Source organism: Rhodococcus sp. NPDC127593 (assembly GCF_042671975.1).
In the GTDB taxonomy this organism is placed as follows: Bacteria; Actinomycetota; Actinomycetes; order Mycobacteriales; family Mycobacteriaceae; genus Rhodococcus_F.
The window spans coordinates 1-57,671 of the sequence record NZ_JBHXWI010000022.1; the positions used below are offsets into that span (position 1 = coordinate 1).

Annotated in this window: 48 protein-coding genes (1 of these 48 running past the window's edge); 28 read left to right on the plus strand and 20 right to left on the minus strand. The window is 64.9% G+C overall.

Going from position 1 to position 57,671, the window contains the following annotated elements; all coding sequences use genetic code 11:
• Positions 1 to 807: 807 nt before the first annotated feature.
• Positions 808 to 1,884 carry an enoyl-CoA hydratase/isomerase family protein gene (locus ACFVJ3_RS21120; RefSeq protein WP_378453878.1) on the minus strand — a complete coding sequence of 359 codons (1,077 nt, stop codon included), beginning with the start codon at positions 1,882 to 1,884 and terminating at the stop codon, positions 808 to 810.
• 30 nt (positions 1,885 to 1,914) lie between these two features.
• Here ACFVJ3_RS21120 and ACFVJ3_RS21125 point away from each other — a divergent pair, with 30 nt between their 5' ends.
• Both ACFVJ3_RS21125 and ACFVJ3_RS21130 read left to right on the plus strand, forming a co-directional pair.
• Positions 1,915 to 3,168: a CoA transferase gene (locus ACFVJ3_RS21125; protein ID WP_378453879.1), complete on the plus strand. Its 1,254-nt coding sequence runs from the start codon at positions 1,915 to 1,917 to the stop codon at positions 3,166 to 3,168.
• Complete coding sequence (locus ACFVJ3_RS21130; protein WP_378453880.1) at positions 3,165 to 4,568, plus strand: amidohydrolase family protein; 1,404 nt, start codon at positions 3,165 to 3,167, stop codon at positions 4,566 to 4,568. Before ACFVJ3_RS21125 ends, ACFVJ3_RS21130 begins: the two co-directional genes overlap by 4 nt.
• Positions 4,569 to 4,683: 115 nt before the next feature.
• Here the strand turns inward: ACFVJ3_RS21130 and ACFVJ3_RS21135 are convergent, their stop codons facing one another.
• A complete protein-coding gene (locus ACFVJ3_RS21135; RefSeq protein ID WP_378453881.1) occupies positions 4,684 to 4,941 on the minus strand; it encodes a DUF2889 domain-containing protein in 258 nt (85 codons plus the stop codon).
• A 233-nt stretch (positions 4,942 to 5,174) separates the two neighbouring features.
• Between ACFVJ3_RS21135 and ACFVJ3_RS21140 the strand changes: the two genes are divergently transcribed.
• The 5 genes from ACFVJ3_RS21140 to ACFVJ3_RS21160 all read left to right on the plus strand — a co-directional run bounded on the left by ACFVJ3_RS21140 (position 5,175) and on the right by ACFVJ3_RS21160 (position 11,896).
• Entirely contained in the window at positions 5,175 to 5,936 is a 762-nt protein-coding gene (locus ACFVJ3_RS21140; protein WP_378453882.1) for an SDR family NAD(P)-dependent oxidoreductase, read from the plus strand.
• 152 nt (positions 5,937 to 6,088) lie between these two features.
• Positions 6,089 to 6,931, plus strand: coding sequence for a 3-carboxyethylcatechol 2,3-dioxygenase (locus tag ACFVJ3_RS21145; protein ID WP_378453999.1), 843 nt, complete (start codon positions 6,089 to 6,091; stop codon positions 6,929 to 6,931).
• Between the two features lie 48 nt (positions 6,932 to 6,979).
• Positions 6,980 to 8,638 (plus strand): FAD-dependent oxidoreductase, encoded by a 1,659-nt coding sequence (locus ACFVJ3_RS21150; RefSeq protein ID WP_378453883.1) that lies wholly within the window; start codon positions 6,980 to 6,982, stop codon positions 8,636 to 8,638.
• On the plus strand, positions 8,635 to 10,197 hold the full coding sequence (locus tag ACFVJ3_RS21155) for an AMP-binding protein (protein ID WP_378453884.1): 1,563 nt from the start codon (positions 8,635 to 8,637) through the stop codon (positions 10,195 to 10,197). The genes ACFVJ3_RS21150 and ACFVJ3_RS21155 overlap by 4 nt, the downstream gene beginning before the upstream one ends.
• Positions 10,198 to 10,279: 82 nt before the next feature.
• Positions 10,280 to 11,896 carry a bifunctional 3-(3-hydroxy-phenyl)propionate/3-hydroxycinnamic acid hydroxylase gene (locus ACFVJ3_RS21160; protein WP_378453885.1) on the plus strand — a complete coding sequence of 539 codons (1,617 nt, stop codon included), beginning with the start codon at positions 10,280 to 10,282 and terminating at the stop codon, positions 11,894 to 11,896.
• Between the two features lie 70 nt (positions 11,897 to 11,966).
• Here the strand turns inward: ACFVJ3_RS21160 and ACFVJ3_RS21165 are convergent, their stop codons facing one another.
• Genes ACFVJ3_RS21165 through fdxA form a run of 7 tightly spaced genes read right to left on the minus strand, consistent with a single transcriptional unit; the run spans position 11,967 to position 18,015 of the window.
• Entirely contained in the window at positions 11,967 to 12,659 is a 693-nt protein-coding gene (locus ACFVJ3_RS21165; protein ID WP_378453886.1) for an SDR family NAD(P)-dependent oxidoreductase, read from the minus strand.
• A 5-nt stretch (positions 12,660 to 12,664) separates the two neighbouring features.
• Positions 12,665 to 13,480 carry a crotonase/enoyl-CoA hydratase family protein gene (locus tag ACFVJ3_RS21170; RefSeq protein WP_378453887.1) on the minus strand — a complete coding sequence of 272 codons (816 nt, stop codon included), beginning with the start codon at positions 13,478 to 13,480 and terminating at the stop codon, positions 12,665 to 12,667.
• A gap of 43 nt (positions 13,481 to 13,523) precedes the next feature.
• Positions 13,524 to 14,591 carry a CaiB/BaiF CoA transferase family protein gene (locus ACFVJ3_RS21175; RefSeq protein ID WP_378454000.1) on the minus strand — a complete coding sequence of 356 codons (1,068 nt, stop codon included), beginning with the start codon at positions 14,589 to 14,591 and terminating at the stop codon, positions 13,524 to 13,526.
• Between the two features lie 24 nt (positions 14,592 to 14,615).
• Complete coding sequence (locus ACFVJ3_RS21180) at positions 14,616 to 15,713, minus strand: CaiB/BaiF CoA transferase family protein (protein WP_378453888.1); 1,098 nt, start codon at positions 15,711 to 15,713, stop codon at positions 14,616 to 14,618.
• A gap of 46 nt (positions 15,714 to 15,759) precedes the next feature.
• Positions 15,760 to 16,065, minus strand: a complete 306-nt coding sequence (locus ACFVJ3_RS21185; RefSeq protein ID WP_378453889.1) for a hypothetical protein — start codon at positions 16,063 to 16,065, stop codon at positions 15,760 to 15,762.
• Positions 16,066 to 16,122: 57 nt separating this feature from the next.
• A complete protein-coding gene (locus ACFVJ3_RS21190; protein WP_378453890.1) occupies positions 16,123 to 17,655 on the minus strand; it encodes a class I adenylate-forming enzyme family protein in 1,533 nt (510 codons plus the stop codon).
• 36 nt (positions 17,656 to 17,691) lie between these two features.
• A complete protein-coding gene (fdxA, locus tag ACFVJ3_RS21195) occupies positions 17,692 to 18,015 on the minus strand; it encodes a ferredoxin (protein WP_378453891.1) in 324 nt (107 codons plus the stop codon).
• 305 nt (positions 18,016 to 18,320) lie between these two features.
• Between fdxA and ACFVJ3_RS21200 the strand changes: the two genes are divergently transcribed.
• Genes ACFVJ3_RS21200 through ACFVJ3_RS21210 form a run of 3 tightly spaced genes read left to right on the plus strand, consistent with a single transcriptional unit; the run spans position 18,321 to position 22,568 of the window.
• Positions 18,321 to 20,474: an acyl-CoA dehydrogenase gene (locus tag ACFVJ3_RS21200; protein ID WP_378453892.1), complete on the plus strand. Its 2,154-nt coding sequence runs from the start codon at positions 18,321 to 18,323 to the stop codon at positions 20,472 to 20,474.
• 26 nt (positions 20,475 to 20,500) lie between these two features.
• Complete coding sequence (locus ACFVJ3_RS21205) at positions 20,501 to 21,685, plus strand: CaiB/BaiF CoA transferase family protein (RefSeq protein WP_378453893.1); 1,185 nt, start codon at positions 20,501 to 20,503, stop codon at positions 21,683 to 21,685.
• Positions 21,686 to 21,704: 19 nt separating this feature from the next.
• On the plus strand, positions 21,705 to 22,568 hold the full coding sequence (locus ACFVJ3_RS21210) for a patatin-like phospholipase family protein (RefSeq protein ID WP_378453894.1): 864 nt from the start codon (positions 21,705 to 21,707) through the stop codon (positions 22,566 to 22,568).
• A 133-nt stretch (positions 22,569 to 22,701) separates the two neighbouring features.
• Here ACFVJ3_RS21210 and ACFVJ3_RS21215 read toward each other — a convergent pair whose 3' ends face one another.
• The 5 genes from ACFVJ3_RS21215 to ACFVJ3_RS21235 all read right to left on the minus strand — a co-directional run bounded on the left by ACFVJ3_RS21215 (position 22,702) and on the right by ACFVJ3_RS21235 (position 27,063).
• Positions 22,702 to 23,472 (minus strand): SDR family NAD(P)-dependent oxidoreductase, encoded by a 771-nt coding sequence (locus ACFVJ3_RS21215; RefSeq protein ID WP_378453895.1) that lies wholly within the window; start codon positions 23,470 to 23,472, stop codon positions 22,702 to 22,704.
• 215 nt (positions 23,473 to 23,687) lie between these two features.
• Positions 23,688 to 25,016, minus strand: a complete 1,329-nt coding sequence (locus tag ACFVJ3_RS21220) for a TetR/AcrR family transcriptional regulator (RefSeq protein WP_378453896.1) — start codon at positions 25,014 to 25,016, stop codon at positions 23,688 to 23,690.
• A gap of 66 nt (positions 25,017 to 25,082) precedes the next feature.
• Positions 25,083 to 25,505, minus strand: coding sequence for a MaoC/PaaZ C-terminal domain-containing protein (locus tag ACFVJ3_RS21225; protein WP_378453897.1), 423 nt, complete (start codon positions 25,503 to 25,505; stop codon positions 25,083 to 25,085).
• Positions 25,502 to 25,951 carry a MaoC family dehydratase N-terminal domain-containing protein gene (locus ACFVJ3_RS21230; RefSeq protein WP_378453898.1) on the minus strand — a complete coding sequence of 150 codons (450 nt, stop codon included), beginning with the start codon at positions 25,949 to 25,951 and terminating at the stop codon, positions 25,502 to 25,504. Before ACFVJ3_RS21230 ends, ACFVJ3_RS21225 begins: the two co-directional genes overlap by 4 nt.
• Complete coding sequence (locus tag ACFVJ3_RS21235) at positions 25,948 to 27,063, minus strand: phosphotransferase family protein (RefSeq protein WP_378453899.1); 1,116 nt, start codon at positions 27,061 to 27,063, stop codon at positions 25,948 to 25,950. Before ACFVJ3_RS21235 ends, ACFVJ3_RS21230 begins: the two co-directional genes overlap by 4 nt.
• A 231-nt stretch (positions 27,064 to 27,294) precedes the next feature.
• Here ACFVJ3_RS21235 and ACFVJ3_RS21240 point away from each other — a divergent pair, with 231 nt between their 5' ends.
• From ACFVJ3_RS21240 to ACFVJ3_RS21250, 3 genes are all read left to right on the plus strand, one after another.
• Complete coding sequence (locus ACFVJ3_RS21240) at positions 27,295 to 28,278, plus strand: TIGR03857 family LLM class F420-dependent oxidoreductase (RefSeq protein ID WP_378454001.1); 984 nt, start codon at positions 27,295 to 27,297, stop codon at positions 28,276 to 28,278.
• Positions 28,279 to 28,406: 128 nt separating this feature from the next.
• Complete coding sequence (locus tag ACFVJ3_RS21245) at positions 28,407 to 29,843, plus strand: aldehyde dehydrogenase (RefSeq protein ID WP_378453900.1); 1,437 nt, start codon at positions 28,407 to 28,409, stop codon at positions 29,841 to 29,843.
• A 59-nt stretch (positions 29,844 to 29,902) separates the two neighbouring features.
• The gene (locus ACFVJ3_RS21250; RefSeq protein WP_016881662.1) at positions 29,903 to 31,027 is read left to right on the plus strand and encodes an NDMA-dependent alcohol dehydrogenase; all 1,125 of its coding nucleotides are present in this window, start codon (positions 29,903 to 29,905) and stop codon (positions 31,025 to 31,027) included.
• 453 nt (positions 31,028 to 31,480) lie between these two features.
• Here ACFVJ3_RS21250 and ACFVJ3_RS21255 read toward each other — a convergent pair whose 3' ends face one another.
• Both ACFVJ3_RS21255 and ACFVJ3_RS21260 read right to left on the minus strand, forming a co-directional pair.
• Positions 31,481 to 32,824: an MFS transporter gene (locus ACFVJ3_RS21255; RefSeq protein ID WP_378453901.1), complete on the minus strand. Its 1,344-nt coding sequence runs from the start codon at positions 32,822 to 32,824 to the stop codon at positions 31,481 to 31,483.
• A gap of 96 nt (positions 32,825 to 32,920) precedes the next feature.
• On the minus strand, positions 32,921 to 34,327 hold the full coding sequence (locus ACFVJ3_RS21260) for an amidase (protein ID WP_378453902.1): 1,407 nt from the start codon (positions 34,325 to 34,327) through the stop codon (positions 32,921 to 32,923).
• 308 nt (positions 34,328 to 34,635) lie between these two features.
• Here ACFVJ3_RS21260 and ACFVJ3_RS21265 point away from each other — a divergent pair, with 308 nt between their 5' ends.
• From ACFVJ3_RS21265 to ACFVJ3_RS21285, 5 genes are all read left to right on the plus strand, one after another.
• Entirely contained in the window at positions 34,636 to 35,208 is a 573-nt protein-coding gene (locus tag ACFVJ3_RS21265; RefSeq protein ID WP_378453903.1) for a TetR/AcrR family transcriptional regulator, read from the plus strand.
• Positions 35,209 to 35,788: 580 nt separating this feature from the next.
• A complete protein-coding gene (locus tag ACFVJ3_RS21270; RefSeq protein ID WP_378453904.1) occupies positions 35,789 to 37,225 on the plus strand; it encodes an ABC transporter substrate-binding protein in 1,437 nt (478 codons plus the stop codon).
• An 82-nt stretch (positions 37,226 to 37,307) separates the two neighbouring features.
• A complete protein-coding gene (locus ACFVJ3_RS21275; protein ID WP_378453905.1) occupies positions 37,308 to 38,129 on the plus strand; it encodes a TetR/AcrR family transcriptional regulator in 822 nt (273 codons plus the stop codon).
• Between the two features lie 94 nt (positions 38,130 to 38,223).
• Positions 38,224 to 39,135, plus strand: a complete 912-nt coding sequence (locus ACFVJ3_RS21280; protein ID WP_378453906.1) for a 3-keto-5-aminohexanoate cleavage protein — start codon at positions 38,224 to 38,226, stop codon at positions 39,133 to 39,135.
• Positions 39,136 to 39,306: 171 nt separating this feature from the next.
• Positions 39,307 to 40,965 (plus strand): FAD-binding protein, encoded by a 1,659-nt coding sequence (locus ACFVJ3_RS21285; protein WP_378453907.1) that lies wholly within the window; start codon positions 39,307 to 39,309, stop codon positions 40,963 to 40,965.
• On the opposite strand, the gene ACFVJ3_RS21290 is transcribed toward ACFVJ3_RS21285, so the two are convergent.
• Together ACFVJ3_RS21290 and ACFVJ3_RS21295 are read right to left on the minus strand one after the other, a co-directional pair.
• Entirely contained in the window at positions 40,938 to 42,533 is a 1,596-nt protein-coding gene (locus tag ACFVJ3_RS21290; protein WP_378453908.1) for an MFS transporter, read from the minus strand. The genes ACFVJ3_RS21285 and ACFVJ3_RS21290 overlap by 28 nt on opposite strands.
• A 134-nt stretch (positions 42,534 to 42,667) precedes the next feature.
• Positions 42,668 to 43,870, minus strand: a complete 1,203-nt coding sequence (locus tag ACFVJ3_RS21295; RefSeq protein WP_378453909.1) for a CaiB/BaiF CoA transferase family protein — start codon at positions 43,868 to 43,870, stop codon at positions 42,668 to 42,670.
• Between the two features lie 831 nt (positions 43,871 to 44,701).
• Between ACFVJ3_RS21295 and ACFVJ3_RS21300 the strand changes: the two genes are divergently transcribed.
• From ACFVJ3_RS21300 to ACFVJ3_RS21340, 9 genes are all read left to right on the plus strand, one after another.
• Positions 44,702 to 45,115, plus strand: a complete 414-nt coding sequence (locus ACFVJ3_RS21300; protein WP_009472413.1) for a Zn-ribbon domain-containing OB-fold protein — start codon at positions 44,702 to 44,704, stop codon at positions 45,113 to 45,115.
• Complete coding sequence (locus tag ACFVJ3_RS21305; protein WP_378453910.1) at positions 45,112 to 46,296, plus strand: thiolase family protein; 1,185 nt, start codon at positions 45,112 to 45,114, stop codon at positions 46,294 to 46,296. The genes ACFVJ3_RS21300 and ACFVJ3_RS21305 overlap by 4 nt, the downstream gene beginning before the upstream one ends.
• Positions 46,297 to 46,300: 4 nt before the next feature.
• The gene (locus ACFVJ3_RS21310) at positions 46,301 to 47,188 is read left to right on the plus strand and encodes an ABC transporter permease (protein WP_378453911.1); all 888 of its coding nucleotides are present in this window, start codon (positions 46,301 to 46,303) and stop codon (positions 47,186 to 47,188) included.
• Positions 47,181 to 48,230, plus strand: a complete 1,050-nt coding sequence (locus ACFVJ3_RS21315; RefSeq protein ID WP_378453912.1) for an ABC transporter ATP-binding protein — start codon at positions 47,181 to 47,183, stop codon at positions 48,228 to 48,230. Before ACFVJ3_RS21310 ends, ACFVJ3_RS21315 begins: the two co-directional genes overlap by 8 nt.
• Positions 48,227 to 49,057 (plus strand): ATP-binding cassette domain-containing protein, encoded by an 831-nt coding sequence (locus ACFVJ3_RS21320; RefSeq protein ID WP_378453913.1) that lies wholly within the window; start codon positions 48,227 to 48,229, stop codon positions 49,055 to 49,057. Before ACFVJ3_RS21315 ends, ACFVJ3_RS21320 begins: the two co-directional genes overlap by 4 nt.
• 106 nt (positions 49,058 to 49,163) lie before the next feature.
• On the plus strand, positions 49,164 to 50,114 hold the full coding sequence (locus tag ACFVJ3_RS21325; protein ID WP_378453914.1) for an ABC transporter permease: 951 nt from the start codon (positions 49,164 to 49,166) through the stop codon (positions 50,112 to 50,114).
• A gap of 382 nt (positions 50,115 to 50,496) precedes the next feature.
• Positions 50,497 to 52,077, plus strand: coding sequence for an ABC transporter substrate-binding protein (locus ACFVJ3_RS21330; protein ID WP_378453915.1), 1,581 nt, complete (start codon positions 50,497 to 50,499; stop codon positions 52,075 to 52,077).
• Between the two features lie 125 nt (positions 52,078 to 52,202).
• Positions 52,203 to 53,777, plus strand: a complete 1,575-nt coding sequence (locus tag ACFVJ3_RS21335) for an ABC transporter substrate-binding protein (RefSeq protein ID WP_378453916.1) — start codon at positions 52,203 to 52,205, stop codon at positions 53,775 to 53,777.
• Between the two features lie 216 nt (positions 53,778 to 53,993).
• Positions 53,994 to 55,220 (plus strand): amidohydrolase family protein, encoded by a 1,227-nt coding sequence (locus tag ACFVJ3_RS21340; protein WP_378453917.1) that lies wholly within the window; start codon positions 53,994 to 53,996, stop codon positions 55,218 to 55,220.
• A gap of 43 nt (positions 55,221 to 55,263) precedes the next feature.
• Here the strand turns inward: ACFVJ3_RS21340 and ACFVJ3_RS21345 are convergent, their stop codons facing one another.
• Both ACFVJ3_RS21345 and ACFVJ3_RS21350 read right to left on the minus strand, forming a co-directional pair.
• Positions 55,264 to 56,175 (minus strand): LysR family transcriptional regulator, encoded by a 912-nt coding sequence (locus ACFVJ3_RS21345; protein ID WP_378453918.1) that lies wholly within the window; start codon positions 56,173 to 56,175, stop codon positions 55,264 to 55,266.
• On the minus strand, positions 56,175 to 57,173 hold the full coding sequence (locus tag ACFVJ3_RS21350; protein ID WP_378454002.1) for an NADPH:quinone oxidoreductase family protein: 999 nt from the start codon (positions 57,171 to 57,173) through the stop codon (positions 56,175 to 56,177). Before ACFVJ3_RS21350 ends, ACFVJ3_RS21345 begins: the two co-directional genes overlap by 1 nt.
• A 127-nt stretch (positions 57,174 to 57,300) precedes the next feature.
• On the opposite strand from ACFVJ3_RS21350, the gene ACFVJ3_RS21355 reads away from it, so the two are divergent.
• Positions 57,301 to 57,671, plus strand: partial view of a phosphotransferase family protein gene (locus ACFVJ3_RS21355; protein WP_378453919.1) — the 5' portion only. Its footprint extends 706 nt past the window's final position; the window shows 371 of its 1,077 coding nt (coding positions 1-371); the start codon lies at positions 57,301 to 57,303; the stop codon falls past the right edge of the window.

Here is a 57,671-nt window from a genome sequence, read left to right on the forward strand (position 1 = left end):
CCGAACTCGCCACCCCGACAACCACTCCCGGCCCCCTACGATCGGCAACGACCGCGTACCGCACCGCCGTCGATACCCTCACCGCCACAGCGCAATTCGCAGCATGAAACATCAAGCAGTCGAACGTGACCCATACACCACAAACTTGACCCCAAAAACCGGCTACGCCGCTTCTAGGCTTCTAGGCTTCTAGGCTTCTAGGTGGGCAGGGCACTGTCGCGGCAACCGCAGGCGGGTGGGTGAACTTCGCCGTCGGGGGGTGGTGACCGGCCCCGGTCTGGCGGGCGACCGGCATCGCGTCCGTCGCGTCGCGACGACCGAGCCACCCTGGTGATCGACAAGCGGGACAGGGTGGTCGACGACCTGGGCCGCCGATCTGCGCGGCGCATTGGGCGACGGAGTCCTCGATTTCCTGAACATCATTGTCCAGGATTGGGTCGTGCCTGCAGCGTGATGTGTGGTTTGACGCAGGGTCCGGCGGATCTGAGAAAGTGCGGCTTGCGGCCGCTCTGCGGACACTTGCATGGCGTTGTGGTGCGCGATCGCGGTGCGTCGGCCTTCCTGTTCGCGGCGTCGTGCTGCGTCCGCCGGGGCGCGAAGTCCGCTGGGGGAGGCCCTGTCCAGTCGGTGTGGATGAGTTGCCAGCGGAGGAGACCGACTGGTGAGCTGATCCGGTCTGCTGTGGGCGAGGTCCAGCCGCGTTTGCGGTGTCGCAGACGTTGCGGATGTGCCGGTGTGGGGTGAGTCCGAGTGAGCGGGCGGTGAGTGTGCACACGACGAAAGACCAACTAGGGCGTTGCGTGGACTCTAGAGCGTCGGGGCGTTGCTGATTTCGTCGATGAGACCCCATGCCAGCGCGGTGTCGGTGTCGAGGGCGGCGCCGGTGGCGCACAGCCAGAATGCCCGCCATCGGGCGATTCGTCGCGGCACGCTCACCGTTCCGCCGGCTCCGGGGATGAGCCCCATGGACACCTCCGGCAGGCGGAACACGGTGCCCGGCGCGGCCACGATTCGGCCCGCGAATGCGGGTACCTCGATACCGGCGCCGACGCAGCTACCGTGCACTCGGACCTCGATACGGTCGGCCAGCTGCGCTACCAGCCGGCCGGCGCCGGCGCGGGTGCGAATGAGGTGCGCGGTGGCGAGGTCGGGGGTGGTGCCGAACTCGTCGAGGTCGCCGCCCGCGGAGAACGACGGACCCGCCCCGTCGAGCACGATCGCGGTGACCGTGTCGTCCGCGATGGCCAACCGGAGCGCTTCGACGAGCCCGTCGCGGACCTCGGCGCCGTAGGCGTTGCGGCGCTCGGGCCGGTTGAGGGTAATGCGCAGCCGCTCGGCATCGCGCCGCAGCAGCACCGGTTCCTGCGGCGACGGCGGCGGCAGGGGGCGCGGACCGCGCTGCTCGAGCCACCGCCGGAACCCCGGCGTCCCGAGGAGCGTGGAGTAGGCCAGCGATTCGACGTCGATCGCCTGTGGCACCGGGAGATCTTCCGACAGGCGCAGGACCTGGCCGAGCACGATCGCGGAGTGCACGTTGCCGGCCACGACGCCGTGCAGTTCGGCGAGCGCGGTGTCCAAGTCGTCCACACCGACGATCCACCGGTCGGCCGGGTCGGCGTCGGTGGCGAGGGTGGTGTCGAGGTCGGCGGCGAGGTCGGCGATTGGTTCGGGCAAGGGGCCCGGGGTGCGGCGCACCCCGACCAGCAGCCGGTCGGTGCGCCGCGCCCGCTCGGCCGCGCGGGCCGCGGTGTCCTCGTCGACCGCGACATCGAGATCCACCACGAGCAGCGGAGTGTCCACGAGGGCACCTGCGGCGAGCAGCGGAGTGCCGGCGACTCCGTCCACGAGGTCCTGTGGGGTGATCACGGTCTGCGAGGTATCCACAGATGACAGCTTGCAGCATAGGATCGAGCGGTGTTCACCCCGCCCCCGCTCGCACATCCGGCGCCGGATCCGGTGCGGGACTGGGCCGAAAGCGGTGTAGTCGCCCTCACTGGCCGTGCGGACGGGCCACCGCTCGTCCCTCCCGGTCGGGCGGCGACGGTCGCGCGGGCGATGGCCTCGTGGATCTCCGATGTCAGCGCCCTCGGTGGTCGGCGAATCGACGTCGACGGTGCCGGGTTGCTGTCGGAGCGGGCAGCGTTCACCGGATTCCGGCGCCGGGGCGACGTGTCGCTGGGCGGCAGTTGCCGGTTGCTCCCGTCGGCAGAGGGGTGGGCCGCCGTCTCCTGCGCCCGGCCCGACGATCCCGCGCTGCTCGGGGCCTTGGTGAGCGACCTTGTGGACGAGGACGATCCCTGGCCTGTCGTCGCCGACTGGGTGCGCCGACACAGCGGCTCGGAGTTGGCCGAACGGGCGGCTCTGGTGAGCATTGCGGCGGGCCCGGTGTTGCGGGCGAGCACACCCCCACTCCCGCCGATGCCGCTGCACCCTCGGCCCGTCGACGGGTTGCTGGTCGTGGACTTCAGTGCCCTGTGGGCGGGCCCGCTGTGCGCCCATCTGCTCGGACTCGCGGGAGCGCGTGTGGTGAAGGTCGAGACGCCGGACCGCCCGGACGGCGCGCGACGCGGGAACGGAGCGTTCTACCGACTCCTCCACGCGGGCCACGAATCGGTGGTGCTCGACCCCGCCACGACCGAGGGGCGCCGCGCCCTGACCGCACTCGTCGCCGCCGCCGACATCGTGATCGAGGCGTCCCGTCCGCGCGCTCTGTCGGGTTTCGGGCTCGACGCCGCTGCGGTTGTCGACCGCGGGGCGACGTGGGTGTCGATCACCGCCGCCGGACGCTCCGCCGACCGTATCGGCTTCGGCGACGACCTGTCCGCGACCGCAGGACTGATCGCTCGTGATGTGCGCGGCCCGGTCTTCGTCGGAGACGCGCTCGCCGATCCACTGACCGGGGTCACCGCGGCGGCGCTCGCGATGTCGGCGCCCGCCGACGGGTCGGGGCAACTCTGGGATCTGTCGATGTCGGATCTGGTCGCGTCGACGCTGACGGACGACCCGGTGCCGAAGCCCAGCCTGTCTGCCGACCGATGGGTGGTCCAGACGGCATCGGGGGTCGTTCCCATCGCCGAGCCGCGAGCACGGGAACCAGCCGGGTGTGCCCCCGAATCCGGCGTGGACACCGCGGCGGTGCTGCGGTCGTTGGGGATCGCGGCGCCGTGACCGACCTCGTGATCCGCAATGCGGAGGTCGACGGCGTCGCCGGGATCGATGTGTCGATCTCCGACGGCCGGATCGTTGCGGTGGGGCCGAAGCTGCCCGTGACGTCGGCGGACCTGATCGACGCCGAGGGCGGCGCACTGATTCCCGGCCTGCACGACCACCACCTGCACCTGCATGCGATGGCCGCTGACGCAGCGTCCGTGCCTTGCGGGCCGCCGGGTGTCCGCGACGGCGCCGCCCTGGCGGACGCGCTCGGGCGGGCGCCGGGCGACGACAACGGCTGGGTACGCGGCGTCGGCTACATCGAGACGGTCGCGGGCGACCTCGATGCCGACGCCCTCGACCGACTCCACGCCGCCCGGCCGGTGCGCGTCCAACACCGCAGCGGTGCGATGTGGATGCTCAACGGTGCCGCCAGTGCTGCCGTGCGTTTGGCCGAGGCGGCGCATCCAGGAATCGAGCGCGCCCCGGACGGCCGTCCCACCGGCAGGGTGTGGCGCGCCGACGACTGGTTGCGTGACCGGCTCCCGCCGTCCGGTCCGCCGCGCCTCGATGCGGTCGGCGCCGCCCTCGCTCGGTGGGGGATCACGGGTGTCACCGACGCCAGCCCGAACCTCGACCCGCGTTCACGCGCAGCGATCGAGACGTCGGTCTCGGACGGCCGCCTGCCGCAGCGGGTGCACCTGCTCGGCGCAGCGCCCGACAGCGATATCGCCTCACCGCAGGGCCGGGTCACCGTGGGCCCCTACAAGATTGTGCTGGCCGACTCCGGGCTTCCCGACCTCGACGACCTTGCCGACCGGATCCGCGACGTCCACGACCGGGGCCGGGCGGTGGCCGTGCATTGCGTCACCCGGGAGTCGTTGCTGCTTCTGCTCGCGGTTCTCGACGACGTCGGAACAAGGGCCGGTGACCGCATCGAGCATGGCGCGCTCATCCCCAGGGAGACGATCGACGGCCTCCGCCGACGTGGACTCATCGTCGTCACCCAGCCCGGTTTTCTCGCGCACCGCGGTGACGATTACCTGCGCGACATCGACGAGATCGATTACCCCGACCTGTATCGCTGCCGGTCACTGATCGAGGCGGGCGTCCCGGTCGCTCTCTCGAGCGACGCCCCGTACGGACCACCGGACCCGTGGGCGGTGATCACCGCCGCGGTGAACCGGCGGGCGCCGACCGGTGAGGTCGTCGGCGTCTCCGAACGCATCACTGCTGCAAATGCATTGACGCGGTATCTCACACCCGCGGACGATCCCGGCGGCAGCCCCAGCACCGTCCGTCCGGGCGCACCCGCGGATCTGGTGCTTCTGCACGCTCCGCTCACCGACGTCCTCACCGCACCATCCGCCGACGCCGTCCGAGTCACCCTCTTCGGTGGAACACCGCACCGAATCTGAGAGGCACGACGAGCTCGAGACCGCCGCGCGGGTCATCGAGCCGCAGGCCGTGGCCTACCGAAACCGCAGGGGCGGAAACGTCCGCAAGGGGTCCTGATCCTGATCCTGATCCTGCTCAGCGCAATTCGCGGACGAGGGTCGGAACCTCGGCCAGTGCCCGCATGGCGTCGTTGAGGTGCGTGCACCCCTCGGTTCCGGCGAACTTCTCGAGCACGACGGAGCGCAAGTCGGGGAGGGGAGTGCCGAGGATCTTCCCCACATTGCGTGACGCGAGCGGGCACTCGTCGTAGGGCAGCACCCGGGGGTCGGCATCGATGGACAGCAGTTCTCCGGTCGCCGGGTCCGCGGTCGCGGTCAGCCGATACTCGTGCACGGCGACGCGACACACGCATCTGTGCCAGAAATCGCCGGCGGGAGCCATCCGCTGCCGGGGAAGAGGGTGCAGAGCTTCACGAGGACGGTCCAGAAATCACCGCGAGTGTCAGATCATGACCGAGAGATCAGTGCTGTTGTTGTGGCAATCCGGGCGTGAAGCGACAAAGTCATTGCAGAGTTGAACAATGACTCGGTATCTTGCTCGTGCGAGTATTCCTCAAAGGAGACGTAATGTCAGAAATGTTGCAGGGCAGGCGCATCATCATCACTGGAGGCGCCAGTGGGATGGGTGAAGGCTTGGTACGTGCATATCCCGCTCTCGGAGCCGAAGTGGTATCGCTCGACCTTAACGAGCGCGAGGGACGTGAGATCGCAGAGGCGAGCAAGGCTCGATTCGTCCAATGTGATGTTTCGGACCAGGACTCGGTCGATGCGGCGTTCGCGCAGGCCGTCGATTCACTGGGCGGCCTCGACGTCCTCATCCACGCAGCGGGCATCGCTCCGGGGGGAGCGGCCGAGGAGATTCCGCTCGACACCTGGAATCGGGTCATGGGCATCAACGCGACGGGCACGTTTCTCACGAATCAAGCGGCGTTCCGCCATCTGAAGGACGACGGCGGACAGGTGATCAACTTCGCGTCCGCCGCCGGTGTCCAGGGCTTGACCAACAAGGCTGCGTATTCGGCCAGCAAGGGCGCTGTGGTCGCCTGGACCCGCACCGCGGCTCAGGAATGGGGAAAATACGGCGTCACCGTCAACGCCATCGCTCCGGCAATCTGGACTCCCATGTACGACAAGACCCGCGCATCGATGACGACGGAACAACTGGCCGCGCACGACGCGTACATGGCGAAAGCCGTCCCGCTCGGGGGCAAGCTCGGTGACGTCGAGAAGGATTTCGTTCCGGTACTGGCCTTCCTCTCCGGTGAGGGCGCCCGGTTCATGACGGGGCAGATCTTCCCGGTCGACGGCGGAACCCTGATGATGCGGTGACCGAAACGCGACACACCCTCGACGTGACGCCGATAACCATCTAACGTTTGTGTCATGTTTGATTCGTGCCACGGACCGACAGCGTTCCCCGGCGACGAGTCAGGTTCGAGGAGGATGTTTTGAGTGAACTGAAGCGGGCGACGGCGAACCGGATGGTGGTGTGTGCGAGCCACAGCCCAGGAATGGAGCGAGACGTCGACCGAGTATTCGGCACGACGTTCCGGACCGGGATGGCGCGCGCGAATTCGATCGTCCGCGAATTCGATCCCGATTACATCGTCCTGTTCGGCGGGGACCACAGACGGGCATTCCGGCACGTCGTCCCCACTTTCGGGGTGGCACTGTCTGCCGGGATCATGGCCGAGGCCGCGCACTGTGCAGCCGCATTGAACGTCCCCCGGGACACTGCGCGCGGCCTCGCCGAGCACCTGCTCGACTCCGGGATCGACATCTCGGTCTGCCGGGATGTGCAGCTCGACCACGCGTTCGCACAGCCTTTGCGTGATCTGACCGGGAGCGTCGACGCGTATCCCGTCATCCCGCTGCCCATCAACTGCGCAACGGCGCCGTTGCCCAAGGCCGAGCGGGTGCTCGCGTTCGGGGACGCAGTGGGCCGGTATCTGTCCGGCACGAGCGATCGGGTGCTGGTAATCGGTACCGGCGGTCTTTCGCATTCGCCACCCAGTCTCGAAGTGGACACATACGACATCAGTGACGAGGAACGCGCCAGGATCATCGCGGAGGGTTCTGCCGCCGCGCGGAAGAAGATCAAACCCGCGTGGGACAAGGCGTTTCTGAACGCGTTGGCGACCTGGGATCGGGAGGCTCTCGCGCGTCTTACCGACAGCGCGCACGCGGATGCCGGTGCGGGGGCGAACGAGGTGCGGACCTGGTTGGCTGCGGGTGCGGCCGGTGGCGGCGTTCCTCTCGAGCCGCTGATCTACGAGCCGGTGGAGGAGTGGATCACGGGCATGGCCGTCGCGGTGTCGGCATGATCTGACAGTTTTAGATAGAACTCTGCGGTCCTTTCCCTGCACGGAGGTGTGTTCGTGGGCTCGTCGTTCGATGTGGTGATTCTGGGTTCGGGTGCTGCGGGTTTGACGGCGGCCTTCACGGCGGCGGTGAGCGGTGCCCGGGTTGGGGTATTCGAGAAGGCCGACAAGGTCGGCGGTACGGCCGCGTGGTCGGGCGGGAACGTATGGATTCCGAACAATCCGTTGATGGGCGCTGCCGACGTCGCGGACTCCGAGCAGGAGTCGGTGGAATACATCATGTCGCTGTCTCGGGGGTTGCTCGACGAGGACCTGGTGCGGGCGTTCGTGGTGGGGGGGCGCGAGATGGTGACCTTCCTCGATGCGCAGGCGGGAACCGAATTCTATGTTGCCGAAGGGTTTCCGGACTATCACGCTGAGCATCCGGGTGGTAAGCCCGGTGGCGGCCGGACATTGGAGACCCCGTTGTTCGCATTCGACGAGTTGGGAGAGTGGGCGTCGCGGGTGACGCCGGGTCCCTATTTCGCGAATCTGCATCTCGTGCAATGTGAGACACCGATCGGCGCCGCAGTGCCGCGACCGCCGTCGGAAGCGGAGATCGCTCGCCGCCGGCTACGCGACGAGCGGGGACGAGGACAGTCTTTGGTGGGCAGGCTACTCGCTGCCTGCCTCGAGGCCGGGGTGGAGGTGTTCCCGGGCATGCGAGCCCGGAGATTGGTGACCGCGTCGACGCCGGACGGTCGTGTGGCCGTGACGGGAGTGCAGTTCGAGTCGGCCGGCGGTGAGCACGTCGAGGTGAGTGCCGAGTCTGGTGTGGTGCTGGCGACCGGGGGATTCGAGTGGAACGAAGAATTCAAAAGGGCGTTCCTGCGGGGTCCGCTGACGCATCCTGTCTCGATGCCCACATGTGAGGGCGACGGCTTGTCGATGGCGATGCGAGTCGGGGCGATGCTCGGGAACATGAGAGAGGCGTGGTGGAGTCCGGTGGCCGAATTGCCGGACGGTGTGAACGAGATGAACCGGGTGATGGTCAACGCGGACCGCACACGGCCACGGTCGATTATAGTGAACCGCTCGGGACAACGTTTCACGAACGAGGCGGCGAACTACAACGCGTTCGGCGGGGCATTCCACCAGGAGGATGTGGCCGCCTTCCGATACGCGAACCTTCCGTGCTGGTTGATCTTCGATCAAGAGTATCTGCGGCGGTACGGGACGGTCGGACCGTGGCCGCCGGGAGAGGTCGCGCCGGAGTGGATGACCCGGGCCGGCAGCGTTGCGGAGTTGGCGGTGGCCCTGGGGATTCCGGTCGATGCGCTGGAACGGACGGTCGAGCGGTGGAACGGACAGGTGGCGGAGGGATGCGATCCGGACTTCCACCGCGGTGAGAGTGCGCACGACCGATGGTGGGGCGACCCGCACCTGAAGGGTGCCGTCGAGGGCACCCTCGGTCCGCTGACCGAGGCGCCGTTCTATGCGGTGCGGCTCGAAAGCGGGGCGTTGGGGACGAAGGGCGGTCCGAAGGTCGACAAGTACGGCAGAGTGGTGGACCTCGACGGCGGGGTGATCGGTGGGTTGTATGCGGCGGGCAACGTGATGGCGTCGCCGTTCGGGATGACGTACGGAGGCGCGGGAGGGACGCTCGCGCCGGCAATGGTGTTCGGTTACCTCGCCGGTCGCCACGCCGCATCGACAACGGTGCACGCATGACCTCGGGTCGGAACTCGGAACTGCCCGGACATCTGCGCGCGGACACCATCTTCGACCTCGTGACCGCTCGGGCGGAAGCAACGCCCGAAGACACCCTCGTGATCGACGAACGTCGGCGCACCATGAGCTTTCGGGAGTTCCGCGAATCCGTCGAGCGGGTTGCCGCGGGCCTGGCCGAACGTGGCGTCACCGCGGGCACGGTGGTCTCCTGGCAGTTGCCGAGTTGGACCGAGACCATGGTGCTGACCATGGCACTCTCCCGGATGGGCGCCGTGCAAAATCCTCTGATCATGATGCTGCGCGAACCCGAGGTGGAGTTCATCTGTCGTCAGGTCGGCAGCCGGCTTCTGATCGTCCCGGAGGAATTCCGCGGTTACGCCCACGGCGAGATGGCACGTTCGGTGGCCGCTCGGCTGCCCGGAATCGACGTCCTCGTCGCCGACCGCACCCTTCCTCGGGCCGAACCTCGCGCCGAGCAACCGTCGCCGACGCCGACCGATGTCCGCTGGGTGTTCTACACCTCCGGCACCACCTCGCAACCCAAGGGCGCCCGACACGTGGACACGGGACTACTCGCCGCTGCCGAAACATTCTGCGAAGCCATCGCTCCTGGACCGGACGACAGGATCGCTGCGCTCGCACCGATCGCCCATGTGGGCGGAGTCCTGCACCTGCTCGTCGCGCTGATGTCCGGTGCGGCGTTGATCACCACCGACGTCTTCGAACCAGAGGCGACCGCGCGACTCCTCGCCGACACCGGTGTCACCCTGGGAGGCAACGGAACCCCCTTCGCGCAAGCCTTTCTCCGGCAACAGCGTGCGCGTGACGGTCGGCTGTTCCCGGACCTGAGGGCCTTTCTCATCGGTGGCGCTCCGCGTCCGGTCGCCCTGCACCGCGAGGTCTCGAGCGAACTCGGCGGAACGGGGCTGGTGTCCGGATACGGGCTCACGGAATGCCCGTTCATCGCGTGGGGGAGTCCCTCGGGCAGCCCGAACGAGATCGCGGTGACCGAAGGCCGTCCGGGACCCGGCACGTTCATACGTATCGTCGGCGCGGACGGCACCGAAGTGGCTGCCGGCGAGCGCGGTGAACTGAGAGTGAAGGCCCGGCAACTCACCGTCGGGTACGTGGACACCGCACTGGACGTCGAGGCGTTCGACGACGACGGTTACTTTCGCACGGGTGACCTCGCCTTCCTCGACGACGAGGGATGCCTCAACATCGTCGGCCGTCTCAAGGACGTGATCATCAGGAACATGGAGAACATTTCCGCCCGGGAAGTCGAGGATCACCTCGTCACCGTTCCCGGTCTGGTCGATTCGACGATCATCGGACTCCCCGACCCGGAGACGGGTGAACGTGTCTGTGCGGTGGTGGTACCCGAGGGTTCGGCGGTGGCTCCGAGCCTGGCCGACGTCTGCGATCACCTCGTGGTCCGAGGGCTGAACAAGCGCAAGCTGCCCGTGCAGCTCGAGATACTCGACCAATTGCCCCGAAATGCCATGGGCAAGGTCGTGAAAATGGATCTGGCCCGGTTGTTCGGGAAGGACGCCCAGTGAACTGCTGCGTGAAACTGATGATCGATCCACCACAGCAATTCGAATCCAACGCGAACAACACTCGTGCGAGGAGGCACTTCTGATGGAAATCGATGTCGAGGTCGCGGTGGTGGGGGCCGGTCCATGCGGTGCCACACTGGCCAATCTGCTGGGCACGCAGGGCGTGACGACGGTCGTGCTCGACAAGGAGCCGGCGATCATCGACCATCCGCGAGCAGTGGCGGTTGACGACGAATCGTTGCGCTCGTTCCAGACTGCGGGGATCGTCGACGACATCGTGCGGGACACCATCCAGAATGCGCCGATCCGGTACTACAACTCGCGCGGCAAGCAGTTGGCCCACGTGCGTCCCAGCGGGCAACCGTACGGCTGGCCTCGACGCAACCTGTTCTTTCAGCCGCTGATGGAAGCCGGGCTCCGGAAAGGCCTCGACCGTTTCGCCAACGTGGAACTCCTTGCTGCCACCGAGGTCACGGAGTTGCAGCAGACCTCGAACGCGGTGCACCTGGTGGCGAAGTCCGCGGCAGGTGAGGTGCGGGTGCGGGCGCAGTACGTGGTCGGTGCGGACGGTGGTCGCAGCTTCGTCCGAGACGCAGCGGGTCTGCTACTCACCGGGGAGACGGCGCCGTCGAAATGGCTCGTCGTCGACGTCAGCGAAGATTCCCTCGATGCGCCCTATTCCGCGGTCTACTGCGATCCGAATCGGCCGGCGATGACGATCCCGCTGCCGTACGGGTACCGGCGATTCGAATTCAAGCTCCTGCCAGACGAGACCGAGGAAGAGGTCGTCACCGATCGATCCGTGGATCGGCTGCTGCGAAAGTTCTACCGCGGGATACCGATGCCCACCGTCTTACGGCGCCGCGTGTATTGGCATCATTCGCGGACAGCGGACCGGTTCGGGTCGGGCCGCGTCTTCGTTGCCGGCGACGCCGCGCACCTGCAACCGCCGTTCTTCGGGCAGGGCATGAACTCCGGGATCCGTGACGCGACGAACCTGGCATGGAAGTTGGCGGCAGTCGTCCAGGGAAGGGCCGGCGACCGATTGCTCGACACCTACGACGCCGAGCGCAGGAAGAATGCCGAGGCGATGGTGTCGTTTGCCACCCGGATCGGGAGCTACTATCAGCCGCGCAATCGCGCCACCGAGGTGGTGCGCGACGCCGTGTTCCGCGGGGTTCAATTGATTCCCGGCGCGCGCGAATACATTCTGCAGATGAAGTACAAGCCGGCTCCGCGTTACACCGAGGGGGTGGTGGTGGCCGAACCGGGACAGGACTCCGGCTCTCCGGTAGGCCGGCTCTTCGGCCAGCCGTGGGTGCAACTCGGCGACGGCAGACGAGTGAAGCTGGACGACGCGGTAGGAAGTGGATTCGCTCTTCTCGGGCTGACGAGTGATCCAGCAGAATCGCTCTGTCCGGCCACTCGAGCACGCGTGAATGCGCTGGGGGCGAAGCTGTTCCGAGTGACGGCTCCGCCGTCCGCACGCCGCCACGGGTTCAGGGTGTCGAGCAGCGGAAGCAGTTCGAGCACCGAACTGTTCGACGTCGACGGTGCGTTCCGCGACCTGAAACTCGAACGTCGGCAGGACGAGGTGATCGTCCTGCGGCCGGATCGGTACGTGGCAGCGGTGTGCCGGGCCGACGAACTCGACCGGGTCATGTCTCGCCTGTGCGACGGGATGGCCATTCCCGGCTGAACTGCGTTGCGGCCCCGGCCTCCCCGAGAGAGGGGGCCGGGGCCGAGGTGGTGCAATCGTCGCAGATCGCCTAGTCGACGCTGGTGACCGGTATCGATCCGCCGGTGATCACGGAACCGTTGTCCGACAACAGGAAATCGACGACCTTCGCAATCTCCGTCGGCTTCGACCACCCCTTACGATTCGAGTCGGGCATGGCGGAACGGTTGCCGGGAGTGTCTATGACGAACGGCAGCAGCGCGTTGACCCGGATGTGGTCGTCGATGTACTCGAGAGCAAGAGTCTCGACGAGTGCCACCACGGCAGCCTTCGACGCGATGTACGACGCCGCACCGGAAAACGGTCGACGTGTCGCAGCGGCGGACATGCAGATTACCGAACCTCCACCACCCCGAATCAAGTGCGGGAGCGCGGACTGGGTCACCGTGTACGCGGTCCGGACATTGAGGTTCAGCTGTGCGTCGAGTGTCGCCACCGGCGTTTCGTGCACCCGCGTCCCCGAAGTGAAACCCCCGACGAGGTTGACGACGCCGAAAAGGGGCCGATCCGCGTCGTCACCGGCGATGGCGACGACGTTCTCGAGGTCGTCCTCGTCGGCGAGATCGGTGCGCACCAACTGCAGATTGGGATGCTCGGGAAGGCGGCCGAGTTCGTCACGGTTGATCCACGGGACCACCACCCGCCATCCGGTCATCAGGAGGTGGGTGGTGACCGACGACCCGAGGCCACCGGTTCCCCCGGTCACTAGAGCTGTGCGTGCCATGTCCTTCACTGCCCTTTCCACACCGGCGCACGCTTCTCGGCGAATGCGCGGGGTCCTTCCTTGGCATCCTCCGACGTGGCGATCCGCGGCAGTTCGTCGGACGTCATCGACCAGCCGGCCTGCTCGTCGGGCCGGTCACCGTTCGCTTGCTGTGCGAGGGCGATCCGCTTGTGTGCCTGCACGGCCAACGGGGCGTTCGACCCGATCTGTTCGGCGAGTGCGAGCGCCGTGTCCAGCACACGCTCGGCAGGTACGACCCGATTGACCAGATGAAATTCGAGTGCCTGCCGGGCCGTCACCGGTTCACCGGTAAGGAGAAGTTCCATTGCGACCGTGGCGGGCAGCTTGGCGGGGAGACGGAAGGCGCCGCCGGCACCTGCGATCAGCCCCCGCTTGACTTCGGGCAGTCCGAACGTCGCCGTGTCGGCTGCGACGGCGAGATCACTCGCGAGGACCAATTCGGTTCCACCACCGAGCGCGGGCCCGTTGACCGCGGCGATGGTCGGCTTGCTGATGGCGTGGCCGACGTAGCCCGCGAGCCCCCAGGCTTCGCGGCCCGCTGGAATGACGCTTTCACCGCGAGCGAGCGCCTTGAGGTCGGCCCCCGCGCAGAACGCCTTGTCGCCCGAGCCGGTGAGCACCACGACGCGGACGTTCGGGTCTGCTTCCGCTTCGTCGAGGGCGTCGCCCACCCGGATACACATGTCGGCGTTGACCGCGTTGCGCGCCTCCGGACGGTTCAATGTGATCAACATCGTGTGGCCACGCACTTCGACGAGCGCCGGGGGCGTGGTGGAGGTGGTGGATTCTGTGACGGTCATACTCTGTCCTTCGCAGTGGGGAGATGTGTTCGGTGGGCGCAGGTCATACCCACACCCGATCGAGGTCCGCGGCCTCCCGTGGCGGGGAGGTCGGTGTAGAGGGTGGTGTCCTCGAGAAGCGGGGCGCCGGCATGGGTTGCACGACGCCGTCGATCTCCACGAAGGACCCGCGGGTGGAGAAATGAGGATCAGCGGGGGCCTCGGCGAAGCTCGACACGGGGGTGACGCACGCGTCCACGTCCGCGAAGGCGGCGGCCCACTCCGCCCTGTTGCGGGTGGTGAACCTTGCTGCCAACAGGACGCGGAGCTCGGGCCAAACACTGCGGTCGTCACGGTCCGGAAGGGCGTTCGGGTCGAGTCCCAGTACCGCGATCAGCCTGTCGTAGAACTGCGGTTCGAACGCACCGACCGCCATGTAGTGGCCGTCCGAGCACACGTAGGTGTCCCAGAAGGGGCAGCTACCGTCGACCAGGTTCGCGCCGCGTTCGTCCGACCAGCTTCCCTGCCCCCGCATCGACCACGCGTGCTGGGTCAGGACCGCCGCCCCCTCGGCAGCGGAGACGTCGACCACCTGACCGAGTCCGGATCGCTGTCGCTCCCAGAGGGCCGAGAGGATTCCCGTGACCATGAACATGGACCCGCCAGCGAACCCGGCCACCACGTTGAGAGGTGGCACGGGGCGCTCGTGGCCCCTGCCGATCGAGTGGAGGATTCCCGTCGGTGCGATGAAGTTGATGTCGTGTCCGGCCTTGTCAGCTCGGGGGCCGTCCTGACCCCATCCGGTGACGCGGGCGTACACCAGAGAGGGCACGTGTTCGAGCACGACCGCCGGTCCCAGTCCGAGGCGTTCGACGACGCCGGGCCGGAAGCCCTCGACGAGGACGTCTGCACCGGATGCGAGGGCGAGGACGTCGGCGACTCCTCGAGAATCTTTGAGATCGACCTCCACGACCCGCTTTCCGCGGTGCAGGTGATCGGCGCTGGATTGGTCCCCAGGGAGAAGTCCGGGGCGCTGGACTCGGACGACGTCGGCACCGAGATCGGCGAGAACCATCGCGGCATGCGCGCTCGGCCCGATGTTCGCCAGCTCGACCACCCGCAGTCCGATCAGGGGCCCACTCCTGCTCACCCTCGATCAGCTCCACACAGTGTTCGCCGGAACCGCCACCCGCGAGGGGGCCATCGGTGTGGCCGTCGGGGTACGCGAGAACGCCGGTGCCGGTGCGGGCTGCAGGACACCGTCGAGGTCGGTGAAGACGTTCCGGTCGATCATCTGCGGGTCCCGTGCGGCCTCGTCGAAGTCCAATACCGGTGTGACGCAAGCGTCCACGTCGGCGAACAGCGCTGCCCACTCGTCGCGGGTGCGCGACGCGAATTTTTCGGTGAACAGCTTTCGAACGAGGGGCCAGCCCTCGATATCACGCTGATGGCCGAGGGTCGCCGGGTCGATGTCGAGAACGCGCACCAGTTCCGCGTAGAACTGGGGCTCGAGCGCACCGACGGCGACGTACTTGCCGTCGGAACACTCGTAGGTGTCGTAGAAGGGCGCGGATCCGTCGAAGACGTTGGTGCCCCGGTCGTCCGACCACTGGCCGGTGCCGCGCATCGACCACAGCAGATGGGCGAGCGCGGGGGCGCCGTTGACCATCGCCGCGTCGACCACCTGTCCCCGGCCCGACAGTTGACGTTCGACGAGCGCGGCGAGTATCCCGACGACGAGGAACATCGACCCACCGCCGAAGTCGCCGAACAGATTCAGCGGTGGAACCGGGCGCTCGTTCTTCCGGCCGACGGCGTGGAGCAAACCGGTCACCGAGATGTAGTTGAGATCGTGGCCGGCCTGCAACGCGCGTGGTCCGCTCTGCCCCCACCCGGTGACCCGGCCGTAGATCAGGCGTGGATTTCGGGTGAGGGCCTCGTCCGGTCCGAGCCCCAGACGTTCGGTCACACCGGGTCGGAATCCTTCGATCAGGACATCGGCGCGTTCCAACAGGCCCAGGACCACTTCGATGTCCTCGGGGTGCTTGAGGTCCGCTTCGACGATCGTGCGGCCGCGCAGCTGCTGGCTCGCCGTGCGATCGGGAGCCGGCAGGCCACCGGCGCGCTGCACTCGAACCACGTCGGCTCCGAGGTCCGCGAGAAGCATTGCAGCATGCGGTCCGGGTCCCATTCCGGCGAGTTCCAGTACGCGGATACCCGTCAGTGGACCGCTGCCGACGTCTTCGGTTGGCACGGCTGCTCCTGGATCGAGGTGGTGTGAAGTGTGGTCGGTGTCCCGGTCAGTCACTCGACGGAAGGGGCTTCGCGCTCTTGAGTGCGAGCACCTCGTCACCCAGCGCCAGGCTGCCCTCGCCGCTCTTGGTGGCGAGAACCTCGACGGAACCGGCGGTGTCCGTGTAACGCTTGCCGATCATGGTGCCCCCGGCGAGATCCCCGGCCGGTGTGAGTCCTTCCGCAGGCGATCCGGCAGGATCGATCATCGGCTGCCCGCCGCACGTCAGGGTGACGTCGCCGCTCCCGGCCCGGACGACGATGACCTCGGTGGTACACACCTGGCTGCGCAGTCGTGCTCCGGTCTTCAACATGGGAATCCCTCTCTTGCTGTGGTATTCGGCCCGTGTGTGCTCGGGCGAGGTGGACGACTAGACGGCGGACGTCTGAGGTTCGCAGTCCATGACGCCCGCGACGATCTCCGCGACGATGTCTTTGCGCAGGATCTTTCCGGTCAGGGTCGTGGGCAGTTCGCTACGGTAGACGATCCGATCAGGAGTTCGGGAACCGCGCAGACGGGCGCGCACGAACTGTCGAAGCTCTTCGGCTTCGGGGACCTCTCCGGGCTCGGGAACCACCGTCGCGACGATGGCTTGACCCCAATGGTCGTCCGGGATGCCGACGACCACCACCGAGCGCACCCGTGGGTGTTCCACCAGCACGTCCTCGATCTCCGCAGGCGCGATGTTCTCGCCGCCGCGGATGATGGTGTCGTCGTTGCGGCCCACCACGAAGAGGAAACCCTCGACGTCCTCGAACGCCAGATCACGGGTGGGGAACCACCCGTCGGCGTCGAGAACCGAACCACTACCCATGTATTCGCCGGACACCTGAGGTCCGCGGACCCACAGTTCGCCTTCTTCACCCGGTGCGACCGGCTTGTCGTAGGCATCTCTGATCTCGACCTCGATGCCGGGCACCGGCCGGCCGATCGAACCCAGCCGGGCGCGGACCGCAGGGTCTTCGGATTCCAGTGCGGCGCGGTGATCCTCCGGGCCGAGCAGGGCGATCGTGGAGCTGGTCTCGGTGAGGCCGTAGGCGTTGACGAAACCGACGTTCGGAAACGCGCGGAGGGCGGCTTCCAATGTCGGCCGCGGCATGCGCGCACCTCCGTAGGACAGCGACCGCAGCGTGGGGACGTCGGCATCACTGCCACCGAGGTGATCCACGATGCGGTCGAGCATCGTCGGGACGACCATCGCCGATGTAGCCTTCGCGGTGCGTGCGAGTTCGACCCAGTCCGCGGCGTCGAACTGCGGGAGGTAGATCATTTTCCGGCCCGCGTAGAAGTTGGTCAGAATCGTGCCCATACCTGCGACGTGGTAGGGCGGAACGCTGATGAGCGCGCCGTCCGTCTCCTCGGCGGAGGCGAACTCGACGGTCCCCATCACGTAGCTCAACAGATGGCTGTGCCGGAGCACGACGCCCTTCGGGGCGGAGGTGGTACCGCTCGTGAACAACACGATCGCTGGTGCGTCCGGTTCGATGTCGGCGGCCGCTACCGGATCCGATGCCAGCTCCTCGGCGCGGGCGAAGAAGTCGTCGGTGCTGACGACGAGGGTGGCGTCGGTGTTCGCGACCGGTGCGAGATAAACCGGGTCGACGACGACGAGTGCGTCGTCGACTCTCGCGATCAACTGCTGCAGCTGTGCTGCACCGAGTCGGTAGTTGACGGGTGTGAACGGGACACCGGCGTAGGCGGAGGCGAAGAGAAGGGCGGGAAGTTCGAGTCCGGAGCCCCCGAGGAACACGACGTTGCGCGCTCCCGACTCGATCACGGCGCTTCCCGCGCCCGCGACGAGCCGGCCGAACTCCTGGTAGGTGAGCGAACTGTCACCGACGGTGATCGCGGTGCGGTCCGGGTTACCGGAGATCGCCATCTCCAGGATCAGCGAAATGCTCATGGTTGTCTTCCGATCAGGTGAGTGTCGAGGGAGCCGTCAGTGGGGGTCCTTGGCCGGCAGGGCCGCGATCGAAGGGGGATCGTGCTCGGTTCGCCCGGTCTTCGCGGCACTGCCGGGAGAGCCGAGTTCGTCGAAGAAGTCCGCGTTGGAACTGACGTATCCGGACCATTGATCAGGCAGGTCGTCGTCGAAGAAGATGGCCTCGACGGGGCAAACGGGTTCACAGGCTCCGCAGTCGACGCACTCGTCGGGATGGATGTACATCATCCGTCCGCCCTCGTAGATGCAGTCGACGGGGCATTCTTCGATGCAGGCTTTGTCCAGTACATCGACGCAGGGTTCGGCAATTACGTACGGCACGGCGGGTCGGACTCCTAGCTCTGACGATGACCTAACTCAACTTGTCCAGAACCATATGCCATCTTCTGACATCTTGTCTATGAAATATTGAAGTCGGTCCCGAGTCGGCTCGATGCACGGCTCGACGTGGCGATAATGTGCGCTATCCGCACAATGTCGACGGGAAGAATCGGCTATTCGCGATCGGCTCTGTTGCGCGGCGGCATCATTGGATACTCTAATATCTGACAGCTCAGGTCATATTGAGATCCTGCAGCTCCGACGCGGCTGTGATGCCGTTCCGCTCAATCGAAAGGTACTCCGCCATGGCCTTGGCGATCTCGGAAGAACACAAGGAACTGGCCGACGTGGCCGCGTCCCATCTCGCGCGGGGGAACGTGCGGGAGGCCACACGTCAGACTCTCGACGGCACCGGTGCGGAACTTCCCGCGTTCTGGTCCGCGACCGCAGGGCTCGGCTGGTTCGGACTGCACCTGCCCGAAGAACACGGGGGGTCGGGCTTCGGTCTCCCCGAACTGACGGTGGTACTGGAGGCCCTCGGACACGAACTGGCCCCGGCGCCGTTCCTTCCGACGGTGACGGCCTCGGCGATCCTGGCACACAGCGCACCCGAATCGGTTCAGGCTCGGTGGCTTCCGGGACTGGCCGACGGTTCGGTGATCGGCGCCGTCGGCCTGTCGCCGGGGTTGACCCTCGATTCGGACGGTGGCCTCACCGGCGAGAGTCGCGCGGTAATCGGCGCGCCCCAGGCCGCTGTGCTCGTGCTGGTCGCGGGAGACGACCTCGTGGTGGTCGAACCCGGCGAGGCCGGTGTGTCGGTGTCGACGCGAGCGGGATTGGACACGACCCGGACGATCGGCAACGTCACGGTCGACGGCGCTGCGATTCGCGCCGAGCGCATCCTGAAGGGCGCAGCGCGCGCCGCCGTCACGTACTTCCGCATCCTCGCCGCCGCCGAGGCCGTGGGAAGCGCGATGGCCTGCCTCGAGACCGCCACCGATTACGTGAAGACCCGCGAGCAGTTCGGGCGACCAGTCGGCACCTTTCAGGCAGTGAAGCATCATTGCGCGAACATGCTGATCGACATCGAGATGACCGTGGCCGCCACCTGGGACGCGGCACGGGCCGGAGACGTCGAGAGCGCCTGGTTCGCCGCCGCGGTCGCGGCCTCACACGCCGCCCGGGCGCAGGTGAAAGCGGCCCGGCTCAACATCCAGCTGCACGGTGGTATCGGCTTCACCTGGGAGCACGACGCGCACCTGTACCTGCGTCGAGCGGACACTGTGGCGGCTGTATTGGCGGACGGGCGAGACCCGCTGGTCGACGTCGTCGAGGCCTTCCGCGCCGGGGAAGCGCACGGTGCGTCGTTCGGACTGCCGGAGGAAGCGCAGGCGTTCCGTGAGCAGGCCGGTGCTGCGGTGCGGCACTACAAGGTGCTGCCCGAGTCGGAGCAGCGTGACTATCTGGTGGACAGCGGCTACCTCGTTCCGCACTGGCGGAAGCCCTGGGGCCGGGAAGCCGGAGTCGTGGAGCAGCTGGTGATCGAGGAGGAGTTCGCGGGGATCGATCTGCCCGATCTCGGAATCACCGGCTGGGTCAACCTCACGATCTCTCAGGTCGGGACGGACGAGCAGAAGAGCCGGTGGATCGATCCCGTCCTCCGTGGGCAGACCAACTGGTGCCAGTTGTTCAGCGAGCCGGGTGCGGGGTCCGACGCGGCTGCGGTTCGCACGGCGGGCAAACGCATCGACGGGGGGTGGCGTGTCACGGGACAGAAGGTGTGGACGAGTGCCGCGCTCGGTTGCGAGTGGGGTCTGGCCACGGTCCGGACGGATCCGCAGGCCTCGAAGCACGCCGGCGTGACGATGATGGCGATCCGGCTGGACTCACCAGGAGTCGAGATCCGTCCGCTGCGGGAGATCACCGGGGACGCGCTGTTCAACGAGGTGTTCTTCGACGACGTCTTCGTGCCGGACACGGACGTGGTCGGTGGCGAGGGAGAGGGCTGGAAGGTGGCCCGGGCGACGCTCGGCAACGAACGCGTCTCCATCGGTGGCGGTAGTGGTTCCATCGCGTTCACCGGGAAGGAATTGGTGAAGCTGCTCGACGGCTCTCCGGGTGCCAGGGAAGGCGCGGAGCACGAGGTGGGGGAGATCCTCGCGGAGGAGCACACCTTGCGTCTGCTCAACCTCCGCCAGGCCGCACGGGCGATCGTCGGGGCCGGTCCCGGTCCCGAGGCCAACGTCACCAAACTCGTGAAAGCCGAACACTCCCAGCGCATCACCAACCTCGGCATCACTCTGGCCGGTCCAGCGGCGGTGATGGGTGAGGTTCCGGACGTCTCCTACCCCTACCTCTTCACCCGTTGCCTGACGATCGCGGGTGGAACGTCGGAAATCATGCGCAACACCATCGCCGAACGGATCCTGGGGCTACCGCGCGATCCGCTGGTCCGCTGAGTGATGACAGACGAAAGGAATTGCACGTGAATGACCTTCCCCTCGCGGGTGTCACCGTGGTCAGTCTGGAACAGGCTGTCGCGGCACCGTTCGCGACGCGTCAACTGGCAGATTTGGGAGCCCGCGTCATCAAGGTCGAGCGACCTGGCGACGGGGATTTCGCCCGCGGCTACGACGTTTCGGTTCACGGGCAGTCGAGTTACTTCGTCTGGCTCAACCGGTCCAAGGAATCTCTGTCACTCGATCTCAAGGCCGACGAAGGCAGGGAAATCCTGTTCGAGCTTCTCACGACGGCAGATGTCTTCGTGCAGAACCTGGGACCGGGAGCCACTGACCGCATGGGCCTGGGCGCGGAGGATCTCGCCGCCCGCTTCCCGACGCTGATCGTCTGCGACATCTCCGGTTACGGTGCCGACGGACCGTGGGGTACGCGCAAGGCCTACGACCTCCTGGTCCAGGCGGAGGCAGGGCTGCTGTCCATCACCGGGTCGCCGGACGAGGTCGCGAAGGCCGGAATCTCGGTCGCCGACATCGCAGCCGGAAGTTTCGCCTACTCGGGAATCCTTGCCTCCCTGTACACCCGGGCGGTGTCGGGCCGAGTGCGTTCGGTCAGTGTGTCTCTGTTCGACGCGCTGGCCGAGTGGATGGGTTCACCGGCGTACTACGCGCAGTACGGCGGCGAGAGTCCCCTGCGCACCGGTGCTCGGCACGCGACGATCGCACCGTACGGGCCGTTCACCGCAGGTGACGGAGAGCGGGTGCTCCTCGCGATCCAGAATCAACGTGAATGGGAGCGGCTGTGCATCGAGATACTCGCACAGCCCGACCTCGTCACGGACTCTCGGTTCGCCACCAATCCCGACCGAGTGGCCAACCGAGAGGTATTGGAGCAGATCATCACCGAGGCCATCGAGGGTTTCACCGCAGACCAACTCGCCGGGCAACTGGAGAAAGCGTCGATCGCGAACGCGCGGATGAACACGGTCAGCGAACTGTGGGCCCACCCGGTACTCTCCGAGCGCAAGCGATGGCGAGATGTCGCGACGCCGCACGGGACTATCCAGGCACTCGTGCCGCCGGCGTCCTTCACGGGCGTCGAACCACGGATGGATCCCGTCCCCGCGGTCGGAGAGCACTCGGCCGCGATCCTCACTGGTCTCGGACGTTCCGGCACCGACATCGCACAGCTGAGGTCGAAGGCGATCATCTGACGGAAGAGGGAGTTGTCACGTGGAAGATCTGGCGTTGGTGTTGGCGGGCGGAGGAGTCGCAGGTATCGCGTGGGAACTGGGCTTCCTCCTCGGAGTGCAGGACGAGTCGGAGCACGTGGCTCGGGCGCTTCTCGATTCCACACATCTCGTCGGCACCTCGGCCGGTGCCACCGTCGCGGCTCAGATCTCGAGTGGTGTCGGTCTGAGCGACCTGTTCCACACGCAACTCGTGGCGGAGACCACCGAGATCGATCCCGGTGTCGACCTCGAGCAGCTGATGGCGGTCTTTGCGGAGGGACTCGGCGACGAGAACGCCTCGCCGCGAGAACGGTTACGCCGCATCGGCGCGTCGGCGCTCCGGGCCCCCACAGTAAGTGAGGAAACGCGCAGGGCGGTCATCGAGTCTCGGCTCCCATCGGACGAATGGCCGGAGCGGGCGCTGAGTATCACCGCAATCGACGCGTCGACCGGTGAGCTCGTCGTCTTCCAGCATGGTCACGGTGTCTCGCTCGTCGACGCCGTGGCCGCGAGCTGTGCGGTTCCGGGAATCTGGCCGACGGTGACGATCGGCGGACGCAAGTTCATGGACGGTGGTGTGGAAAGTACCGCCAATGCGTTCTTGGCGGGGGAGTACGGGCGTGTCGTAATCCTTGCTCCGGCACCCGAGCCCGGTCCGTATCTGCTCGGAGGGAGTCTGCTCACCGAGATCACGTCGATGTCCGGTTCCGACGTGCTGCCCGTCTTTGCCGACGCTGCCGCGGTCAGGGCTTTCGGGACGAACCCGTTGGCACCCTCGACACGAGCTCCGGCTGCACTCGCGGGGCGCGATCAGGGCCGGCGAGCAGCTGCGCAGCTTGGCGAGTTCCTCGGCGTCGTTCCCTGACGGGGACGCCCCTGAAGCGCAGACGACCACAAAGAAACCCGCCATGGGCACGACACTCGTTACGGTGTCGAGCCCATGGCGGGTCGCGGCGTTCGACGGGTCCGGCTGAGTGGCCTTGCGTCGTCGCCGGTGTCTACTTCGGCTGGAAACGCAGTGCACCGTCGATCCGGATGACCTCGCCGTTGAGGTAGTCGTTCTCGGCGATGTGCTGCACGAGGCCGGCGTACTCGGATGGGCTGCCCATGCGGTTCGGGAACGGAACATTCGAACCCCAGAACTTCTCGGCCTCTTCGCGCTCCATCTTGAACGCGGGTGTGAAGAAGGTGCCAGGCGCGATGGCCATCACTCGGATGCCGAACTTGGTGAGGTCGCGAGCGGCAGGAAGGGTCAGGCCCACTACGCCGCCCTTGGCGGCGGAGTAGGCGGTCTGTCCGATCTGGCCCTCGAATGCCGCAATGCTCGCGGTGTTGACGATGACCCCACGGCTGCCGTTCTCGTCGGCCTCGTTCTTGGCCATGGCTGCCGCGCCCAGGCGAAGCACGTTGAACGTGCCGTTGAGGAAAAGGTTGACGTACCACTGGAACTGCTCGAACGAGGCGGGCTCGCCGTCCCGTCCGACCACGCGTGAGGCCCCGGCGCCGCCCCCGTGAGCGTTGACGACGATGCGGAGCGGAGCGAGCTCGTTTGCCGCCGCGAGGGCTGCGACGACGCTGGCTTCATCGAGTACGTCGGTGCTGACGTAGCGGACCTTCTCGCCGAGTTCGGCTTCCAGTGCCTTACCGCGCTCGTCGTTGAGGTCGGCGACGATCACCGAGGTTCCGGCAGCGGCGAGCTGACGTACGGTGGCCTCTCCGAGGCCTCCCGCTCCGCCCGTGACGAGCGCGGACGCGTTGCTGATGTCCATCTTCGTTGTTCCTCTCCTGGCCACGAAACGAGCCGCGAGCCGTTGACTGGTGCACTCAATCAAAAATGACACAATTGTCAGAAAAGTTCAATAGCGTGGAGGGAGTAGATGTCCGATCCCACTTGCGAGTGCGAAAGTGGATGGTGCATAGACAGTTCGAGCCCTGCCGCGCCATGCGGTAGGGCTCGAACTGTCGATCGACGGTCAGATGATTGTCAGGTGGCGTGACTGAAGAATCCGCGCTTGATGCACGCCACGAGCAGCGACACGAAGTCGTCCTGCGGCAGCGGCTCGGGAAGCTCCTGCGACGCCTGCGGCACCCGGCCGACGAGGGCACGGAAGATCAAGGCCGCCATGACCGGGTCGAACGGGTAGTCGCGCTTGCGGCTCGTCACCACCGCCAGGAGGGCGTCGTCCATGCGTGCCTGCCCGTAGGTGCCCAGGTCCACTACCATGTCGTTCCCACTGTTCCGCTCGGACCAGACGTCGATCGATCCTGCGTAACGAGTGACGTACTGCGAAAACCCCACCAGCCATTCTCGCAACTCGGTTTCATCCTCTGCCATCGGATCGATCTTCCGGACCCGCTCGGCCTGTTCGATCGCGCACGCCGTGGCCTCCACACTCAGTGCCACGAGCAGATCCTGCTTCTCGCTGAAGTACTTGTAGAACGTTCCGCGCGCGAATCCGGCCTGCTCGACGATGTCGTCGACGCTCGTGCGGTGGTACCCCTTTTCGCGGAACTGGATTGCACCTGCTTCGACCAGAGTCTCGACGGTCTTCACCGCTCGCTTGCTGAGACCCGCCACGCGGTCCTGGGTGGACAGACCCTGGGTGTTCGGGGGCTCGGGCATGTCGATGGAGCCGGTGCCCGACGCGCGCAACGAGAGGCTGTTCAGGACCTCGGGTGGGGTTTCGGGGAAGAGCACCAACTGAATGAAGACGGACACGGCGTCGACGACGGACTGGGTGTCGCGACCGTAGGCCCGTCCGGTGTGGATGAAGAGGTTCATCCGGTGGACGATTGCGGTCATCATCACGGCACCCGCGTCAGGATCGATGCCCTCGATTCCCGATGTGGCCAGGCGTTCGGAGATCCGCTTGTTGTAGCCCTCGATGAACCGTGTGATCTCCGGCCGCACGGCGGTATCGGACGCGGCGACCTGCGTCCACTGCACGAACATCGTCGAATACTTGTCGAAGACCCAGCTCCACTCGCCCAGCCACCAGTTGAGGTTGTCGAACCCCACCTCGGTGGGGCCCAGGGGCCCGATGCGGCGCGCGACGCGGAACAGCGCACGGCCGCACTCTTCGAGGAGTTCGAGGAAGATCTCGTCCTTGCCGGGGAAGTACTGGTAGAGCGTGGCCCGGGAAATGTCCGCGGCTTTCGCGATCGCCTCCACCGAGGTGTTGAAGAAGCCGACCTCGGCGAAGAGATCCAGTGACACTTCCACGATCTTGTTGCGCGTGCTTGCGCCCCGACTGCCCACTTCGGGGCTCGACGGGCCGTAACTTGCTCGGCGGGTGATCGAATTTTCTGACATCAGTGGACAGTCTATGGGGAGGCGAGGCAGATTGCGAGGACGAGGACAGGTGAGTGGGCGGAATTACTACGCATCGGTAACTCCGAATTCCGCGGTACCACTGATGGCGATTCCACCCGTCTGGCGGGTGCAGGTTAGGACGACGGTGGCGATTTTCGTCCCGTCGGGCGCCGTGTCGATGCGCGTGATCTCTCCGGTGCAGGTCAAAATATCCCCTGGCCACACCTGCTCGCGGAATCGGACACCGAATCGCCGGACATTTCGGGCACCCAGCCAGTCGGTGGCGAAGGTTGCCAGCAAAGCACTCTGGTGCATTCCCTGGGAGAACACGGACGGGTTTCCCGCGGCGCGAGCCAGCACGTCGTCGTAGTGCATCGGGTTGAGATCTCCCGACGCGCCGGAGTACCGCACGAACATCTGGGTGGAGAGCGGGCCGAACTGTCGCGGTTCGGCCTTCGCGCCGGCCACGAGCGGAGCTGTCGTCGTCATTTGGCACCTTCTTTGGCAGCGGTTTCGATGAAAGTTCCGCGCGCTTCGGCGATCAGTTCGCCTTCAGGGGAGTGGAATTCAGTCGCGATTACGGCGAACCGCATCAGACCGCCCTTCTTGCCGGGCTTCTCGAATCGGTCGATCACCCGTTCCCTGGCAAGTAGTCGATCCCCGGCGGTGGGGAGCGCACGGTGGAAGATGTACTCCTGCTCGCCGTGCAGGAGGCGCTTGCGCTCGAACCCCAGTGTCAGCCGCACTCCCGGCGGCGCCCATTGCGCCGCTGTGATGAGAAAGGTCGGCGGGACGATCGCGTCGGCGCCGTCGTAGTCGGGATTGTCCGATTGCATGGCGGCGGCGAACTCGCGAATCTTGCCACGCTCGATGAACACCTCCCACTCCTCGCTGACAGCGCCCTTCGGCGCGGGTTCGGTCGACGGGATCGTCATGATGTCGTACTCCTTCTGGCGATGTGGTCGGCGAGATACTGCCGAGTGAGCTCGACAGCGGTAGTCGGATAGGTTCGTGCCGTGGCTTCGTCCAGGCCGTCGCGAGCGAGGAGCAGCGCCAGTCGGTTCGTGATCAGCGCCAGCACGAACGCGGCGAGCATCGTGTAGTAGGTGATGTCCCCGGTGGGCCGCCCGCCGAACTCCACGTAGCGACGAACGATCTCGTCGTCGTCGGGTACTCCCGGCAGCCGGGTGAAGCCCAGAGACTCGCACAGGTAGCGCTCGAACATCAGCCACCAGCCCAGGTCGATGTCGGGTGGCCCGGTGGTGGCCGTCTCCCAGTCGAACAGTGCGGCAACGGAGAGGTCGTCGGCGAAGGACATGTTCCCGACGCGTGCGTCACCCCAGACCGGTACCTCGGCGTCAGTTTCTGGCGCGTGGTCGAGTAGCTCGGCGAGTGCTTCCGCGAGGACGTCCGAGCCCACGACCAGATCGCCGCGGCACCATTCGTACCATTGGCGAAGGCGGTCGAGATAGCGGTGAAGTGCCGTGCTCCCCGAATGGTCGGAACCGTTCCGGAGGTATGCGAGATCGCTCTCGTCAGCTATCCCGTGCACGGCGACGAGTGCTCTGATCGCGTTGTCGCAGAGCGTTTCCCGTTCAAATTCGGTGAGTTCCACCGTCCAGCCCCGCTTGTGCCAGCTGGGGACGTCGGAGGGAGTGCGGCCGTGCACCCTCGTCATGAGGTAGAAGGGCGCGCCGAGAACGCTCGCGTCCGGTTCGATCAGGACGATGTCCGGGGTGTTGACGCCGGGGTGGCGACCGAGTCGGTGCATCACTTCCGCCTGCCGGACGGCGTCGGGCTCCACGAACAACTGGTGGTTCGACGCCTGCATGCGCAGCACGAGGTCGGCACGTCGGCGGACGCCGTGGATATCCGACCAGGATGCAGTGAAGAACACCGTCTTGCCGGAATATCCCGCGTCGGGAGCGGAGAACTCCGATATGTCGAAGTCCCTGTGCGTCTCGGGAACCAGTCGCGCAGGCAGCCATCGCGTGAGGACGTCGCGCACGTCGCCCTCCAGTTCGCCTCTTGTCGCCGTGTAGGCCACGTGGGTCCCTCCGTGCTTCTACTTCGAGTCGTCGTGCCGGTTGTCGTGCCGGTTGTCGTGCCGGGGAGATCCGGCACGACGGCTGATCCGTCGTTCACGACCATTTCTTTATATGACCAATACTGTCAGAATAGGCGCATGAATGATGAGAAATCCACCCCCAGGCCCGGCACGGCCCCCGTGGCGGTCCGGAATCGGCTCGGTCTCGGTGCGTATGCCCTCCCCGGCCGGGTGCCCGACCCCCGGCCCGCCATCGCCCAGGCGGTCGAAGCCGAACGGCTCGGCCTGGACACGCTGTGGCTGAGCGAGCGCTGGGGAACCAAGGACTTCGGCGTGCTTGCCGGAGCGTTCAGCCAGGTCACGAGCACGATCAAGATCGCGGCCGGCGTCACCCATCTGCAGTCTCGGCATCCCGCGATGCTGGCCTCGCTGGCGATGACGGCACAGGGTCTCTCCGACGGCCGGATCGTGATCGGAGTCGGCCGTTCGGTCGACCGGATGTGGAGCGCTGTCGGACTCCCCAAATCCACGAATCGGTCCCTGGTCGACGCCGCCGACATCTTCCGCCGTCTGTGCCGCGGCGAGAAGGTGACCTACGACGGACCTGCGGGCGTCTACCCCGCTCTTCGCCTCAATGACATCCCTGACCAGCCTGTTCCTCCGCTCGTCTTTGCTGCGATCGGCCCGAAGGGGCTCGAGCTCGCCGGTCGTCACTTCGACGGAGTTCTGCTGCATCCCTTCCTCACACCCGATGCCGTCCGGCGGTCGGCAGAGGCAGTCAGGGCGGCCGCTGTCGACGCCGGCCGTGACCCGGAGTCCGTGCGGATCTACGCGACGGTGGTGGTCGCATCCGGCCTGGATGCGGACGAGGAAGCTGCGGTCGTCGGCGGGCGTGCCGTCACCTACTACCAGATCCCGACATTCGGGGAGCAGCTCGCGAAGGTGAACGGTTGGGACCCTGACCTGCTGGCGGCACTCCGCGCCCACCCGCAGCTCGCCGGTGTGAAGGGAGTGGCGGATTCGGTCCGCACCCGCGCGCAGCTGACGGAAGCGGCGCGGTCTCTGCCCGCTGAATGGATTCGGGGTGCTGCAGCGCTCGGTTCGCCGAGTGAGTGCCGGTCGATGTTCGACAGGTATCGCGAGGCGGGCGCCGACGAGTTGGTTTTGCACGGCAGTACGCCGGATCAATTGGGCGACGTCGTGGACCGCGCCTGAATCGACCTTGCCCTAATGTGACATTACTGCCAGAATTCGATGTGTATACGCGCTACCTGAGGTTTACGTACCTCGGTGCGGGGCGCGTCGATCGCCACAGAGGGCGATCTCCGGACGAGAGGGAACCAGTGCACAACTACGAGGGCATCTACGTCTCCGGGAAATGGTCTCCGAGCGCAGGCGCACGAATAGCGGTGACCTCGCCCGCCTCGGGCGAGGTGCTCGGGCACGTCACCGCCGCCACCGCCGAAGAGGTCGGAGCGGCGATTGCCGCGGCCCGTGATGCGCTCGAGCGCGGTCCGTGGGCCACGACGACCGCCGCCGAGCGGGCAGCCGCGATCGGCCGGCTGGCCGATGCGATCGAGGCGCAGTCCCGGGATTACGCCGACGTGGTCTCTGCCGAAGTGGGCTCACCTCGGAAGTGGGCGTCCTTCGGGCAGATCGGAACCGCGCTCGGAGTTCTTCGCACCTTCGAGAAGATAACGCCCGAATACCGTTTCGAGGACCGTCGGACGTCGGTGATCGGCGGAGAAGTCCTGGTGCGGCAGCTCCCGGTCGGTGTCGTCGGTGCGATTCTGCCGTGGAACGCGCCGCTGTTCACCGCCTTCCTGAAGCTGGCCCCCGCACTCGCCGCCGGTTGCACGCTGGTGCTCAAGCCGTCGCCCGAGGCTCCGCTCGCATTGTCGAAGCTGACGGCGGCAGTGGAGGCCGCCGGGATTCCGGCGGGAGTGATCAACATCGTGTCCGGTGACGTGCAGACGGGCGAGGCTCTGGTGTCACATCCCGGTGTCGACAAGGTGAGTTTCACCGGTTCGACGGCGGCAGGCAAACGCATCGGCGCCGTCTGCGCGGCAGACATTCGCCGGTGTGGCCTCGAGCTCGGCGGAAAGTCCGCTGCCGTCGTCCTGGACGACGTTGTTCTCGACCAGAAGGTCGTGTCGGGTCTCGTCACCGGGGTCATGGCGAACAATGGTCAGGTCTGCGCCGCGCAGACCCGTATCCTTCTGCCGCGCAGTCGCTACGAGGAGTGCGTCGACGCGATCGCCGCCGCCGTCGCCGCGCTGACGGTCGGGGACCCGGCGGATCGTTCGACCGACGTCGGGCCGGTGATCAACGGTGCCGCGCGCGAACGGATCGAAGCCCACATCCAGCGCGCAGTGCAGGACGGGGCGCGGGTGGTCGCCGGCGGCTCCCGTCCCCACGGTCTCGACACCGGTTGGTATGTGGCGCCCACGGTGCTCGCGGATGTCCACAACGACATGGCCATTGCGCGCGAAGAACTCTTCGGGCCCGTCTGCGTACTGATCCCGTACGAGGGAGAGGACGAGGCTGTGGCTCTCGCCAACGACTCCGACTACGGACTCGCAGGGGCGGTATGGTCCGCGGACGCCGCGCGAGCGGCGCGCGTGGCCGCTCGACTTCGCGTGGGATCGGTATCGGTCAACTCGCCCGCACCACTCGACTTCGGCAGCCCCTTCGGCGGTTTCAAGCAGTCGGGTGTCGGCAGAGAAGGTGGTCCGGAAGGTATCGCCGGATACCTCGAGCCGCAGTCGATCATTCTCTGACCCCCAGGACACTCACTCGCGTCGACACCAGCCGGTGCCGCGCCGATGGAAGGAATTACATGGAGACGCAGGCTGCAGTCCTGTGGGAGCGAAACTCTCCCTGGTCTATCGAAACCATTCAGCTGGACCCGCCCAAGGAACAAGAGGTTCTGGTCGAGTTGCACGCCTCCGGGATGTGCCATTCGGACGAGCACATCGTGACCGGAGACATGCCGTTCCGGCTACCGTGTATCGGTGGCCACGAAGGCGCCGGAGTCGTCAAGGAAGTCGGTTCCCACGTGTCGTGGCTGCAACCGGGCGACCACGTCGTGTTCGGGTTCATTCCCTCGTGTGGTCGTTGTCCGTCGTGCTCGAACGGTCACCAGAGTCTGTGTGACCTCGGAGCCAAGATCTACAGCGGGCGTCAAATCTTCGACGACACCGCACGCCACCACATCAGGGACGAAGATCTCGCGCTTGCCTGCGGTATCGGGTCTTTCGCACACCACACCGTGGTCCACGAGGCCAGTTGCATCAAGATCGAACCGCATCATCCCCTCGACCGTGCCTGCCTCCTGGGTTGTGGCTTCGTCACCGGCTGGGGTTCGGCCGTGTACTCGGCAGACGTCCGGCCCGGCGAGACCGTCGTCGTCGCGGGTGTGGGCGGTATCGGTGCCGCGGCAGTGCAGGGAGCGAGAATCGCTGGGGCGCGCACCATCACGGTCATCGAGCCCTCCGAATTCAAGCGTGAGGAAGCCAAGCGGATGGGTGCTACCCACGTGGCGGCGTCGTGGGAGGAAGCCCCCGAGGTCGTCGCCGAGGCCACGTGGCATCGTGGTGCCGACAAGTTCATCTGCGCGATGGGTGTGGGGGAGGGCCGTTTGGTGGCGAAGGCCCTGGCCATGACCGCGAAGCGCGGCCGGCTGGTGGTGACGAACATCCACCCGATGGCGGAGCGCGAGATCTCGGTCAGCCTGATGGACCTGACACTCACGGAGAAGCAGATCGTGGGAAGTCTCTACGGCTCGGCCAATCCGCGTGCCGACATCCCGAAGCTGCTGGAGCTCTGGAGTTCGGGCGGCGTCGACCTCGATTCGATGGTGACGAGGGACTACCCGCTCGAGAAGGTCAACGACGGCTACGACGACATGCGCGGTGGCCGCAACATCCGCGGAGTCCTCCGCTACCCCGCGGCGGATGCGTGATCGCCCGAGCACACGCACTGTAGGTTCCGGGATGGCCACGGGTGAAGCGGGCGGACACCTGGGGATATACCGATTCAGGCGCCATTCCGCCGAATCGCGTTCCCCACGCCAGCGCCAGCACCGCCGAGGCCGACGGGCTCATCGATCGTCCGGGTTCCTCGACTCGATCCGGATCGGTCGGTAAACGCACGTTCCACACGGTAGGCCCGATGCGGGCGGCAGCCAATTTCGTCCGCAGCGTCGGGGTTTCGAGTTGCGACGCCGATCCCGCTGTACACCGTGTTTCATCATTGATGTCAAAACACGGTGTACAGCAACCGGTTACGCCCGGCTAGCCACCTTGTGTCAGGTTGCGATGACAACCTGCTGGTAGACGGGTCGGCCTCGGCTGGAACAACGTGTCACCTCCAGCTGGGAAAATATTCGTTGTGATGGCGCCATTCTCGGGCGCCGCTACCGGGTGCGGTCGGAGATGACAGTGTTGCGCAACCGGGCAGAGTGCTGACGGACCTCCCTCGACTGATCGGTGGTGTCGGAATCGTGAATGAGATCCGGTTTACGAACGAGAATGTTGCCAACCAGTCCAAGGATTGCCCCGACCCCGATGTACCACGGGATGGCGCCAGAATTGTCAGCGGCGGTAAGACCTTCGGCGATGAGCGGAAATGTCCCGCCGAAGAGTGCTACCGAGATCATCGACGGCAATCCCACGCCCACGGCTCGCACTGCTGGCGGGAACAATTGAGGGCCGACCATGGCGAACGGACCTGTGACAGCTCCGAGGACTGTGAGGTATAGCAGTGCTCCGGGCAGAATCGGGACCAGCCCGGTGGACAGTCCGATGATGACCGGCAGCGTGCACACCGCAAGGGTCACGTACCCGATCCGCAATATTCGGAGGCCACCGAATCGGTCCGCGAGGAATCCCGATACCAAGATGACGAGGATCAAGTACACCGTGAAGATCGGCACGTACCCTGTGACTTGCTCCTTCGTCGCGACGCCGGCATGGGAAAGGAACTTGGCCAGGTAGGCGGTGATGAAGTACATGCCCATGGTGACCGGGATGAGCATGAGGAAGATCGCGGCAGCCTGGCGGGTGCGTGCGCGAAGTAGTGGAAGTTGACGCGGACGTTCGTTCTTCACTTGTTCGGTGAAGATCTCGCTCTCTGGCGCGGCGCCCCGAATCCACAGCGCGACCAGACCCATAACGGCGCAGACGATGAAGCCCACGCGCCAGCCGCCTGACTCGAGTCCCTCGGCGCCGTAGATTCCCAGCAGGATCGCCAGACACGCAGTCGCCAGCATCTGCCCGACATAGCTCGAGGCGCTGGCAACCGCGCCAAAGAGGAACCGTCGATTCCGGGGCGCTGTCTCGAGAAGGTACGTTCCGACTGCGGCTTGCTCACCACTCATCGACAGGCCCTGGAAGAGCCGGGCGAAGACGACGATGACCGCTGCCCACACACCGATGGTGTCGTAGCTGGGCGTCAGCGCGATGACAAGTGCACCGGCGGAGATTATCGAAACCGAAACGACCAGCCCGAACTTGCGGCCCTGTCGGTCGATGATGCGGCCCATGATCACCGCACCGATAGGTCGGATCAGGAAGCCGATCGCAAAAACGAGGTAGGAGGCCAGCAGGCTCACCACAGGGTCATCACCGGGAAATATTGCATGTGCGAAGTAGGGTGCGAGGACCGCGTAGATCAGCCAATCGAAGCTTTCGACGATGCTGCCGGCCGTGGCAGCTGCGAGGAGGAGCCGCGACCGATCCTTTGCTGGGGCGTTGACCATGTGGGTTCTTCTTCCAGGAAGGTGTGATTTTCAGAAGGACTCGGGTGCCCGGAAGCTGACGATCACTGACCGACTGGGGGCATCCGGTGGACCGGTCTAGCTAACCGAAGGCCGCTCGTTGGTGGGGAACGCTCGTTGGAAGGCGGAGGCGAGTCTGAAGATGCGATCTTCGCTGCTCGGGGGGCCGACGATCTGCAAGCCCACCGGCATCCCGTCCACGAATCCACAGGGCACGGACACCGCCGGCAAGCCCAGAATGTTGCACAAGACGGTGTGTGGCGTGTAGTCCGCAGCCATCTTCTCGGGCCGGGTGGTCCATGCTTCGTCCCACTGCTCGACGGTCGGTGCGATCCACTGGCTCGTCACCGACAACAGAAGGTCGTATTCGCGGAATAATTCCCGAAACTTGTTTCCGTTGCGTGCTCGCCATTCGAGCGCTTCGCGATAGAGCCGTGAATCGACTGGCGGCAGGGGCGGGGGATTGTTGCCGACCTCGATCTCGTATACCGACGGTTCGCCGGGGGCCGGCCCACCGCCGCGGTTGCTTGGTTCCCAGACTTGATCGGTCGTCTCCACGGCTGCCCCCAGAGACCGTAGTTTGAAGGCCATCTCGCGAACCGCTGCGACAACCCGTCCGCTCTCCGGCGATGCGTGCTTGGCCGCGTATCCGTAGTCATCGGTCCAGGCCAGGCGCATGCCCCCGACACCGGCATCGAGGGCGGCGAGGAAATCAGCGGGCTCGTTCTGGATGCAGATGTAGTCGCGGGCGTCCGGTCCAGCGAGGACCTGCATCACCAAAGCGGCGTCTCGGACGTCCCGGGCCAGCGGTCCGTTTGTCGAAGTGAGCCGGAACTTCGGCTGCCGGTAGTCGACGTGGGGGACGAGGCCCCTTGTCGGATGCACCCCTACGACGCCGGAAAACGCTGCCGGCAGGCGTGTGGATCCACCGCCGTCGCTGCCGATGGTCACCGGCAACAAGGCCGCTGACGCGGCGGCCGCACCACCGGAGCTCGACCACCCGGGAACCCGAGACGTGTCCCATGGATTGCGTGCCTCGGCGTCCCAGTTATAGCTACCCATCGTGGGTGCCTCGGGCCTCGAGTCCTCGGACCTTGCGATTCCGGTGCCCATCATGGTGTTGGTGCCTACCACGATCGCTCCAGCACCCCGCAGGCGTTCGACAGCGATAGCATCGAATTCCGAGACGCCGTACGTTCCGGTTCGCGGGAACGCGAACGGCACATCCTTGACTGCCAGATTCTCTTTCACCGAGATCGGGAGACCGTGGAGGGGGCCGAGCTCTTCCCCTCGCCGGCGAGCCGAATCCGCTTCCGCAGCTTCGTAGCGGGCTCGTTCCGGATCGAGTGTCGCGAAGGCATGGAGCTTCGGCTGAAACTCGTCGATCCGGCCCAGGAAGTGGTTGACGACTTCCACGGCGGAGACATCTCCGCGTGCGATGAGATCGCGGATCTCCCATGCCGGTAGCCAGGTCAGCTCATTCATTCTCGCCTCTTTCGTGCTGGGGCGAGCGCTCGAAGCAGTCGAGTTGCGTCTCGCCCCCGGGTGAATACTTTGACCGGATAAGTCAAAGTAAGAGAACCTTCGACCTAATGTGTCAAACTGTCAAGGGGGCGAAGGACCGTCACCCGAGTCGTAACAGAGGATTAACGCTTCTGGGGAAGAGGGCAGAGATGAACGGATCGGAACCGCTGTCCGCAGTGTCCCGCGCGGGTGCCGCGCGAGATGGAGCCCTGAGTGCGGGCTGGCAGGAACGACGCCAGCGGGTCGCCGCCAACATCGAGCATGCTGCGTTGGAACTGTTCACCGAGCGTGGATACTCCGAAGTGACCGTCGACGAGATTGCCAACCGGGTGGGGTGCTCGCTTCGTACGGTGACCCGCTATTTCCCGAACAAGGAAGACTTGCTTCTCGACTTCCACCGCCGGAAGAATCAGGTGGTACTCGACGAGTTCGCGCGTCTCGAGCCGTCGCCCGATCCTGCCTCCGTGATCTGGGCGGTGTGGATGGCTCTGACTTTGAACACACAATCGGGTTTGGATGGATACCTGCTCTGGAAAACGGCTGCCGCCACAGCCCCTGAGGTGATGGACAGGGCAAACGGCGAGCGCCGCCGGAGTGTCCAGTTGGCACTGACTGCCTTCATTTCAGCCTCATTGGGTATCGATCCAGACGCCGACATGCGTCCTCAACTCATGGCTGCAACACTCGAGGCGGCCAACTCTGCTCTGGTGAACTTTTGGGTTACGCGCGGTGGAGTCGAGGATCTGTACTCGATGTATCAAGATGCCGCACGGTCAATTTCAGAACTGTCCGTCAGCATCCTTGATGCGGAAGCGTTCCCGGCGATCGGAGCCCAGCGGTGACTCGAGTACTGGAGCGGAAGTTGCCGACGAACATACCTCCATATCCGTGTCATTCACACGCATGAGCACCGATCCGGGGCCGCGAATTGGGCTAGCGGTCTCGGCGTGATGGCCTACTGGACGCCCGACTCGATTTGCCGGTGCAACTGAGGCTTCCGCATTGACCGGTTGTCTCCACGTGCACATATCTGTGTCGTCTATGGGATCCATCTACAGAATCTGTGACACGGGCTAGGGCATTACCTACCGGAGCTCGTTTCGGGGAGGTATGAAGGATCGGACCACCGAGACAGGCGCATTCGTACGATCAGCGTTTGCGGCGCTCGTCCCACAGCCCGTGCGCGACCGCAATCCGGTCCGTCGTCTGGTCCTTACACGACGACTGTTCCGTCGCATTATGGTTGCTCGCCCTGTTCCCCGTAAGAACGGATGACATCTGATGCATGGTCCCACCACGGCACGATTCAGGCTCCGAGCGGGTCTCACCGCGATCACGATTGCGATGCTGTCGAGTGCGTGTGGGGGCGTACCGGCGGGTGGAGGCCCGGGTGAGTTCACCAAGCCTGACAGGGCGGCGACGTTGAGAGTTGCAGCCACCCTTGCCCCCAACAATCTCGATCCCTACCAGTCGACCAGCTACCTCGTCGACTTTCCGTATTTGTCGCCGGTATATGACCGATTGACACAGATCCAGTCGGGCCCGACGGTCGCGCCGATGCTCGCCGAGTCGTGGGCGTTCGCTCCTGATGGGATGTCGGCCGATTTCGTGTTGCGGACGGACGCACGGTTCCACGACGGAGCCACAGTCGATGCTGATGCGGTAGTCGGGAGTCTCAGGAGGGCCCGTGATCCCCGGTTCCGGTCCGCCTCCACCCTGTCGATGGTCGCGGATGTCTCTGCGCTCGACGAGCGAACGGTGCGGATCGTGACCACGCGGCCGGCCGCCGACCTGCCCTATGCGCTTGCATCGACGCACGCAGCGATCATCAGTCCCGTTGCGCTGCAGAACGGCGTCGATCTGGCGTCCGAGACGGCGGGATCTGGGCCCTACGAGATCGATCAACTCAGGCGTGGTGATCGGATTACATACCGCCGATCGGACGTGTACTGGGATCCGTCGGCACAGCAGTCGGCGCGGTTGGAAATTATCGGAATGACCGATGAGAACGCCCGGCTCAATGCGTTTCGCAGCGGTCAGGTGGACCTGATTCCTGTTCGTACCGGGCAGATCGATGACGTCGAGGCGTTGGCGAAGCAATCACAGTACCGGGTCGAGAGTTACCCGACTGCAATGTACTACTCGCTAGTGTTCGACATCGGCAGAGATGGCGTCGACGACGCCCGGGTGCGGCAGGCGCTCAACTACGCCGTCGACCGTGAGTCGATCAATGCTGGGTTGATGAATGGAAGGTGTTCGCCCACTTCGCAACCACTCGTCTCAGGAATCGACGGCCACAACCCTGCTGTCGAGCGCTTGTACCACTACGATCCCGAGAAGGCACGACGCCTGCTGCGCGACGCAGGTCTCCCGGAGGGCTTTCGGCTTCGAGTCGTCTACATTTCGGGCCTATCTCCCATACAGGAAATGATCACGGCGATTCAGGCGCAATTCGCCGAAGTCGGCGTCGCCATGGAGATGCTCGCCATGCCCGCGGGAGAGTCGCAACACAAGTTCGCGGACGGCGGCTACGAGACAATCAATGCGCGGGTGACGTATGCCTTGCCGTCGCAGACTCTCATGGGAGCCTACCTCGTACCGAACTACTTCCCGACCGCCCCGTCGACGGAACTGTCCGACACAATTGTGGCGTCGCTGAATCCCAACCTGGGGGAGGGCGAACGGACACAGCTGGTATCCAAGGCGTCGGGCATAGCTGCGGAACAGGCATACGAGCTCTTTCTGTGCGGAGCGCCCACTGTGGTCGGGTCGAGTGACAAGGTAATTGGCCTCGAGCGCCTCGGCCATGTCGACTTCTCTGGAATCATGGACATCCGCTATATCGGCAAGTCGTCGTGACGAAAATCCCGAGTTGTGGCAGTTTCTGTCACCTGGATTCTGCTTAGGGCGCTGTCATAGCGCCGGTGGATTCCTCGACTTCGTGAAGAATCAGCTTAAGGCACCAGGTGTGATTGAACAGCCACGCATGGCACCGTTGCATCGCCTGGAGATTTGCCTCCTATCCTCTGGCAGTTTCTGCCAGAACGAGGTATCGTGGTCCGCATCACCAACACCCAGTCGCGAAGCTGGAGTAGCAGAAGGATTCATCATGACCGCGGAACTCCCGGCCGACGTTCCTCTCGACGGGACTGCGAGGGCCGGGTCCAAGCGGAAGGCACTGCAAGCGGCATCGCAGGCGTCCGTCGAGTATCTGATTGCACAGGGGACGGCCGACGTGACAGTCAAGGACCTGGCCTGTCACGCCGGGATTTCGGAACGGACGTTCTATCGATACTTCCCGCGTAAGGAAGATGCGGTGCGACCATTCCTGATGGCCGGTATCGAGCGTGTGGCGGCAGAGTTCGCCGCACGTCCGGCGGACGAGCCGATAAAGGATTCATTCGTTGCAGTGTGGAGTCAGTCCTGGCCGACCACCCATCCGGAAGAAGCCCGAAAGATGTATCGGGTTCTCGCCGCCGACTCCGGATTCCGAGCCGTCTGGCTGCAAGCCATCATCGACAGTGAGGACTACTGGTGTGAGGTTGTGGCCTCGCGGCTGGGACTTGATCCACGGTCCAAGCGGGCGATGTTCGCAGGAGCGGCCGTCCAGACCGCGGTTCGTGTTGCGTGGAAGTCCTTCGGCTACGACGAAGGTGTCTCCCTCGCAACAACAATCGCAATCAATATCCACATGCTGAGCGATGAGCTGTTCACGCCGGTCAGGAACGATCAGTACGTCGCACGCGACCCCGCTTCGCTGTGAGAAATCACAACCTGGCCCCGAATCACCTGGTACGGCCCGCTCGGCCGGCCCAACCCGTAGCTAAAAATCTGACCACTGACAAGGAAGGACAATCATGACCCGCAATTCGATTCAGGACGAACGGCCCATTGTCATCGAAACGGCGATGTCGAGTGTGGTCGCGAACACCGGCGGTGAAGAACAGAGCACAGAGCGCATCATCGCGGAGGCCAGGAACTGCCTGGCGGCCGGTGCCGGCATCGTCCACATCCACCACGACTTTTCACTCGGCTTGGAGGATGCCATCGACCAGGTCATCGAGATCAACCGCAGCGTTCTAGCCGAACACCCGGGTGCCCTGCTCTACCCCGCCTACATGTCCGGCCACAAGGTCGGGGAACAGATGCGCCATCTACGCCCGCTACACGAGTCCGGACAGATGACCATGTTCGCCTTCGACCCGGGGACCACGGAGCACGGCCGCGCGGACAAGGACGGACTGCTGACAGGATCAATCGTGAGCGGAACCACCTTCGGGCAAGCCGCAAAGATGGTCGAGCTCTCCCGCGAGTTCGGCGTCCCGACTTCTCTCGGCATCTTCAATCCGGGCTTTCTCACCTGGGTGCGCTCACTGGGCGCGGCCGGGAAGTTCGTGCCCGGCACCTACGCAAAGTTCTATTTCGCCGGGGGGCCCGCGTGGGGCGCCAAGGGCTCGGGCTCCACTTTCGGTCTACCGCCCACTAAGGAAGCCCTCGACCTCTACATCGGCATGCTCGACGGGGCGAACCTTCCGTGGTTCGTCTCCGTAATGGGCGGCGAGGTGCTGAAGTCCGATCTGCTGAAATACGCCATCGAGAAAGGCGGACACATCCGCACCGGCCGGGAGGACCCGTTACGTGAGGTCGGCATGACCAACGCCGAAATGGTGCAGCAGGTTATCGACGTCGCCAACGAGGTGGGCCGACCGGTCGCACGATGGAACGAGGCACTGGGCGCGCTCTCTCAGCAAGTAACAACGGTCGTGTAAGCGACCTGGCCCAGTGAGATCGGCAGTGTGACAGAGAGTTGAACTGGTCCCACCGTCGTTTCCGACATTCGACGCGCCTCGAGCAGCATGTCGCCGAAGGTCCTGCCTATGTCGTGGCGGCCGGCCGACTGTGCGGCCTCATCGACCCGAACTCACGAACAGGAATTGTGCATGACCGACACAAGAACTCATGATGTCATCGTTCTCGGCACAGGTGCAGCGGGGCTGGCGGCTGGGCTATCCGCGCACGACGCGGGGGCCGATGTAGGAATCTATGAGAAGGCAGACCATGTCGGCGGAACCGCAGCCTGGTCCGGTGGCATGGTGTGGATGCCGAACAACCCGCACATGGAAGCTCTCGGTATCCAGGATAGTTTCGACGAGGCACTCACCTACATTCGTTCTTTGACACATGGCACGGTGGACGAACCGGTTCTCCAATCCTTCGTGCACAACGGACCGGGTGTCATCTCGTGGCTCGAAGCGCACACCCCGGCGAAATTCAAGGTTATCGAAAACTTCCCTGACTATCATCCGACGCAGCCGGGCGGTAAGAAGAACGGCGGCCGTACGTTGATGTGTCCGATGTTCCCCTTCGCACAACTGGGCGAATGGGCCGACAAGGTGTGGGTGGGAAATCAACTACCAGTAAATATCTCGCTCGACGAGACTACCTTCGGAAAAGGCGCGTCCCGCGGACCTACTGCCGAGGACCTGGCCGCACGCAAGACTGCTGACGCGCGTGGTACCGGCCAGGCGCTCATGGGCGCCCTACTCAGGGGCTGTCTGGATCGCGATATGTTCCCGCAGACCTCAGCCCACGCGACCACGCTCATCCTGGAGGAAGGCCGAGTCGTAGGTGTTCGGTTCGGCTCCGAAATGAAGTTCGAAGTCCGCGCACGACGCGGTGTCATCCTCGCCACCGGTGGATTCGAGCAGAATCCGGACCTGGTTCGATCCTTCCTGCGTGGCCCTCTCGATCGCCCCGTCTCGGTGCCGACGAACACGGGGGACGGGCTCAAGATGGCAATGCGAATTGGAGCGGATCTGGGGAACATGAGAGAAGCGTGGTGGGCGCCGACCATCGATGTCGATCGACCTGGGGTGGGTCGGTTTCCGTTCCTCGTGAATGGGGAGAGGTCGCGTCCACACAGCATCATGGTCAATCGCGCCGGTCGTCGATTCGCCAACGAATCCGCCAACTACAACGCATTCGGCGCCGCGTTCCACTACCTCGACGTGTCGACGTACGATTACAGCAACCACCCTGCGTGGTTGCTGTTCGACCACCACTACCTTCAGAAATTCGGGCTCGCGGGCCACTTCCCGCCCGCCAAGCTTCCGGAGTGGATCGAAACGGCCGACTCGATCGAAGCGATGGCCAAGGTCATAGAGGTTCCGGCAGACCAGTTGGCGGAGACGGTACGCGCGTGGAATCTGAGTGCCGTCGATGGAGTAGACCCGGACTTCGGTCGCGGCGAAACGACTCTGGACCAGTGGTGGGGCGACCGCGAGGTCGGGCCGACATCAGCCGCAAACGTCGGACCCCTCGACACCCCGCCGTACTACGCAGTTCAGGTGCGCAGCGGGGCGCTGGGCACCAAGGGCGGCCCGCGAACCGATCCTCACGGCCGAGTGCTGGACGTCGACGGTAAGCAGATTCCGGGACTGTATGCGGCCGGGAATGTCATGGCATCAGCGATGGGTATGACATACGGCGGCGCGGGGGGAACGTTGGGGCCGGCGCTGGTGTTCGGCTGGTTGTCAGGACGCGATGCGGCTCACAACGCGTCACGGGCCGATCACGTGTCGAGTGGATCGAGCGCCTGACTCTCGACTGCGGTTTTGCTGCTGAGGGGAGTGTTGGGCAGCACGAGTGCGGCAACGAGTCCGAGGAGTCCGAGCGGCGTGCACAGCAGGAAGAGGTCGCCGATGCCGTCGGCGTACGCGGTCTGAAGCTGTCCGCGTAGGGGTTCGGCGAGGTCGGCCACGCGTGGAACAGATGCGTTCACCAACTCCGATTCGTCTCCGCCAGTATGAAATGCGGAGATTCTCGTTGCGAGAACAGCGCCCAGGATGCTGACGCTCATCGCGCTCGCGAGTTGACGGAAGAACGCGGGCAGCGCGCTGGCGGCACCCAGTTGGTGCGGCGGCGCGCAATTCTGCGCGACGACGAGAAGATTGTGCATCAGGATTCCGATCGCGAACCCGATGCACAGAAGATACACGGATACCGCGGTCAGCCCGGACGAGACGGTGAGGGTCGACAGACCGGCGAGCCCGCAGACGAGCGCAACGCTGGCGAGGACGACCCAGCGCTTCCACAATCCGGTTCGGCTGATCCGGTGTCCGACTACGGAGGCAGTCAGAAACGTCGCGACCGACATGGACAGCATGAACATTCCGGACACCGAGGCGCTGAGGCCTCGGGCGATCTGCAGGTACTGACTCATGAATGTCGGTACTGCCAGCATCGTGACACCCAATGCCGTACTGGCGATCACGACGCGGGAGATCGAGGGATTCCTGAGCAGCGCGAGGGGGATGACGGGCTCGCGGACCTTCGCCTCGACCACCGCCGCGGCGAGGGCGCACACGACCGCACCACCCAACACGACATACGACGTCGGTGACAGCCAGTCGAACTGATTGCCCGCCAACGTGACCCACACCATGAGCGCGCATGCGCTCACCGAGATCAGGCCGGCGCCGACCCAGTCGATCCGGATCGGACGATGGTGGACGGGCAGGTGTAGGGACCGCTGAAGGAGTACCACTGCCGCTATCGCGAAGGGGATGCCGAGGTAGAAGTTCCAGCGCCAGCCGATGGTGTCGGTGACGATCCCCCCGATGACGGGGCCGCCGATCGTGCCGATGCCGATCACCCCGCTGATCAGGCCGGCGTAGCGCCCACGTTCGCGCGGGCTCAGGAGATCCGCGAGCAGGACCGGCCCGACGGCAATCACTCCTCCGGCCCCGATTCCTTGAAGGGCTCGGAACCCGATCAGGATAGCGGTATTCGGCGCAAGACCGGCGAAGAGCGATGCCACGACGAACACGGCGATGGCCGCGAACATGAGCTTCTTGTGGGAGAAGAGGTCGGCAAGCTTTCCCCAGATCGCGAGGCTCACCGTGGTCGTGAGCAGAGTGGAACCGACCACCCAGGTGTAGGCGGTCTGATCCCCGTCGAGTTCGTGCATCATCACCGGAAGGGACGTGAGGACGGTCGTCGAGGCCAGCGCCGCGAGAACGAGACCGAGGAGGGTACCCGTCAGCGCGAGCATCCGGTCGTGCCGGCTGTGCGGGTGCACGGCGGCATCTCGGATCGGGTCTCGGGTGTCTTCTGAAGTCGCCGAGCGCGAACGCATTCGGGTGCGCCACACGTCTCGAGTGCTCATGTCCGCCTTTCCGGGCGCCGTCGAATGTCGCGAAAGGGGACGTCGACAGTGCCAGATCGCAGAGACGTGGAGAGGGTGCCGCTGTTCGGCACCCTCTCCACGTCACATGCAGTTGTCCGACAACAACGTCGGGGTCAGAGGATTGCTCCGCTCACCTTGTATTCGATGATCTGGTCCATGCTCAGGCCGAGTTCCTCCAGCACCTCGTCGGTGTGCTCACCGTGTTCGGGTGCGCGGGTGACCTGGCTGGGCTGCTCATTGAACTGCACCGGTGCCGTCACGAGCTTGAACGGAGTGCCTGCCGCGTCTTCGAGGTCCGCGATGTAGCCGTTTGCCTCGACCTGAGGGTCGGTGACGACCTCGCGCGGCTTCTGTACGGCCGACCACACCCCGTTGATGTCCTTCAAAGCCATCTTCCACTCGTCGAGTGTCTTCTTCGCGAACCCTGCCGAGATGGCGGCAATGCACGCGGCCCGGTTCTCGGCACGCTTCGCGTGGCTGTCGAACCGGGGGTCGTCGATGAGCTCGGGGCTCTCCAGCACCGTCATCAGCTCGGGCCAGAAGCGGTCGGATTCGAGCATAACGATCGAGATGAACCGATCGTCCGCGGTCTTGTAAGTGTTGACCAGGGGGTTTGCGGCCTCGGACTGAACCGGCTTGGGGTACTCGTCGATCTCGAAGGCATGCGCGCCTGCGATCGTCGCGCCCATCGCCCAGGACCCCATCGCGAGGAGCGAGCTGTCGACGACGAGCGCTTCGCCGGTCCGTTCCCGGTGGAACAGCGCCGACGAGATCGCTCCCGCGATGGTGAGGCCGCCGAGGGTGTCCCCGTAGGCGGGACCCGGCATGTTCACCGGGTACTCACTCGACGCCGGGGTGACGTTGTCGGCAGCTCCGCTGCGACCCCAGAAGGACGACATGTCGTATCCACCGCGTTCGGCTTCCGGTCCGCGCTGACCGGCAGCGGACCCGCGGACATAGATGATCTTGTCATTGTGTGCACGAACGTCGTCGACGTCGATGCGTAGCTTCTTGCGCGCCGAGGGGCGGAAGTTCGTCAGAAACACGTCGGCCGTGGCGACGAGTTTCATCAACAGCTCGCGCCCTTCCTCCGACTTCAGATCGAGCGCCACACTCCGCTTCCCGCGGTTCGGCAGCTCGAACATGTGATTCACGCCGCCGGCGGGGATCAGGCCGGAGCTGACCAGACCGCGTTGCGGGTCGCCGCTTTCGGGGTGCTCGATCTTCAGGACGTCGGCACCCCACTCGGTGAGGATGGCGCCGGCTACGGGCACATAGGTCCATGCCGCAACCTCGACGACTCGGATTCCGTTCATTACACCGACCACGGTGATGCTTCCTTTCCGGATGGGGGACAGCGGCAGGTGCCGAAATGGGTACGGCGCCGGTAAGCCGGCGAGCCCTGGCGAACCTGGAGACACTGTGAACCTGAAACCTCTGAGGAGAAGTATCTGACTCAGTGTACATAAAAATTCGAAGTTTGTGTGTTCCGCATCACAAGACTATCGAATGTACGGCTTCGGGCTGGTGGTGGGGGTGCGCGAATGGGTCGACGGGTCATGAATTACCACTGCATGGCCCGGAAACGCCCGCATCTCCGACTGCTCGAATCGCCTTCTGCCAGACGTGCCACTCGATGGTCCCGATCGATGCGCGGAGTAATCAGTTGAATTCTGCACCACCAATCTGACACGACGGGTACTTTGAGAATGGTCATCTGCCCAGCCGGTGGCGGATCGGGTATGCGCGTCCTCGCTCAAATGCCTTTGGTGTGAACATAGGTGTCAGAGAGTTGAAAGGCGAGGGATGCTTCCCGGGGACGGTTCGGGCGTCGCTGAACACTTTCGCGAGCTTCTCGGCATCGTGACCGGACGGACTATCGGCGGGCATGCAAACGTCGGTGGTCCTCGAATTCTCCAGCGCATAGGCGTAGAGATTCGAGTGTGCGCTGCAATGTCACCCTCCCGCCTTTGGGTGCCGGCGTCAGGAACACGCGCTTCCCGGGGTCGATGATTTCGCTCCACTCTTTCGTGACACAACCATCAGATGCTAGGGTTCGCCCAAGGTGACCGAGGTCACGTCTCATCCGTTTCGCGCGGCTGATCGGTATCGGGCACCCGTCAGCGGCAGTTCTTTGGAGGAACTCGATGTCAAACCAGTCGGGACGAATGCTCCCCGAGGTGACCGCGGAGTCGCGGGACTTCTGGACCGGAGGATTCGAAGACGAGCTACGCATCTATCGGTGCCGGGCGTGCCGTGGGTGGATTCATCCGCCGGTCGGCGCGTGCTGGCGGTGCCACAGCCGCGACGTCGGTCCCGAGGTCGCCTCGGGTACCGGCAAGGTCGCGGCGTACACCGTCAATCACCATCAGTGGTTTCCGGCGTTCCCGCCTCCCTATGTCATTGCGGCGGTGGAACTAGACGATCAACCGGACGTTCGCCTGACCACCTGCCTCGTCGAGTGTGACGTCGACGCAGTCGAGGTCGGCATGGCGGTCGAGGTGGTCTTCGACGAGCAGGACGACGTGGCACTTCCCTTCTTCAGGCCGGTGACGAAATGACCTTTGTGGACGACCGTGCAGTCATCACGGGTATCGGGCAGTCTCAGATCGGACGCCGTATCGGGCGGACCGGTATCGACCTCGCACTCGAGGCCTCGGAGCGAGCGGTGGAGCATGCCGGACTGTCGTTCGACGACATCGACGGTGTAGCCAGCTACCCCGGTCCGGTGAACGCGGAGGGCGGCTTCGTCGGCGCGACGACACATGACGTCCGTGACGCTTTCGGCCTGAAGACCCGCTGGCACGTCAGCGGCGTCGAAACTTCCGGGCAGATCGGAACGCTTCTGGACGCAGCTGCCGCCGTGGCGAGCGGGCGCGCCACCCACGTACTCTGCTTCCGCTCGGTCTGGGAGGCGACCGCTCAGGCCTCCGGTCGCGCCGCGGCACTGACCGGCAAGATGGCTCGTGCCAGTGGACACTCGGAGTTCCGGCTGCCATTTGGTGCGGCGTCGCCTGCCAACTGGATCGGCATGTACGCGCAGCGCTACATGCACGAATTCGGGCTCACCCGTGAGCAGATCGGCAAGCTCGTCATCAACGGCCGTCGTAACGCCGGTCTCAACCCCAATGCCATCTACCGGGATCCGATGACGATGGACGACTACCTCGGCGCCCGGTTGATCTCCTGGCCGCTCGGTCTCTACGACTGCGACGTTCCGTGTGACGGCGCGACGGCGATCATCGTTTCGCGGCGCGAAGCGTCGGTCGGACTGAACAATTCGCCCCTCGCCATCGAAGCGGCGGGTGCGTCCCTCGCGCAGCGGCACACCTGGGACCAGCGAGCCGACCTCACGACCATGGCGTCCCACGACGCGGCGGATTCGATGTGGGAGACCACCAAGCTGACCCCCGGTGACGTCGACTTCGCGACGCTCTACGACGGCTTCAGTTACTTGACGACCCAGTGGATCGAGGCGCTGGGGTTCTGTGAGCACGGCAAAGTCGGCCAATTCCTCGACGAAGAGGACCGCTACCGCCTCGACGGTGAACTCCCCATCAACCCACACGGTGGCCAGCTCTCGGCCGGCCGTCTACACGGATACGGCTTCCTGCACGAAGCCTGCGTGCAGTTGTGGCGGGAGGGCGGAGACCGGCAGATCGCCAAGGACGTCGAAATCGCCGCAGTCGGTATCGGTGGCGGACCCGAGGCAGGCTGCATGCTGCTACGTCGCGAAGGGTGACGAGATGACTACCGCAGAATCCACCACTTCCCGCGGCACGTGGTCCAAACGGCTGCGTGGCGGCCGAAAATGGCGTGCGCTCCGTTCCAATCGGGCGGCCATGGTGTCGCTCGCCTTTCTCGTCCTGCTCGTGCTGGTCGCAGTATTCGGTTCCGTCCTGATGACTCACGACCCCAACGCGCAGGCACTCAGTGCGCGTCTGCAGGGGCCGAGCGGTGAACATTGGTTCGGCACCGACGGTTACGGACGTGACGTCTTCAGCCGCATGGTCGACGCAACCCAGGTCGCCGTACTCGCAATCGTCCAGGCAATGGCGCTGGCGGCGATCATCGGTATCCCGTTCGGACTTCTCGCCGGACTGGTGGGCGGTCCGGTGGACGCAGTGCTCAGTCGTATCGCCGAAGCACTGCTCGCGCTGCCTCCGCTGATCCTTGCTCTGGCGGTGGTCGGTGTGCTCGGTCCCGGACTGACGAACGCCATGATCGCCGTCGGAATGCTGCTGGCGCCGAGACTGTTTCGCATCGCGCGGTCCGAGGCGCAGGCCGTGGCAGGCGAGTCCTACATCGAGGCCTGCCGAAGCGTCGGGTGCTCGAACTTTCGGTTGCTGTGGCGGCACGTTCTTCCGAACGCGAGCTCTGCCCTGATGATCCAGGTGACGTTCGGTGCCGGAATCGTCATCATTGTCGAGGCGAGCCTGAGCTTCCTCGGACTCGGTGTCGAGTCACCTCAGGCCAGCTGGGGATCCATGCTCCAGGACGCGTTCCAGAACGTGAGCGTCTCGCCCAGCTTCATGATCGTGCCCACCGCCGCGATCGTGCTGACGGTGCTGGCTTTGTCGACGTTCGGTGACGGTATGCGTGATGCTTTCGAAGGGCGTGGAGCAAATGGCTGACAAGACACTACTGGCGGAAGACGAGGCGGTCGCCGATCACGTCGACCTCGGGCAGAGAGTCCTGGAAGTCACGGACCTGTGCATCGATTTCAAGACTGAGCACGGATGGTCCCGTGTGGTCGATCATCTCGACCTCGTGTTGCGCAGAGGTGAGACGCTCGGACTGGTGGGAGAGTCCGGTTCGGGCAAGACGGTCACGTCGTTGGCGATCATGGGGCTGCTCTCCGGACCCAAGGTTCGGATCACCGGCTCGGTCCGCCTGGAGGGCCGAGAGCTCATCGGCCTGTCCAACCGTGAGATGAACGACCTCCGTGGCAAGACGATCGGCATGATCTTCCAGGAACCGCGCCGATCCCTCAACCCCGCCTTCACCGTCGGCGATCAGATCGCCGAGGTGGTGCGCAGGCACAAGACGGACGTCGGGCGCAAAGAGTCCTGGGACCGTGCCGTCGAGATGCTGGATCTGGTCGGTATTCCAGATCCGGAGAAACGTGCGCACGAATATCCGCACCAATTCAGCGGTGGTATGTGTCAGCGTGTGATGCTGGCGATGGCCGTCGCTTGCGAGCCGGTCGTCCTCATCGCGGACGAACCGACGACGGCACTGGATGTCACGGTCCAGGCTCAGGTGCTCGACCTTCTCACGGAGCTTCAGGAGCGGATGGGGCTCGGCGTCCTGTTCATCACGCACGACCTCGGTGTGGTCGCGCAGACGTGCGACCGGGTCGCTGTCCTCTACGGTGGCCAGGTAATGGAGACGACGGTCGCCGAGAAACTCTTCTACGAGCCCGAGCATCCCTACACCGAGGGACTACTGGCGTCGACTCCGGACGCTCAGGTGCGAGCCGAGCGACTCTTCGCGATTCCGGGAACCGTGCCCGCAGCCTGGAATTGGCCGAACGGGTGCAGGTTCCACCCCCGATGCGGATACGCCGCGGCGGGGCAGTGCGATGAGGGCACTGTCCCGCTCGAGGGTCCCGATCATCACCTGGTGCGCTGCGTCCGGTCCGATGTGTTGCGCTTGGAAGGAATCAAGGAATGAGTCCGATCCTCGAAATCGACAGCCTCGTCAAGTCCTTCGTCAAGAAGCGGAATCTTCTGGGCATCCCGACGGAACACACCCACGCCGTCAAGGACGTGTCGTTCACATTGGAGAAGGGTCGGACCCGGGCGATCGTCGGCGAGAGCGGTGCCGGCAAGTCCACGATCGGCCGGATGGCACTACGACTGGCGACGCCCGACACGGGTTCCGTCAAGTTGTTCGGAGACGACATCATGACGATGTCGGCGAAGGAGGTGCGCAGGCTTCGCCGGCGGGCGACGATGATCTTCCAGGATCCGTTCAACTCGTTGGATCCCCGAATGTTGATCGGCCAGTCTGTGGCGGAACCGCTCACCTTGCACACGAAGCTGCGGGGGAGCGCTCGTGACGAGCGGGTTGCGGAACTGCTCGAGCGGGTAGGGCTCCGCATGGACCAACTCGAGAAGTACCCACACGAGTTCTCCGGAGGCCAGTTGCAGCGCATCGCCATCGCGCGCGCGCTGGCCACTGAGCCGGAGCTGATCGTGTGCGACGAACCCGTAGCGGCACTCGATGTCTCGATCCAGGCCCAGGTACTCAATCTCCTGCAGGATCTGCAGCAGGAACGGCAGATCAGTTACCTGTTCATTTCCCACGACCTGGCTCTGGTGAAGATGTTCGCCCACGATGTCACCGTGATGCGACGCGGCGAGGTCGTCGAGTCGGGCACTACCGAGCAGATCTTCGAGGATCCGAAGGATCCGTATACGAAGGAACTGCTGTCGGCAATCCCGGTGATGAATCCGCGCAAGCGTGCCGCGAAGCGAACCCTGGTTGTCCAGGCATGAACCACGGGATCACCAGACAACCGATTTCACCGGTGTCGCCGACTTCTGCCACGTGGGCACGTCCGACACCTGACCACATATTTCGTCTAGTGAGGAGTCGGGTTTCATGCTCAAGCTCGTCGTCAGTCGCGTCGTAGCGGCGGTACCCCTGTTGTTGTTGGTGGCGTTTCTCTCGTTCGCGCTGCTCGAGTTGGCGAACCGGGGCACGGACCCGGCGGCTCGGATCGCGGGTGAAGGCGCCAGTGCGGATCAGATCGAGCAGGTGCGCCAGAACCTGAATCTCGACGCGCCCATGGTTGTTCGCTATGTCGAGTGGGTCGCTCATGCTCTCACCGGAGATCTCGGTACCTCCCTCTACAGTGGCCAGCCCGTGACCGATGCGCTGATGGAGCGGATCTGGATCACCGGCTCACTCGCGTTGTGGGCCATCGTGCTCACCGTGGTCATCGGAATCCCTCTGGGCGTGTGGGCTGCCGTGCGCCAGGGGTCCGTCGTCGACCGCGCGGTGACGACCCTGGCGGCGCTCCTCATGTCGGTCCCCCCGTTCGTCCTGGGCCTGGTTCTGGTGATCACGTTCGCGATCACTCGCGCCTGGCTCCCCGCGACCGGGTATGTGACGATCGCGGAAGGCGGGATCGTCGAATGGTCGCGCCATCTGATCCTTCCGGCGCTCGCACTGGCTGCGGTGTCCGCGGCGGAGCTCGCGCGTCAGACACGAGGTTCCATCGTCGATGCGATGAACAAGGACTACGTGCGCACCGCGCGCGCCAAGGGGCTCGCCGAGCGTGGAGTCCTGTGGAAGCACACCATGAAGAACGCGTCCGTCTCGATCGTCACGGTGCTCGGTATGCAGATGGGGCGCATCCTGGGCGGCGCGGTGACCGTCGAATTCGTCTTCGCGATATCGGGTTTGGGGATGCTCGGGTACACCGCGGTCGTGCAGCGCGATCTCCCCGTCGTTCAGGGTGTGGTCATCATCAGCGCGCTGGTGGTGCTGGTCTGCAATCTCCTGGTCGACATGTCGTACGGTTACCTCAATCCGAAGATTCGCAAGTAAAAGTGCTGTGCCGAAGCATGTTTCGGCTGCATCTGCACTACCCGAGAGGGCTGTCGGCTGTCTGCCGGCAGCCCTCTCGGGTGTGTTCGCCGGTGTGGAGCGAAGCCCATAGAAGACTTCGATGGGCTTCATCCGAAGCTTTCATAGCGAAAGTTGTTGCGCCTCTTGCAGTATGTGATCACGGTCACTAGTATTGGCCACGCACGCCAAGGCACGCGCAGTGAGTCGAAATGACCGTGAGCGCCGTGTCGGACGGGTCGACCATCGATGGGTCTCGGCCATTCGCGATTCCTTCCGATTCTCTGCGAAGGACTCTTGGCGCCATGCAGGCGAGTTTTGTGGACATGACGTACCGATCAAGGTGAGAAATGGGCGTGTGGGTATGAAGATCCGTAGCGGAGTTTCCTCCGGCATCAAGATGCTGGTGATGGCGGTCACGGTGGCAGCGGTCGCGTCCGCCTGCGGCGGCGGTGGGTCGACCGCGGGGGCTGTGAGCGGTGGTGAGGTAGACCGGAACGCGACGTTGAAGATGGCGTGGACGCTGGCTCCCAACAATCTCGATCCCCACCAGTCCAGCAACTATCAGGTTGATTTCAGTTACCTTGCCCCGGTCTATGATCGGCTGACGCAAGCAGTATCGGGGCCGGCGATCGAGCCCATGCTGGCGGAGTCCTGGCAGTTCGCCCCGGACGGCCTCAGTGCGGATTTCGTTCTCCGCACCGACGCGAAGTTTCACGACGGGACCCCGGTAAATGCCGCCGCCGTGGTGAAGAGCCTCGACCGAGCTCGCGACCCGCAACGGGCGCGTTCGGCAGGATCGCTCGCGGTGATCACCTCGGTGCAGGCCGTGAACGACAACACGGTGCGGATCACGACCAGCAGGCCCGCAGCCGACCTGCCGGCCATCCTCTCGACAACCACGGCGGCCATCGTCAACCCGGTCGCCATCGACGGTGGGGTCGACCTGTCGGTGGAGACGGCGGGATCGGGACCCTACGTGGCTGAGCAGGTCCGACGCGGCGACCGCATCATCTACAAGCGTTTCGACGGCTACTGGGATCCGGAAGCGCAGAAGGCAGCCAATCTCGAGATCATCGGTATCAGCGACGACAACGCACGGCTCAATGCCTTCCGAAGCGGTCAGATCGACGTCATGCTCGCGAAAGCCGGCCAGACCGACGAGCTGCAGACCCTGCTGCGACAGCCGCAGTACCAGATGCACACCTTCCCCGTGTCGCAGTACTACGCAGTGCAACTCGACATCGGACAGCAGGGTCTCACCGACCCGCGAGTACGGCAGGCTCTCAATTTCGCGATCGACCGGGAGAGCATCAACTCGGCGCTTCTGAAGGACCAATGCCAGCCGATCTCGCAGCCGATCGCCGATGGCGTCAACGGCCACAACTCCGATGTCGACGGCAAGTACACCTACGATCCGGACAAGGCGCGCCAGCTGCTGAAGGAAGCCAACGTGCCTGCAGATCTGAAGCTGCGACTGATCACGGTGTCGGGCCTGTCACCGCAGCAGGAGATGGCAACCGCCATCCAGGCACAGTTGGCCGATGTCGGGGTGGGGCTCGAGATCATGCCGCTCCCCGCAGCCGATGCGCAGACCAGGATGGGGGAGGGGAGCTACTCACTCCTGAACCCGCGCCTGACGTACCCGACCCCCGCGCAGTCGCTCCAAACCAACTACCTGGTTCCGTTGCGCTTCCCGACGGCACCTTCGCAGGAGTTCACGGATGCGGTGAACCGCTCGCTGGACCCGAACACCCCTGACGGCGAACGCACCCAGCTGTACTCGGAGGCATCGGGTATCGCCTCGGAGAACGCATACGACATGTTCATCTGTGGTATTCCGACGCAGGCCGCATACACCGACAAGGTCGTTGGTGTCGACACCATCGGGCAGGCGGACTTCAGCGGAATCCTCGACACGCGGTACCTGGGCAAGACCTCCTGACCCTGTTCTCTTCAGGGTGTTGTCGGGCGAGGGGCGTTGGCCGGGCGTGGTTCCGGGGCGACGCCCCTCGTTCTGTGCGGCGCGGGTCGGTATCTGCCTCGATTCCAAGGAAATGGAGCGCATTCATGTTCGGTAGAAGTTCTCGTCGCCGTCGATACCCGGTGGCGTTCGCTGTGCTGGCCGCAGGCGTCGTGGTCTCGTGTGGGACCGCGACCGGCGAGCACGGGGCACAAGGCGAGGTCGATCGCACGGCGACCCTGCGGGTGGCCGGAAACGTCGTCCCGAACAATCTCGATCCCCACCAATCGGGCAACTATCAGATCGATTTTCCGTTTCTGTCTCCGGTCTACGACCGGCTGACCCAAGCTGTCAGTGGTCCGACGATCGCACCGATGGTTGCCGAATCGTGGACGTTCGCAGACGACGGAAAGTCGGTCGATTTCACGCTCCGGGACGACGTAACGTTCCACGACGGTACGCCGGTGGACGCCCAGGCTGTCGTCGCGAGCCTTGCCCGCGCGCGTGATCCGCAGAAATCGAAGGTGGCGAGCCGATTCGACATGGTGACCGGTGTGGACGCCGTCGACGGGAACACAGTGCGGATCTCGACCAGTCGACCGGCGCTCGATCTCCCCGCCGTGCTGTCGACGACCGAGGCGGCGATCGTGAATGTGGAGGCCCTCGATGCGGGACTCGACATCGGCCGAACGGACGCCGGTTCGGGACCGTACCGCTTCGATCAGGTGCGTCCCGGTGATCGTGTGACGTACGTGCGTTACGACGGCTACTGGGATCCGGACGCGCAGAAGCCTCAGCGGCTCGAGCTGATCGGAATGGCTGACGACAATTCACGGCTCAATGCGTTCCGTTCCGGACAAGTCGATGCCATCAAGGTCGACCCGGACCAATACGACGAGATCCGTGCCGTCACCGGGGGTTCGGGGTTCGAGATACACGAGTATCCGACCGTCCAGTCGTACGCCGTCCAACTCGACATCGGCACGCCCGGACTCGAGAACGCGAAGGTCCGGCAGGCATTGAACTATGCCATCGACCGCGAGGGTATCAATTCGGCTCTGCTCAACGGAAAGTGTGCACCACTGTCGCAACCGCTTCCCGAAGGCGTGGACGGCCACGACGACAGCAGGACCGCCCTCTATACGTACGATCCGGCCAAGGCGAAGGCTCTGCTGAAGGAGGCGGGGGCGCCGGAGAACCTGTCCCTGCGCGTGATCTATGTCGCGGGTGCGTCGCCGCAACAGGAGATGGCGACGTCGGTTCAGGCGCAACTTCGTGACATCGGCGTCGACGCCCAGTTATTGCCCATTCCGGCTGTCGATGCACAGTCGACATTCCGTCAGGGCGACTATGGGCTCTTGAACTCGAGGTTGGCGTATCCGATTCCCGGCCAGTCGCTGATGCTGAACTACATGGCCGACTACCGCTTCCCCAGCCCGCCGTCGGCCCAGTTCTCCGACACGGTGCTGCAGTCGCTCGACCCGCGGCTCGATGACGGCGAGCGAACCGAGCTGTTGCGCCGCGCCTCCGGCATCGCTGCCGACGAGGCATACGACGTCTTCATTTGTGGGGTACCGACGATCGTCGCGTACTCGAACTCGACGGTCGGCATGGACACTCTCGGGCAAGCGGATTTCACGAGCATCTTCGATGTGCGCTATGCGGGCAAGACGACGTCGTGATTCGCACCGAATGTCAGAAACTGCAAGAATTTCGCATTCCTGTGAGCTGTCGATCTCCTCTGCGTTGCCAAAGATCATGGCAATCGCTTCAAATCTGCTGCGACGATTGACGCTGGTGACCCATCTCACTACGATGACATGGTGTCAGATAGATCACTGACTATCCGGATGACGTCACGACCAGGACCCGTCATCCCATTCACCTAGGGAGTCGCTGTGCCGCTTCAGGACCATATGCATTTGATCTCGGTGGACGACCATCTGATCGAGCCGCCTACCGTGTGGACCGATCGGTTGCCCAAGAAGTTCCACGAGCAGGGCCCGCGGATCGTCGAGATGGACATGAGCCAGAGCCATGGCGACGAGGGATTGTCGGCGCTGCTGCTCGACACGGCCCGCCAGGGAGACACTGCGCCCAAGAAGAAGAAGCTCGCCGAGGTCTGGTCGTATGAGGGCCGGATTTATCCGAACATCGGTCTCAATGCGGTGGCGGGCAAGAAGCCGCAGGAGTACGGGATGGATCCCACGCGCTACTCGGACATGCTGCCGGGGTGTTACGACCCGAAAGCGCGGGTGGCCGACATGGACATCGACGGCGTGCAGGCAGCGTTGTGCTTCCCATCCTTCCCACGTTTCGCCGGCACCGTGTTTCTGGAAGGGAAGGACCGGGAGTTGGCTCTGCTGTCGGTGAAGGCGTGGAACGACTTTCACCTCGATGAATGGGCAGCGTCCAATCCCGATCGCTTCATTCCGCTGATCATTTTGCCGCTGTGGGATCCGCAGGAGGCGGCCAAGGAGATCTACCGGTGCGCGGCGAAGGGCGCGAAGGCGATCACGTTCCCCGAGAACACCGTCGGTTTGGGGTTGCCGTCGTTCTACACCGATTTCTGGGATCCGGTCTTCCGTGCCGCGGAGGAGACGAAGATGCCGCTGTGCATGCACTTCGGCTCGTCGGGTAAGGCGCCGATCACCTCTCCCGAGGCGCCGATGGCGGTCATGATTGCCCTCTTCGGCACCAACTCGATGGACGCGACCGCGGACCTGTTGTTCTCGCCGGTGTTCTACAAGTTCCCGAATTTGAAGGTGGCGCTGTCCGAGGGTGGTATTGGGTGGATGCCGTACCTGCTCGAGCGGATCGACCTGACGTGGGAGAAGCACCGCTGGTACCAGAACGTGAACAAGGAAGTGCGTCCGTCGGATCTGTTCCGCGAGCACATGTACGGCTGCTTCATCGACGACTTCGAGGGTGTCGCCCGTCGCCACCAGATCGGTATCGACAACATCACCTGGGAGTGCGACTACCCGCACTCGGATTCGAACTGGCCCAACAGCCGGCAGTACACCACGAAACTGCTCCAGGATGTTCCCGACGACGAAGCGCACAAGATCGTCGAACTGAACGCCCGCAGGCTCTACAACTTTCCCAGGGCCGAGACAGCCTGACACGTCGATGTCATCGAGCTCCCCCGCTTGACCGCGGGGGAGCTCAGCTGTTCGCCGCCATCGGCGGCCGTACCTGGTTCTGGCGGGGAAAAAACTGCAGTGCAATCGTTCTGAAAGCCGAGACTGCGGGGGCGAGCGCTCCCGGCCGGCAAAGAAGGCCGATCTTGGTTTCGCTCACGGGAACGATGGTCTTCATCCGCGCTCCGTCCGGCAGCCGGGACACCCCCTGGGTGCCGAGACAGGCTCCGACACCGGCGCGCACCATCTCCAGGGTCGACTCGTAGTCCTCGTTCTCCACCGCGACCGTCATCCGGGCATCGTGCGCAGCGAACACGCGATCGAGCGCAAGACGCGCCTGATTGCCGACCGGCGGCACTATCAGCGGAAGTCGGGCGGCCTGGGACCAGGTGATGTCGGAGGCGTCCGGGTAGGGATCGTGGAAGCGTGGAACGATGACCGCGAGCGACTCCACGTCGAGTACAGCGGCCGAGAGCTCCAGGGGTGTGCGGTCCACTCGTGCGAAGGCGATGTCGCAGTCACCCGATGCCACGAGTGCGTGAACCTCCGATTCCGTTCTCGGCGCACCCATCGTGACCTTCATCTGCGGGAATTGGCGGCAGAATTCCGACACCACGTCTGCGATCGAGGCAGTGAAGGAGCGGGTGCTCACCACCCGCACCGTTCCCTCTGTCATGCCGCGCAATGACGACACAGTGGCGTCGATGTCGTCCAGCGCCGAAAGTACCCGCCGCGCGGGCTCGAGGATCGAGTGACCGGCGGGTGTGAATGTCACACCGCGGGAGGATCGGTGGAAGAGCTGCATCCGAAGTTCGGATTCGAGCTTCGCGACAGCATGCGAGAGCGACGGCTGGGTGAGATGCACGGCTGCGGCCGCTTTGGTGAACGAACCGTGTTCCGCTACCGCGACGAGGCATCGGAGTTGCTGGATTTCCATCAGTAGTCCTCGGTGTGGGGCGAGGGGGCCATTTCTATCACCGTCTTGCCGAGGGACCGCCCCGCAGCGACGGTATGCAGTGCTGCGCTCACCTGGTTGAGGGGATACCGGGCGCCGATGACGGGCCGGATCCGGCCCGACGCCCACAAGGCCGTGAACTCCGCGCGGTCTCGTTCTGCACGGCCGGGGTCGTGGCAGGCGAACGTACGAATTTCGAGGCCGCGAACGTCGACGCCCTTGAGCAGCACCAGGTTCAGCGGGATCTGGGGAATGTGTCCGCTGGCGTAACCCAGGGTGACGTACCTCCCGCCCCAGCGCATCTCCCGCAGTGCCTGTTCGGACAGCGTGCCGCCCACAGGGTCGATGACGATGTCTACCGAGCCCGAGCCGATCGCCTCTCGGACTCCGGTCCGCAGATCTGTGCCGGAGTAGTCGACCGTGAATTCCGCGCCCCGGCCGCGAGCGGCCTCGAGTTTGTCTGCCGACGATGCGGCAGCCACGACCCGGCCCCCGAGGACGGTGGCGAGTTCGACGGCGGCGAGCCCGATCCCGCCACCGGCTCCTAACACGAGAACCATCTCACCCGAGGCGATCCCGGCTGTCGACCGTAGCGCGTGATACGCGGTCAGGTGGCACACCCAGGTAGCGGCGGCCTCGTCGAACCCGACGGTGTCCGGGATCGGCACCGCAGCGGTGGCCGGTGCGACCACGTACTCGGCGAATGCTCCCGGGGCGATGACCGCCACCCGGTCGCCTGGAACCGGGGCGGTGACGTCCGGCCCCACGGCGTGCACCACGCCGGCCGCCTCATGCCCGGGGACGAAGGGGAGTGGCACCTGAACCTGATATTTCCCCGCGATCATCAGGGTGTCGGGAAAGTTCACGGCCGCCGCGCGCACCGCAACCAGGATTTCTCCCCGTCCCGGTGCCGGAACGGCGACGGAATCGATGCCTATCGCGTCGGGATCTCCCATCCTGTGGATGCGGGCTGCCGACATCACGGTGGGAGTTTCGGTAGAAGTCATCGGTGTCCTCTCGCGGATTCGTGCGTCTCCAGCAGGGAGTATGCAGGAGATGTTCAATAGAGTAATTGCATTCTGCTAAAGCAGTCATTATGTTCCAAGTATGGCAGATCACAGTGACAGCACCTCGGTCGCGGACCGGGTCGACGACAGGCCCGCCCTCTCGCTCGACGTCGAAGCACTCGGCAAATGGATGGACGGCCAAGGGATCCCCGGAGCCGGCGAACCGGTGCAGGCCCGGAGTCTGGCCGGTGGATCGCAGAACGAGCTCTTCGAGATCCTTCGTGGGGGCGAGAAGATGGCGCTTCGGCGTCCGCCCGGTTACGGAGTCGAAGGCCGAGCGAAGGTCCTCATGCGGGAGGCGCAACTTCTCAGGGCACTCGCGGGCACCGACGTACCGCACGCCAAGCTGCGCGGCGCGACCGACGACGTGTCTGTCATCGGGTCGCCCTTCTACCTGATGGATCTGGTGGA

Coding starts and splice junctions, on each gene's coding strand:
- ACFVJ3_RS21330 (WP_378453915.1), top strand. CDS start 50,497: ATGAAGATCCGTAGCGGAGTTTCCTCCGGCATCAAGATGCTGGTGATG.
- ACFVJ3_RS21255 (WP_378453901.1), bottom strand. CDS start 32,824: ATGGTCAACGCCCCAGCAAAGGATCGGTCGCGGCTCCTCCTCGCAGCT.
- ACFVJ3_RS21215 (WP_378453895.1), bottom strand. CDS start 23,472: ATGGACATCAGCAACGCGTCCGCGCTCGTCACGGGCGGAGCGGGAGGC.
- ACFVJ3_RS21190 (WP_378453890.1), bottom strand. CDS start 17,655: ATGAGCATTTCGCTGATCCTGGAGATGGCGATCTCCGGTAACCCGGAC.
- ACFVJ3_RS21325 (WP_378453914.1), top strand. CDS start 49,164: ATGCTCAAGCTCGTCGTCAGTCGCGTCGTAGCGGCGGTACCCCTGTTG.
- ACFVJ3_RS21140 (WP_378453882.1), top strand. CDS start 5,175: ATGTCAGAAATGTTGCAGGGCAGGCGCATCATCATCACTGGAGGCGCC.
- ACFVJ3_RS21285 (WP_378453907.1), top strand. CDS start 39,307: ATGACCGACACAAGAACTCATGATGTCATCGTTCTCGGCACAGGTGCA.
- ACFVJ3_RS21260 (WP_378453902.1), bottom strand. CDS start 34,327: ATGAATGAGCTGACCTGGCTACCGGCATGGGAGATCCGCGATCTCATC.
- ACFVJ3_RS21165 (WP_378453886.1), bottom strand. CDS start 12,659: ATGGCACGCACAGCTCTAGTGACCGGGGGAACCGGTGGCCTCGGGTCG.
- ACFVJ3_RS21225 (WP_378453897.1), bottom strand. CDS start 25,505: ATGACGACGACAGCTCCGCTCGTGGCCGGCGCGAAGGCCGAACCGCGA.
- ACFVJ3_RS21170 (WP_378453887.1), bottom strand. CDS start 13,480: ATGACCGTCACAGAATCCACCACCTCCACCACGCCCCCGGCGCTCGTC.
- ACFVJ3_RS21200 (WP_378453892.1), top strand. CDS start 18,321: ATGGCCTTGGCGATCTCGGAAGAACACAAGGAACTGGCCGACGTGGCC.
- ACFVJ3_RS21290 (WP_378453908.1), bottom strand. CDS start 42,533: ATGAGCACTCGAGACGTGTGGCGCACCCGAATGCGTTCGCGCTCGGCG.
- ACFVJ3_RS21350 (WP_378454002.1), bottom strand. CDS start 57,173: ATGTCGGCAGCCCGCATCCACAGGATGGGAGATCCCGACGCGATAGGC.
- ACFVJ3_RS21160 (WP_378453885.1), top strand. CDS start 10,280: ATGGAAATCGATGTCGAGGTCGCGGTGGTGGGGGCCGGTCCATGCGGT.
- ACFVJ3_RS21250 (WP_016881662.1), top strand. CDS start 29,903: ATGGAGACGCAGGCTGCAGTCCTGTGGGAGCGAAACTCTCCCTGGTCT.
- ACFVJ3_RS21295 (WP_378453909.1), bottom strand. CDS start 43,870: ATGAACGGAATCCGAGTCGTCGAGGTTGCGGCATGGACCTATGTGCCC.
- ACFVJ3_RS21310 (WP_378453911.1), top strand. CDS start 46,301: ATGACTACCGCAGAATCCACCACTTCCCGCGGCACGTGGTCCAAACGG.
- ACFVJ3_RS21315 (WP_378453912.1), top strand. CDS start 47,181: ATGGCTGACAAGACACTACTGGCGGAAGACGAGGCGGTCGCCGATCAC.
- ACFVJ3_RS21320 (WP_378453913.1), top strand. CDS start 48,227: ATGAGTCCGATCCTCGAAATCGACAGCCTCGTCAAGTCCTTCGTCAAG.
- ACFVJ3_RS21185 (WP_378453889.1), bottom strand. CDS start 16,065: ATGTTGAAGACCGGAGCACGACTGCGCAGCCAGGTGTGTACCACCGAG.
- ACFVJ3_RS21145 (WP_378453999.1), top strand. CDS start 6,089: ATGGTGGTGTGTGCGAGCCACAGCCCAGGAATGGAGCGAGACGTCGAC.
- ACFVJ3_RS21280 (WP_378453906.1), top strand. CDS start 38,224: ATGACCCGCAATTCGATTCAGGACGAACGGCCCATTGTCATCGAAACG.
- ACFVJ3_RS21230 (WP_378453898.1), bottom strand. CDS start 25,951: ATGACGATCCCGTCGACCGAACCCGCGCCGAAGGGCGCTGTCAGCGAG.
- ACFVJ3_RS21335 (WP_378453916.1), top strand. CDS start 52,203: ATGTTCGGTAGAAGTTCTCGTCGCCGTCGATACCCGGTGGCGTTCGCT.
- ACFVJ3_RS21220 (WP_378453896.1), bottom strand. CDS start 25,016: ATGTCAGAAAATTCGATCACCCGCCGAGCAAGTTACGGCCCGTCGAGC.
- ACFVJ3_RS21300 (WP_009472413.1), top strand. CDS start 44,702: ATGTCAAACCAGTCGGGACGAATGCTCCCCGAGGTGACCGCGGAGTCG.
- ACFVJ3_RS21345 (WP_378453918.1), bottom strand. CDS start 56,175: ATGGAAATCCAGCAACTCCGATGCCTCGTCGCGGTAGCGGAACACGGT.
- ACFVJ3_RS21305 (WP_378453910.1), top strand. CDS start 45,112: ATGACCTTTGTGGACGACCGTGCAGTCATCACGGGTATCGGGCAGTCT.
- ACFVJ3_RS21155 (WP_378453884.1), top strand. CDS start 8,635: ATGACCTCGGGTCGGAACTCGGAACTGCCCGGACATCTGCGCGCGGAC.